The organism is Bauldia litoralis (assembly GCF_900104485.1).
Classification (GTDB): Bacteria; Pseudomonadota; Alphaproteobacteria; order Rhizobiales; family Kaistiaceae; genus Bauldia; species Bauldia litoralis.
In genome coordinates this window covers 1-56,501 of sequence record NZ_FMXQ01000004.1, presented here as the reverse complement: position 1 = coordinate 56,501, position 56,501 = coordinate 1, and the positions used below count along the sequence as shown (strand labels likewise).

The 56,501-nt window shown below is 66.9% G+C and carries 54 protein-coding genes and 1 pseudogene; 19 read left to right on the top strand and 36 right to left on the bottom strand.

The annotated features are described in order from the left end of the window. Positions 1 to 104: 104 nt before the first annotated feature. From BLT60_RS10475 to BLT60_RS10465, 3 genes are all read right to left on the bottom strand, one after another. On the bottom strand, positions 105 to 665 hold the full coding sequence (locus BLT60_RS10475; protein ID WP_139167801.1) for a DUF6101 family protein: 561 nt from the start codon (positions 663 to 665) through the stop codon (positions 105 to 107). A 139-nt stretch (positions 666 to 804) separates the two neighbouring features. Continuing rightward, positions 805 to 2,235: an FAD-binding oxidoreductase gene (locus BLT60_RS10470; protein ID WP_090876404.1), complete on the bottom strand. Its 1,431-nt coding sequence runs from the start codon at positions 2,233 to 2,235 to the stop codon at positions 805 to 807. A gap of 87 nt (positions 2,236 to 2,322) precedes the next feature. Further along, positions 2,323 to 2,646 carry a COG4315 family predicted lipoprotein gene (locus BLT60_RS10465; protein ID WP_425285001.1) on the bottom strand — a complete coding sequence of 108 codons (324 nt, stop codon included), beginning with the start codon at positions 2,644 to 2,646 and terminating at the stop codon, positions 2,323 to 2,325. 255 nt (positions 2,647 to 2,901) lie between these two features. Here BLT60_RS10465 and fabI point away from each other — a divergent pair, with 255 nt between their 5' ends. Then, positions 2,902 to 3,720, top strand: a complete 819-nt coding sequence (fabI, locus tag BLT60_RS10460; protein WP_090876402.1) for an enoyl-ACP reductase FabI — start codon at positions 2,902 to 2,904, stop codon at positions 3,718 to 3,720. Here the strand turns inward: fabI and BLT60_RS10455 are convergent. After that, positions 3,717 to 4,730 (bottom strand): NAD-dependent epimerase/dehydratase family protein, encoded by a 1,014-nt coding sequence (locus tag BLT60_RS10455; protein ID WP_090876401.1) that lies wholly within the window; start codon positions 4,728 to 4,730, stop codon positions 3,717 to 3,719. The two genes, fabI and BLT60_RS10455, sit on opposite strands and share 4 nt — an antisense overlap. A 92-nt stretch (positions 4,731 to 4,822) precedes the next feature. Between BLT60_RS10455 and BLT60_RS10450 the strand changes: the two genes are divergently transcribed. The 4 genes from BLT60_RS10450 (at position 4,823) to ribB (ending at position 9,326) form a co-directional block, all read left to right on the top strand. Next, the gene (locus BLT60_RS10450; RefSeq protein WP_090876400.1) at positions 4,823 to 5,722 is read left to right on the top strand and encodes a LysR family transcriptional regulator; all 900 of its coding nucleotides are present in this window, start codon (positions 4,823 to 4,825) and stop codon (positions 5,720 to 5,722) included. A 77-nt stretch (positions 5,723 to 5,799) separates the two neighbouring features. Continuing rightward, on the top strand, positions 5,800 to 6,381 hold the full coding sequence (locus BLT60_RS10445) for a histidine phosphatase family protein (protein WP_090876399.1): 582 nt from the start codon (positions 5,800 to 5,802) through the stop codon (positions 6,379 to 6,381). A gap of 729 nt (positions 6,382 to 7,110) precedes the next feature. Next, entirely contained in the window at positions 7,111 to 8,208 is a 1,098-nt protein-coding gene (aroC, locus tag BLT60_RS10435) for a chorismate synthase (protein ID WP_090876397.1), read from the top strand. A 2-nt stretch (positions 8,209 to 8,210) separates the two neighbouring features. After that, positions 8,211 to 9,326, top strand: a complete 1,116-nt coding sequence (ribB, locus tag BLT60_RS10430; RefSeq protein ID WP_244521212.1) for a 3,4-dihydroxy-2-butanone-4-phosphate synthase — start codon at positions 8,211 to 8,213, stop codon at positions 9,324 to 9,326. A gap of 17 nt (positions 9,327 to 9,343) precedes the next feature. On the opposite strand, the gene BLT60_RS10425 is transcribed toward ribB, so the two are convergent. From BLT60_RS10425 to BLT60_RS10385, 10 genes are all read right to left on the bottom strand, one after another. Then, complete coding sequence (locus BLT60_RS10425; RefSeq protein WP_090876395.1) at positions 9,344 to 10,330, bottom strand: lysylphosphatidylglycerol synthase domain-containing protein; 987 nt, start codon at positions 10,328 to 10,330, stop codon at positions 9,344 to 9,346. Between the two features lie 134 nt (positions 10,331 to 10,464). After that, the gene (locus BLT60_RS10420; protein WP_090876394.1) at positions 10,465 to 11,238 is read right to left on the bottom strand and encodes a TlyA family RNA methyltransferase; all 774 of its coding nucleotides are present in this window, start codon (positions 11,236 to 11,238) and stop codon (positions 10,465 to 10,467) included. Beyond that, positions 11,222 to 11,359 (bottom strand): hypothetical protein, encoded by a 138-nt coding sequence (locus tag BLT60_RS24330; RefSeq protein WP_175478383.1) that lies wholly within the window; start codon positions 11,357 to 11,359, stop codon positions 11,222 to 11,224. The genes BLT60_RS10420 and BLT60_RS24330 overlap by 17 nt, the downstream gene beginning before the upstream one ends. Positions 11,360 to 11,397: 38 nt before the next feature. Next, the gene (locus tag BLT60_RS10415) at positions 11,398 to 12,000 is read right to left on the bottom strand and encodes an SCO family protein (RefSeq protein WP_090876393.1); all 603 of its coding nucleotides are present in this window, start codon (positions 11,998 to 12,000) and stop codon (positions 11,398 to 11,400) included. Then, positions 11,997 to 12,503, bottom strand: coding sequence for a copper chaperone PCu(A)C (locus BLT60_RS10410; RefSeq protein ID WP_090876392.1), 507 nt, complete (start codon positions 12,501 to 12,503; stop codon positions 11,997 to 11,999). The genes BLT60_RS10415 and BLT60_RS10410 overlap by 4 nt, the downstream gene beginning before the upstream one ends. 78 nt (positions 12,504 to 12,581) lie before the next feature. After that, positions 12,582 to 12,965, bottom strand: a complete 384-nt coding sequence (locus tag BLT60_RS10405) for a hypothetical protein (RefSeq protein ID WP_090876391.1) — start codon at positions 12,963 to 12,965, stop codon at positions 12,582 to 12,584. 52 nt (positions 12,966 to 13,017) lie between these two features. Beyond that, entirely contained in the window at positions 13,018 to 14,934 is a 1,917-nt protein-coding gene (gene dxs / locus BLT60_RS10400; protein ID WP_090876390.1) for a 1-deoxy-D-xylulose-5-phosphate synthase, read from the bottom strand. Positions 14,935 to 15,124: 190 nt separating this feature from the next. Then, complete coding sequence (locus BLT60_RS10395) at positions 15,125 to 16,042, bottom strand: pirin family protein (protein WP_090876389.1); 918 nt, start codon at positions 16,040 to 16,042, stop codon at positions 15,125 to 15,127. A gap of 61 nt (positions 16,043 to 16,103) precedes the next feature. Beyond that, positions 16,104 to 16,364, bottom strand: a complete 261-nt coding sequence (locus BLT60_RS10390; protein WP_090876388.1) for an exodeoxyribonuclease VII small subunit — start codon at positions 16,362 to 16,364, stop codon at positions 16,104 to 16,106. 112 nt (positions 16,365 to 16,476) lie between these two features. Further along, positions 16,477 to 16,944, bottom strand: a complete 468-nt coding sequence (locus BLT60_RS10385) for a MarR family winged helix-turn-helix transcriptional regulator (protein ID WP_090876387.1) — start codon at positions 16,942 to 16,944, stop codon at positions 16,477 to 16,479. A gap of 205 nt (positions 16,945 to 17,149) precedes the next feature. On the opposite strand from BLT60_RS10385, the gene BLT60_RS10380 reads away from it, so the two are divergent. Next, positions 17,150 to 17,410, top strand: a complete 261-nt coding sequence (locus BLT60_RS10380) for a cupin domain-containing protein (protein ID WP_210185592.1) — start codon at positions 17,150 to 17,152, stop codon at positions 17,408 to 17,410. Between the two features lie 21 nt (positions 17,411 to 17,431). Here the strand turns inward: BLT60_RS10380 and BLT60_RS10375 are convergent, their stop codons facing one another. Genes BLT60_RS10375 through BLT60_RS10365 form a run of 3 tightly spaced genes read right to left on the bottom strand, consistent with a single transcriptional unit; the run spans position 17,432 to position 20,922 of the window. After that, positions 17,432 to 18,358, bottom strand: a complete 927-nt coding sequence (locus BLT60_RS10375) for a histone deacetylase family protein (protein ID WP_090876386.1) — start codon at positions 18,356 to 18,358, stop codon at positions 17,432 to 17,434. 9 nt (positions 18,359 to 18,367) lie between these two features. Continuing rightward, entirely contained in the window at positions 18,368 to 19,129 is a 762-nt protein-coding gene (locus BLT60_RS10370; protein WP_090876385.1) for an enoyl-CoA hydratase-related protein, read from the bottom strand. Continuing rightward, positions 19,129 to 20,922, bottom strand: coding sequence for an acyl-CoA dehydrogenase family protein (locus tag BLT60_RS10365; protein ID WP_090876384.1), 1,794 nt, complete (start codon positions 20,920 to 20,922; stop codon positions 19,129 to 19,131). Before BLT60_RS10365 ends, BLT60_RS10370 begins: the two co-directional genes overlap by 1 nt. 110 nt (positions 20,923 to 21,032) lie before the next feature. Between BLT60_RS10365 and BLT60_RS10360 the strand changes: the two genes are divergently transcribed. Further along, positions 21,033 to 21,992 (top strand): L-threonylcarbamoyladenylate synthase, encoded by a 960-nt coding sequence (locus BLT60_RS10360; RefSeq protein WP_090876758.1) that lies wholly within the window; start codon positions 21,033 to 21,035, stop codon positions 21,990 to 21,992. Between the two features lie 4 nt (positions 21,993 to 21,996). Here the strand turns inward: BLT60_RS10360 and BLT60_RS10355 are convergent, their stop codons facing one another. Beyond that, positions 21,997 to 22,971 (bottom strand): DnaJ C-terminal domain-containing protein, encoded by a 975-nt coding sequence (locus BLT60_RS10355; protein ID WP_090876383.1) that lies wholly within the window; start codon positions 22,969 to 22,971, stop codon positions 21,997 to 21,999. Between the two features lie 96 nt (positions 22,972 to 23,067). Beyond that, positions 23,068 to 24,015, bottom strand: a complete 948-nt coding sequence (gene ubiA, locus BLT60_RS10350) for a 4-hydroxybenzoate octaprenyltransferase (RefSeq protein ID WP_090876382.1) — start codon at positions 24,013 to 24,015, stop codon at positions 23,068 to 23,070. Between the two features lie 773 nt (positions 24,016 to 24,788). On the opposite strand from ubiA, the gene purD reads away from it, so the two are divergent. From purD to BLT60_RS10325, 5 genes are all read left to right on the top strand, one after another. Further along, a complete protein-coding gene (gene purD, locus BLT60_RS10345; protein WP_090876757.1) occupies positions 24,789 to 26,069 on the top strand; it encodes a phosphoribosylamine--glycine ligase in 1,281 nt (426 codons plus the stop codon). Between the two features lie 59 nt (positions 26,070 to 26,128). After that, entirely contained in the window at positions 26,129 to 26,479 is a 351-nt protein-coding gene (locus BLT60_RS10340; protein WP_175478382.1) for a hypothetical protein, read from the top strand. A gap of 142 nt (positions 26,480 to 26,621) precedes the next feature. Beyond that, positions 26,622 to 28,409, top strand: coding sequence for a DNA mismatch repair endonuclease MutL (gene mutL, locus BLT60_RS10335; RefSeq protein ID WP_090876381.1), 1,788 nt, complete (start codon positions 26,622 to 26,624; stop codon positions 28,407 to 28,409). Positions 28,410 to 28,445: 36 nt separating this feature from the next. Continuing rightward, a complete protein-coding gene (locus BLT60_RS10330; RefSeq protein WP_090876380.1) occupies positions 28,446 to 31,448 on the top strand; it encodes an AsmA family protein in 3,003 nt (1,000 codons plus the stop codon). Positions 31,449 to 31,503: 55 nt separating this feature from the next. Beyond that, positions 31,504 to 31,725, top strand: coding sequence for a DUF2093 domain-containing protein (locus tag BLT60_RS10325; protein ID WP_090876756.1), 222 nt, complete (start codon positions 31,504 to 31,506; stop codon positions 31,723 to 31,725). On the opposite strand, the gene lpxK is transcribed toward BLT60_RS10325, so the two are convergent. From lpxK to BLT60_RS10290, 6 genes are all read right to left on the bottom strand, one after another. Beyond that, positions 31,722 to 32,744: a tetraacyldisaccharide 4'-kinase gene (gene lpxK, locus BLT60_RS10320; RefSeq protein ID WP_090876379.1), complete on the bottom strand. Its 1,023-nt coding sequence runs from the start codon at positions 32,742 to 32,744 to the stop codon at positions 31,722 to 31,724. The two genes, BLT60_RS10325 and lpxK, sit on opposite strands and share 4 nt — an antisense overlap. Then, the gene (locus BLT60_RS10315) at positions 32,741 to 34,069 is read right to left on the bottom strand and encodes a 3-deoxy-D-manno-octulosonic acid transferase (protein WP_090876378.1); all 1,329 of its coding nucleotides are present in this window, start codon (positions 34,067 to 34,069) and stop codon (positions 32,741 to 32,743) included. The genes lpxK and BLT60_RS10315 overlap by 4 nt, the downstream gene beginning before the upstream one ends. Further along, positions 34,062 to 34,760 (bottom strand): lysophospholipid acyltransferase family protein, encoded by a 699-nt coding sequence (locus BLT60_RS10310; RefSeq protein WP_090876377.1) that lies wholly within the window; start codon positions 34,758 to 34,760, stop codon positions 34,062 to 34,064. Before BLT60_RS10310 ends, BLT60_RS10315 begins: the two co-directional genes overlap by 8 nt. Before the next feature lie 258 nt (positions 34,761 to 35,018). Beyond that, a complete protein-coding gene (locus tag BLT60_RS10300; RefSeq protein ID WP_090876375.1) occupies positions 35,019 to 35,294 on the bottom strand; it encodes a DUF4170 domain-containing protein in 276 nt (91 codons plus the stop codon). Next, positions 35,272 to 36,111, bottom strand: a complete 840-nt coding sequence (locus BLT60_RS10295) for a 3'(2'),5'-bisphosphate nucleotidase CysQ (RefSeq protein ID WP_090876374.1) — start codon at positions 36,109 to 36,111, stop codon at positions 35,272 to 35,274. The genes BLT60_RS10300 and BLT60_RS10295 overlap by 23 nt, the downstream gene beginning before the upstream one ends. A 3-nt stretch (positions 36,112 to 36,114) precedes the next feature. Next, positions 36,115 to 37,461: a TldD/PmbA family protein gene (locus BLT60_RS10290; protein ID WP_090876373.1), complete on the bottom strand. Its 1,347-nt coding sequence runs from the start codon at positions 37,459 to 37,461 to the stop codon at positions 36,115 to 36,117. Positions 37,462 to 37,603: 142 nt separating this feature from the next. Between BLT60_RS10290 and BLT60_RS10285 the strand changes: the two genes are divergently transcribed. Continuing rightward, a complete protein-coding gene (locus BLT60_RS10285) occupies positions 37,604 to 39,037 on the top strand; it encodes an MATE family efflux transporter (protein WP_175478381.1) in 1,434 nt (477 codons plus the stop codon). Here BLT60_RS10285 and BLT60_RS10280 read toward each other — a convergent pair. The 5 genes and pseudogenes from BLT60_RS10280 to BLT60_RS10260 form a co-directional block, all read right to left on the bottom strand. Further along, complete coding sequence (locus BLT60_RS10280) at positions 39,020 to 39,877, bottom strand: patatin-like phospholipase family protein (protein WP_210185591.1); 858 nt, start codon at positions 39,875 to 39,877, stop codon at positions 39,020 to 39,022. The genes BLT60_RS10285 and BLT60_RS10280 overlap by 18 nt on opposite strands. A 70-nt stretch (positions 39,878 to 39,947) precedes the next feature. Next, on the bottom strand, positions 39,948 to 41,255 hold the full coding sequence (locus tag BLT60_RS10275) for a M16 family metallopeptidase (protein ID WP_090876371.1): 1,308 nt from the start codon (positions 41,253 to 41,255) through the stop codon (positions 39,948 to 39,950). Positions 41,256 to 41,271: 16 nt separating this feature from the next. Further along, positions 41,272 to 42,639 carry a M16 family metallopeptidase gene (locus BLT60_RS10270; RefSeq protein WP_175478380.1) on the bottom strand — a complete coding sequence of 456 codons (1,368 nt, stop codon included), beginning with the start codon at positions 42,637 to 42,639 and terminating at the stop codon, positions 41,272 to 41,274. Positions 42,640 to 42,738: 99 nt separating this feature from the next. Further along, positions 42,739 to 43,299, bottom strand: a complete 561-nt coding sequence (gene rsmD, locus BLT60_RS10265) for a 16S rRNA (guanine(966)-N(2))-methyltransferase RsmD (RefSeq protein ID WP_090876370.1) — start codon at positions 43,297 to 43,299, stop codon at positions 42,739 to 42,741. Continuing rightward, a pseudogene (locus tag BLT60_RS10260) lies at positions 43,286 to 44,095 on the bottom strand (pseudouridine synthase); the annotation flags it as partial. The pseudogene BLT60_RS10260 and the gene rsmD, both read right to left, overlap by 14 nt. A 77-nt stretch (positions 44,096 to 44,172) precedes the next feature. Between BLT60_RS10260 and BLT60_RS10255 the strand changes: the two are divergent. Further along, complete coding sequence (locus tag BLT60_RS10255) at positions 44,173 to 44,622, top strand: nucleoside deaminase (RefSeq protein WP_090876368.1); 450 nt, start codon at positions 44,173 to 44,175, stop codon at positions 44,620 to 44,622. A gap of 16 nt (positions 44,623 to 44,638) precedes the next feature. On the opposite strand, the gene BLT60_RS10250 is transcribed toward BLT60_RS10255, so the two are convergent. The 3 genes from BLT60_RS10250 to BLT60_RS10240 form a co-directional block, all read right to left on the bottom strand. Continuing rightward, complete coding sequence (locus BLT60_RS10250; RefSeq protein WP_139167800.1) at positions 44,639 to 45,430, bottom strand: hypothetical protein; 792 nt, start codon at positions 45,428 to 45,430, stop codon at positions 44,639 to 44,641. Positions 45,431 to 45,473: 43 nt separating this feature from the next. Further along, entirely contained in the window at positions 45,474 to 46,478 is a 1,005-nt protein-coding gene (locus BLT60_RS10245; protein WP_090876366.1) for a bifunctional riboflavin kinase/FAD synthetase, read from the bottom strand. 80 nt (positions 46,479 to 46,558) lie between these two features. After that, positions 46,559 to 47,431 carry a TIGR01459 family HAD-type hydrolase gene (locus BLT60_RS10240; protein ID WP_090876365.1) on the bottom strand — a complete coding sequence of 291 codons (873 nt, stop codon included), beginning with the start codon at positions 47,429 to 47,431 and terminating at the stop codon, positions 46,559 to 46,561. A gap of 163 nt (positions 47,432 to 47,594) precedes the next feature. On the opposite strand from BLT60_RS10240, the gene BLT60_RS10235 reads away from it, so the two are divergent. Both BLT60_RS10235 and BLT60_RS10230 read left to right on the top strand, forming a co-directional pair. Then, complete coding sequence (locus tag BLT60_RS10235; protein ID WP_244521211.1) at positions 47,595 to 49,040, top strand: sigma-54-dependent transcriptional regulator; 1,446 nt, start codon at positions 47,595 to 47,597, stop codon at positions 49,038 to 49,040. Between the two features lie 109 nt (positions 49,041 to 49,149). After that, positions 49,150 to 49,737, top strand: coding sequence for a hypothetical protein (locus BLT60_RS10230; protein ID WP_090876363.1), 588 nt, complete (start codon positions 49,150 to 49,152; stop codon positions 49,735 to 49,737). A gap of 15 nt (positions 49,738 to 49,752) precedes the next feature. Here the strand turns inward: BLT60_RS10230 and BLT60_RS10225 are convergent, their stop codons facing one another. Next, the gene (locus BLT60_RS10225; RefSeq protein ID WP_175478379.1) at positions 49,753 to 51,276 is read right to left on the bottom strand and encodes a pilus assembly protein TadG-related protein; all 1,524 of its coding nucleotides are present in this window, start codon (positions 51,274 to 51,276) and stop codon (positions 49,753 to 49,755) included. Positions 51,277 to 51,614: 338 nt separating this feature from the next. On the opposite strand from BLT60_RS10225, the gene BLT60_RS10220 reads away from it, so the two are divergent. Further along, positions 51,615 to 51,929, top strand: coding sequence for a co-chaperone GroES (locus BLT60_RS10220; RefSeq protein WP_090876361.1), 315 nt, complete (start codon positions 51,615 to 51,617; stop codon positions 51,927 to 51,929). A 44-nt stretch (positions 51,930 to 51,973) separates the two neighbouring features. Further along, entirely contained in the window at positions 51,974 to 53,629 is a 1,656-nt protein-coding gene (gene groL / locus BLT60_RS10215) for a chaperonin GroEL (protein ID WP_090876360.1), read from the top strand. Between the two features lie 106 nt (positions 53,630 to 53,735). Here groL and BLT60_RS10210 read toward each other — a convergent pair whose 3' ends face one another. Together BLT60_RS10210 and BLT60_RS10205 are read right to left on the bottom strand one after the other, a co-directional pair. Continuing rightward, positions 53,736 to 54,167 carry a Crp/Fnr family transcriptional regulator gene (locus BLT60_RS10210; RefSeq protein WP_175478378.1) on the bottom strand — a complete coding sequence of 144 codons (432 nt, stop codon included), beginning with the start codon at positions 54,165 to 54,167 and terminating at the stop codon, positions 53,736 to 53,738. Positions 54,168 to 54,267: 100 nt separating this feature from the next. Beyond that, entirely contained in the window at positions 54,268 to 54,702 is a 435-nt protein-coding gene (locus BLT60_RS10205; protein ID WP_175478377.1) for a Crp/Fnr family transcriptional regulator, read from the bottom strand. Between the two features lie 207 nt (positions 54,703 to 54,909). Between BLT60_RS10205 and hisS the strand changes: the two genes are divergently transcribed. Then, positions 54,910 to 56,424: a histidine--tRNA ligase gene (gene hisS, locus BLT60_RS10200; protein WP_090876357.1), complete on the top strand. Its 1,515-nt coding sequence runs from the start codon at positions 54,910 to 54,912 to the stop codon at positions 56,422 to 56,424. Positions 56,425 to 56,501 lie beyond the last annotated feature (77 nt).

The window sequence follows — 56,501 nt, the reverse complement described above, 5'->3', positions numbered from 1 at the left end:
ATTGCCGCCTTTGAACTTGGTCGGAACAGCTCGCAATTGCGGCGACTGGCAACTCGACGACGTCACCCCGGACGTCACAAGCTGCTCTCAGGCAATGAAGACGTTCAGTCCCGGGCGATGATCTCGCGACCCGCGAGGACATCCAGCCCATCCGCCCTGCCCGCCTTGCGGCGGCGGATGGCGCGCGATCGCCGGCCCCTGAACAGGCTGCGGTTGCGGCGGGGCGTGACCTTCGACACGGTCAGTCCGCCCATCCGGGCCGCCGTCATGCGCACCGTGCCGTCGCTCTCGACGACGAGGAGCGGCAGATTGAGGGCGCGTCCCCAGGCGATCCAGTCGGCGGCAGCGTCTTCCGGCGCCGAGGCGACGACCAGCGGCAGGGTGAGCGCCGGATCGTCGTGCATCAGTTCGACGACGACGCGAATATTGCCCGCGGTACCAACCGGTTCGATGCGCACCGAGACACCCGCATAGGCGCTGACCGGCACCGTCATGGTCGCCTGATGTCCGCCCAGCGGACGGCGCACGACGGCGCGCTGGCGGTCGAGGATGAAGGCCGGGGAATCCGGCAATGAAGTCTGGCGAACGGGCATGGCAAAGGGATCGAGCCGGAATCCCGGCTCCATGTTCGCCGTGGCCGCTCCGGCCACTGCTGTCTGACGCACTGTTACACGCTCCCGGGCCCGCTTTTTGTGGGCCTCTTGTGGGAGCGACAGTCGCAGAAGGGGCTCACGAACCGCTTAAGCGCTTCGGTCGAATTTTACCAATTGCGCCGAGGGTTAGCAGCCAATGACCAGGTAGGGTTCACAAGACCTTGCCGGGATTGAGGATCCCCTTCGGGTCGAAGGCCGTCTTCAGCCGCTGCATCATCTCGATCTCCAGCGGGCTCTTCACCTCACGCAGCAGGCCCCGCTTCAACTGACCGATGCCATGCTCGGCCGAAACCGTGCCGCCAAGGTCGGAAACGATGGCGTGGACGGCTTCCGCGACATCGTCCCAGCGCGCCAGGTAGGCGGTCTTGTCCATCCCCACCGGCTGGGTGACGTTGTAGTGGATGTTGCCGTCGCCGAGATGGCCGAAGGGGAACGGCCGGCAGCCGGGAACGACCTTTTCCACCGCCCTGCCCGCCCGTTCGATCAGTTCCGGCACCGATGCCTGCGGCACCGCCACGTCGTGCTTGATCGAGCCGCCCTCGTGCTTCTGCACTTCGGACAGCGCGTCGCGCAGCAGCCAGAATGCTTTCGCCTGCTCCAGCGACCGCGCCTGAACGCCATCCTCGACCAGGTCGTCGGAAAATCCCTCGCCGAAGATGGCCTCGACCGTCATCTCGGCGTCGGCCTCGGAGCGCAGCGACGACACCTCGAACAGCACGTACCAGGGATGCGGCCCGACGATCGGGTCGCGGGCGCCGGCGACGTAGCGGACCACCGTCTCGATGGCGATGCGCGGCATCAGTTCGAAGGCGGTCAGGCTGCGCCCGGCATGGCGACGGGCGATGGCGAATAGCCCGAGTGCAGCGGCCGGATCCTTCAGCCCGACCAGCGCGACGCTCTTGCCACGCGGCTTCGGCACCAGCCGCAGCACCGCGGCGGTGATGACGCCAAGCGTCCCCTCGGCGCCGATGAACAGGTCGCGAAGGTCATAGCCGGTGTTGTCCTTGCGCAGCTTCCTGAGCCCGTTCCACACCTCGCCGGAGGCCAGCGCCACCTCGACGCCGAGGACGAGGTCGCGGGTATTGCCATAGGCCAGGACGCCGGTGCCGCCGGCATTGGTCGACAGGTTGCCGCCGATGCGGCAGGAGCCCTCGGAGGCCAGCGACAGGGGGAAGAGCCGGTCGGCGGCGTCGGCGGCTGCATGGGCGTCGGCGAGGATGACCCCGGCCTCGGCGGTCATCGTGTCGCCGGCGGCGTCGACCTCGCGGATCCGGTTCAGCCGTGCCATCGACAGCACCACCTGGCTGCCGCTGCCGTCCGGCACCTGCCCGCCGACAACCCCCGTGTTGCCGCTTTGCGGGACGATCGCGGTCCCCGTCTCGTTGGCGAGCCGGAGGATGGCGGCGACCTCCTCGACCGTCCCCGGCCGCAGAACCAGCGGCGTCGCACCGTGAAATTTGTTCCGCGGCTCGATAAGAAAGGGAGCGATCGCGGCATCGTCGCGAAGCGCGTAATCCGGTCCGACGATGGCTGCGAATCGGGCGATCAGGTCGCCGTCCGGCGATGGGGTTTTGGCGTCCATTTGGGGCTATCCTATTTCGCCCAAATGCCCGCGTCGAGACGGCGGACCGCGGGTGCGGCCACCGCCTCGGCTTGTTTCGCCGTCGGGCTACATCGCGCCGGGCTTGGCCACGTGCCAGACGCCGCCGACACCGTCGCCGGTGACGTCGCCCGGCTTGGTGTCGTTGATCCAGGTGTAGACCGGCATGCCGTCATAGGCCCACATCGTGGTGCCATCGGTGCGCTCGACCAGGCTCCACTCGCCCTCGGCCATGGCGCCCTCGTCGGCCATCAGTGGCGGCCAGTTCGTTGCGCAGTCGCCGTAGCAATTGGATTCGCCCGGCTTGTCCTTATCGAAGGTGTAGAGGGTCATGCCGTTGGCGTCGGCAAAGACCGCGCCGAGCGAGGTCTCCATAGTCTTGGCTGGTTCCATGGCGATGGCCGGGACGACCGCAATCACGGCCGCCGCGATGCCGAAAATCAACGCTTTCATTGCATTTCTCCTGGTTCGAGCCCCCCGCTGCCGCAAAAATGCGCCTGGCCCGACGAGCAAACGCTTCAGAGGCATGCTTTATTCGTAACAATTGACGTCGATTCGTGATCGGCCTGGGGCGAGCCCGTCCTTGATGCCCGGATTACCCTGTGCGATAGAGGCCGCCTTCCGAATGCCGAGACAGCAGGACCGCAAATGACCAATACCAGCGCACTCATGCAGGGGAAGCGCGGCCTGGTCATGGGCGTCGCCAATAACCGCTCCATCGCCTGGGGAATCGCCAAGGCCTGCCGGGCGGCCGGCGCCGAGGTGGCGCTGACCTACCAGGGCGACGCCCTCAAGAAGCGCGTCGAGCCGCTCGCCGCCGACATCGGGGCGCATGTCGTCGGCCATTGCGACGTCACCAACGTGGCGACGCTGGATTCGGTTTTTGCCGAGGTGGACAAGCTGTGGGGCGGTCTCGACTTCCTCGTCCACGCCATCGCCTTTTCCGACAAGGACCAACTCACCGGTCGCTATGTCGACACGACCGAGGACAACTTCTCGAAGACAATGCTGATCTCCTGCTTCTCGCTGACGGCGATCGCCCAGCGGGCCGAGAAGCTGATGACCGACGGCGGCTCGATCCTCACCCTCACCTATTACGGCGCCGAGAAAGTGATGCCCCATTACAACGTGATGGGCGTCGCCAAGGCGGCCCTTGAGGCAAGCGTGCGATACCTCGCCGTCGACCTCGGCGGCAACGGCATCCGGGTCAACGCCATCTCCTCCGGCCCGATCAAGACGCTCGCCGCTTCGGGCATCGGCGACTTCCGCTACATCCTCAAGTGGAACGAACTCAACGCACCGCTCAAGCGCTCGGTGACGATCGACGAGGTCGCCGATACCGGGCTCTTCCTGCTCTCCGACCTCGGCCGCAGCGTCACCGGTGAAGTGCTTCATGCCGACGCTGGCTATCACGTCATCGGCATGAAGTCGGTCGACGCCCCGGATATCGCGACGGTCAAGGACTAGGCCGCCACAGGCAGCGCCTTCGCGGTCCGATCGCCGGGCAAGCAAGCCAGCCCCTCCAGCGTGGCGGAAACCGCCGTATCGAGCGGCGTATGCGGCTCGCTGCCGAGGAACGCCGTCAGCTTGCGGTTATCGAGGCGCACCGGCTCCTTCCACAGGTACCGCATTTCCTGCAGTTCCCAGGCAAGCGTGAAGAACGGCGCGGCCAGCCGCATCGCCCACCAGGGAAACCGGCGAATCGGGATGCCGGGATTGCCGGTCGCACGGACAATCGCCTCGGCCAGTTCGACGCCATCCTCCATCCAGTGACCGCTGAAATGGAACGTCTCGAATACGCCGAGGTCCGGCTCGCGGTCGATCAGTTGCGCCATGGTCTCGGCGACGTCGGGCAGATAGGCCCAGGCATGGCCGACGCCGGGACTGTCCGGATTGTAGACCGAGCGCACCGGCTTGCCGGGCTTGATCATCCCGCCGGCGAACCAGTTGTTGCCGGCGCGCGGTCCGAAGAAATCGCCGGTGCGGACGATGAGCGTCCGCACGCCTCGCCCGGCGGCGTCGCGCAGCCGCTGCTCCATCGCGAACCGGACCCGGCCCTTGCGGGTCAGCGGGGCCTGCGGGGAGGTTTCGGTCAGCAGCGGAAACGCATCTGGCCCGTAGTTGTAGACCGTGCCGGGAAAGACGATCCGGGCGCCGCAGGCTTCCGCCGCGGCGATCGAGCTGTCGAGCATCGGCAGCGCCAGGCGCTCCCAGTCGCGGTAGCCGGGCGGGTTGGCGGCGTGGACGATGAGCGCCACACCGTCGGCAGCCGCAATGACATCCGCCGGCTTCATCGCGTCGCCGGCCACCCAGTCGACCGGGCCGAGGCTGGCGTGATCCTTTGCTGCCTTTGTCGCGTTGCGGTTCAGCGCCCGGATGCGCCAGCCGCGGCGCAGCAGGGCGAGGGTCATCTCGCCGCCGATGCCGCCGGTGGCGCCGATCACGAGGGCGGTGGGGCGTGGGGTGTTCTGGGTCATGGCTCTTCTCCTTGTTGGCGTTGCCACACACCTAAGCCGCCACCTTGATAAAGAAAATTGCATATTATCGTGCAGTCGATATACAAATTTGGATGACTTCGCGCGAACCCGACTGGAACCTCTGGCGATCCTTTCTCGCCGTGATGGCGACCGGCAGCCTGTCCGGCGCGGCCCGGCAGCTCGGACTCGCCCAGCCGACCGTCGGCCGCCATGTCGACGAGCTCGAGACGCTGCTGGCGACACCGCTCTTCACCCGCTCCCAGGTCGGCCTCGAACCGACCGGCGCGGCGCTGCAGCTCGCCCCCCATGCCGAGACCATGGCGACCACCGCGGCGACGCTGCTGCGCGTCGCCTCCGGCGAGGCCGAGGAGGTACGCGGCACCATCCGCATCACCGCCAGCGAGATCATCGGCGGCCAGGTGTTGCCGTCGATGCTCGGCGCGTTCCGCGAGGCCTGGCCGAAGACGGCGATCGAGCTGGTGCTGTCCAATCAGACCCAGGACCTCTTGCGCCGCGAGGTCGACATCGCCGTGCGCATGGTGCCGCCAACCCAGTCGGCGCTGGTTGCCCGCAAGATCGGGGTAACGACGATCGGTCTTTTCGCCCATCCGAGCTACATCGCCGCGCACGGCATTCCGAAGGGGCCGGCCGACCTGCCCGACCACATCTGGATCGGCTTCGATCAGGAGACCGTCAGTATCCGGGCCCTGCGGGCGATCGGCCTCGATGTCGATCGCAGCGCCTTCGCCATCCGCACCGACAGCGACCTCGCCCAGCTCGCGGCGATCCGGGCCGGCGTCGGCATCGGCGCCTGCCAGCTTGGCCTCGCCCGCGATCCGGCCCTCGTCCGGGTGCTGGCCGACTCCTTCTCCTTCGACCTCGACGTCTGGGTGGCGATGCACGAGGACCTCAAGGCAATCCGCCGCATGCGGTTGATGTTCGACCATCTGTCGAGCGAACTCGCCGCCTATCTCGCCTCGTCCCGCCGCTAATCGACCGCCCCGGCTTGCCCATCGGCGCCCGATGCCGCAAGAACCCCGCGTCGTTCAGAAAATGGATTCCCGCCGCCATGCTCCCCACCATCGTCTTTCTTCGCCATGGCGAAACCAACTGGAATGTCGAGGGCCGCCTCCAGGGGCAGCGCGACATTTCGCTGAACGACAACGGCCGCGCCCAGGCGAAGCGCAACGGCGAGGCGATCCGCGCCGCGGTCGCGGATATCGCCGACTTCGATTTCGTCGCCAGCCCGCTCGAGCGCTCGCGCGAAACAATGGAAATCGCCCGCCTCGCCATGGGCCTCGATCCTTCCGCCTTTCATCTCGACGACCGGCTGCGCGAGATCACCTTCGGCGACTGGGAGGGCTTCACCCTCGCCGAGTTGCGGGCCACCCATCCGGATCTCGTGGCCGCGCGGGAGCAGGACAAGTGGAGCTTCCTCCCCCCCGGCGGCGAGAGCTACGAGCAGCTTTCGGAACGGGTCCAGGGCTGGCTCGCGACGATCAGCCGGCCGACAATGGCCGTATCCCACGGCGGCGTCGGCCGCGTCCTGCGTCGCTACCTCCACGACCTCGACCCGCAGGCCGCCGTCACCATGTCCTTCCCGCAGGACCAGGCCATGCTGATCAAAAACGGCTCGACCGAGTGGATCTAGAGCACCACGGTCGTGCCCCTTCGACGGCGGCTGACGAGCACAATCCGATTCCTCGTCGCCTTTAACCGTCACTCTCGTCCCCCCTCACCGTCATCCTCGGGCCTGACGTGGCGTGTGGGCTGGCCGTGCCCCCCTCCACGCCGCTCATCCCCGCGAAAGCGGGGACCCAGGCGGCGTCGGGAATGAATGCGCGGCCGCCAACGCTGGCGCCCAGCCCTGAGGACTGGATCCCCGCTTTCGCCGGGACGAGCGGGTGAGCATTCGCGGAATGTCCCATGAGCCTGCGAGACCCACCGCGTCTCCCCTCGCCTGTCATCCGCGGCGAGGGCGAAGCCCGAGGGAAGGGGAACCAGTAACCGATGCCGGTGCAGAACAAGGCGCGACATCGTTGACTCGATCCCTGCGCTGCAGGGACGGCAGTCGGCGCTTCTTGGGCAGCGGGGCGGAGCGCGTCCACGCGGGCACCGCCCGTCTCCCCTGTTCGCGGCGGAGGGAGACCGCCCGAAGGGTGGTGGAGGGGGCGCCCCGCCGTTCACCAAGAAGGCGCCCCACCGACCGGGCTCGCCCGGTCCCCCATTCGAAAGCGCACCGCAGCCCCGAAGCACCACGCCCCTCCCCCCAAACAACGACACGCAACCCGGCCCACCCCGCCGCGTTGCCGGGCGCGGAAAAATGCACACACGCTTGGGAAAATGCTCTAGAACCTGTCCGTTTCCGGAACCTTCAGGCATGTCACACAACACTTTCGGCCATCTTTTCCGCGTTACCAGCTGGGGCGAGAGCCATGGACCGGCCATCGGCTGCGTTGTCGACGGCTGTCCGCCGCGCATTCCGATTTCCGAGGAGGAAATCCAGCATTTCATGGACAAGCGCCGGCCCGGCCAGTCTCGCTTCACCACCCAGCGCCGCGAGCCAGACACCGCGCGCATTCTCTCCGGCGTCTTCGAGGACGAGGAAACCGGCGAGTTGCTGACCACCGGCACGCCGATCTCGATCCTGATCGAGAATGTCGACGCGCGGTCGAAGGACTATTCCGACATCAAGGAAAAGTACCGGCCCGGCCACGCCGACCTGACCTACGACGCCAAATACGGCATCCGCGACTATCGCGGCAGCGGCCGCGCTTCGGCCCGCGAGACCGCCACCCGCGTCGCCGCCGGCGCCATCGCCCGCAAGGTGGTGCCCGGCATGATCGTGCGCGGCGCGCTGGTCCAGATGGGGCCGCATGCCATCGACCGCGACCGCTGGGACTGGGACGCGGTCGACGACAATCCCTTCTTCTGCCCCGACGCCGAGATGGCGGAATTCTATGCCGAATATCTCGACGATATCCGCAAGCGCGGTTCGTCGGTCGGCGCGGTGATCGAGGTCATCGCCCACGGCCTGCCGGCCGGGCTCGGCGCGCCGGTCTATGGCAAGCTCGATCAGGACATCGCCTCCGGGCTGATGTCGATCAACGCGGTCAAGGGCGTCGAGATCGGCGCCGGCTTCGTTTCGGCGACGCTGACCGGCGAGGAGAATGCCGATGAAATCCGCATGGGCCATGACGGCGCGATGGAGTTCATGTCGAACAATGCCGGCGGCATCCTCGGCGGGATCTCCACCGGGCAGCCGATCGTCGCCCGTTTCGCGGTCAAGCCGACATCGTCGATTCTGACCCCGCGCCGCACCGTGACGCGCGGCGGCGACGAGGTCGAGGTATCGACCAAGGGCCGCCACGATCCGTGCGTCGGCATCCGCGCGGTGCCGATCGGCGAGGCGATGGTCGCAATCACGCTCGCCGACCACTACCTCAGGCACCGCGGACAGATCGGGCAGGGTGAATAACGTTGACGACGATTGAAGACGACAAGGTGAGCCAGGCCGTCCGCGCCTTCGCGCGGGGCGAAATTGTCGTGGTGACCGATGACGACGACCGCGAGAACGAGGGCGACCTGATCATGGCGGCGGTCCATGCGACGCCGGAGAAGCTCGCCTTCATCGTTCGCCACACCACCGGCATCGTCTGCGCCCCGTTGCCGCGCGATGAGGCGCGCCGGCTGCGGCTCGACCCGATGGTTGCCGACAACGACTCGCCGCACAGCACCGCCTTCACCGTCTCGGTCGATTTCCGCCACGGCACTACCACCGGCATCTCCGCCGAGGAGCGCTGCATCACCATCCGCGCCCTGGCCAACCGGAATGTCGGCGCCGGCGACTTCGTGCGCCCCGGCCACATCTTCCCTCTGATCTCGCGCGAGGGCGGCGTGCTGATGCGCTCCGGCCATACCGAGGCCGCCGTCGATCTCTGCCGGATGGCCGAGCTCGAGCCGGTCGGCGTGCTTTCCGAACTGGTCAATGACGACGGCACCGTCATGCGCGGTCCGCAGATCACCGCCTTCGCCGCCGAGCATGGGCTGAAGCGCATCTCGGTCGCCGACCTGATCGCCCTCCGGCAGCGCAGCGAGAAGCTGGTCGAGCGGGTGGCGTCCTTCGCGATCGAGACCAAGGCCGGTCCGGCCCAGGCCATCGCCTACCGGACGCAATGGGACCCGACCGAGCATCTTGCCATCGTCTTCGGCGAGATCGGCGACGGCCGCGGCCTCCCGGTCCGCCTGCATCGCGGCTCGGTCACCCAGGACGTTTTCGCCGCCGACAGCGTCCTCGACGGGATCGTCGCGCGGCTCGGCAGCGAAGGCCGCGGCGTCATCGTCTACCTGCGCGAAGGCGCGGTCGGCGTCGCCTCGTCGGCCGCGCGGCCGCGCGACCGGGTCGGCGGCGACGAGGAGCATCACGAGACGGCGAATACCCGGCAGCGGGACTGGCGGGAGATCGGCCTCGGTGCGCAGATCCTGCGTGACCTCGGCGTCTCGTCGATCCGCCTGATCGCCTCGCGCGAATTGCACTATGTCGGGCTCGACGGCTTCGGCATCGCAATCGAGGCGACGGACCTTCTCGACAGCTAGCGGAGTTTCCCCGCGGCTCAGCCGCCGGGAGCGTTTTCCTGCTTGGTCTTGGCCAGCCGCTCGGCCGCGTTGCGGCGGAACTCCGACCGTTCGAAGAACAGCACGATCACCAGCGCCGCGGCGAAGGGGATGATCAGGTAGAACAGCCGGAAGACGATCAGCGCCGCCAGCACGCTTGCCTGATCCATGTCGTCGAGCGCAGTCAGGAAGACATACTCCAGCACGCCGAGACCGCCCGGCGCATGCGAGATCAGCGCCACCGAGAAGGAGGCGACAAAAACCCCGAGCACGGTGATGAATCCCGGGTTGCCGTCCGCCGGCAGGCAGAAATAGATGATAGCCGCCGCCGCCATCAGTTCGACCGGCCCGACGATCAACTGGCGCAGCACCACTTTCGGCTTCGGATAGGCGAGGTGAAAGCGGCGGCCGATGACCAATGGCTTGAAGTGGAACATCGACCCGATCGCATAGAAGCCGACGATCGAGAGCATGCCGATGCCGATGACGATGACCGCCCAGTCCGGCAGGTCGAAGAAGCGCTGCAGGATCGATGGCTTGATGAGGAGAACCGAGCCGCCGAGAAGCATGGAGCCGATGAAGAAAGTGAACGAGGTCAGGCCGATCAGGACGCCGATCTCGCCGGCCGACAGGCCGCGCGACCCGTAGGCGCGAAACCGGATCACTGCGCCGGACAGCAGCGAAGCGCCGATGCTGTGGGAAAGCGCATAGGTGCTGAACGACGTCACCATGACGAACGGCCAGGAGATCTTGCGGTTGAGGTGGATCAGCGCGATGCGGTCGTATTCGGCAAGCGCGAAATAGGCGACGAGCGTTGCGAGAATGGACAGCACCCAGCCATGCAGCGGGATCGCTCCCAGGCTGTCCATCAGGCTTGCGAATGTGAGGTTGGCGAGTTCCTTGTAGAGCAGCCATCCGCAGAAGACGACCGCCAGGACGCCGACCGTTGGCCAGAAGTAGTGACGATATTGGCCGAGTCGCTGCATCAGTGTCCTTGCTTCCGAATCATCGCCGGCTCCGGATTCCTCGCATGTACCGCGCCATCATGTTGGCATAGCGGCATGCCGGCGACGAAACCAGCCCGCTTATGCGGCAATTTGACCGCGATTCACGGCGGCAATCAGCCGTTTCGGGCTCCCAGCAGGAACTCGCGATTGCCGGCCGAACCGGTAATCGGCGAATCGATCAGACCGTCGACCGTCCAGCCAATCTCCTCGGCAAGCCACGTGACGATGCCCGCCGCCGCCGCCTCGGCCGCCTCGCGATCGCGGACGATGCCGCCCTTGCCGATGGCGGCGCGGCCGACCTCGAATTGCGGCTTGACCAGAAAGATACCCCAGGCGCCCGGCATTGCCAGCGCCAGCGCCGCAGGCAGCGCCAGGCGAAGGGAAATGAAGCTGACATCGCTGACGATCGCGCCGACATGACCGTGGACGTCCTCCGATGTGAGATCGCGGGCGTTGAGCCCTTCCCGGTTGCGTATCGCGGGATGGTCGCGGAGGCGCTGGTGAAGCTGGTCGTGGCCAACATCAACGGCGTAGACTCGGGCGGCGCCGCGCTCGATGAGAACCTCGGTGAAACCGCCGGTGCTGGCGCCGACATCAAGGACGTGCAGGCCGTTGGGCCGGTAACCGAAGTGGTCCAGCCCGGCGATCAGCTTCAGGGCAGCGCGGGAAACATAACGGCCGGCCGGATCGAACGCCTCGATCGGCGCATCGACCGGCACCATCATTGCCGGCTTCCTGGCGGTTTCACCGGCGACGACGATGGCGCCGCGCAGAACGGCATCGCGCGCCCGCGCCCGGGTCGGTACGATACCGCGCTCGACCAGCACGACGTCGAGACGCCGTCTCTCGGCAAAACCGCCGGGAGACGACCTAGAGGAAGCAGCCAATGAACGAACTGGCCATGACGTCAAAATAGACGAGGCTGCCGAACCGGGTCCACAGCACCGCGCCGCCGACTGCAAGAGCCAGCGTGACAAGTCCGACAGACGTCTTCATCGCCATGGTCATGCCGTCACCCTAGCACGAAACCGCCGTCGACGGCACACTCACGCGCCGTCGATGAGCCGCTTCAACTTGGCCAGCGCCGTTGTATCGTCTTCCTGATAGTCGATCGTTGACGTGAACACCGCATCGTCATCGAACAGATAGACCGACGCGGTGTGATCCATCAGGTAGCTGCCGTCCTCGCCCTCCACCTTGCGGGAAAAGACCCGGAAGGCCGAAAGCGTCTTGTCGATCTCCTCGCGGGAGCCGGTCAGGCCGCCAATCCGCGGATCGAAGGCCTGCAGATAGTCGGCCAGAACCGCCTGGGTATCGCGCTCCGGATCGACGGTCACGAAATAGACCTTCAGCTTGTCGGCGTCTGGGCCGAGTTCGGCCATCAGGCTGGTCATCTCGAAGAGCGTCGTCGGGCAGACATCCGGGCAGTAGGTGTAGCCAAAGAACATTGCCGATGGATGCCCCTTCAGCGACGCCTCGGTGACCAGCTGGCCATGCTGGTCCGTCAGCGAGAACGGCCCGCCTATGGTGGCGACCGTGGCAATCGGCGGATCGTCGAATTGCTGGAGGACGAGCACTGTCGCCACGCCTCCAATGACGATTGCGACCGCCGCCCAGGCGACGATGCGGATCGCTTTCAGCGTTTTCATTCGCTCATGTCCATCTTCATGTCGTCATGGCCGGCGTGGCCATCCGGGCCCCTGGCGCCGATCTGCATGACATGGAGGAAGGTATCGACGGAGCCGGCCTGCTCGAAGGTCAGGGTCACCGGCACCTCCTCGCCTTCGACAAAGGGAGCCTGCAGCTTCATGAACATCAGATGGAACCCACCGGGCGCCAGGACAAGGGTGCCATTGGCCGGCACCTCAACGCCCTCGGCGAGCGGCCGCATCGTCATGACGCCGTCGGAGACGGTCATCTCGTGGATCTCGGACTTGCCGGCCTGCGCGGTCGACACCGCCACCAGCCGATCGGCGGTGTCTCCGGTGTTGGTGATGGTGAGATAGCCGCCGGCGGTGGGTGCGTTGGGCGGTGTTGCCCGCGACCAGAGTTCGGTCAGGGTCAACGAGCCCAGTGTGACTTCGTGGGCGGCGGCCGGAGCGACCAGCGAAACGGAAACCGCGACAGCGGCAAGGATCATGTGGAACGACATGAGAGAACACCTCGAAAACCGGCCTATGCGGCGCGTGGCGCGCAGGCCGTGACCTGATGGAAAAGCGTCGTGTGCTTATCAGGCGAGGTGTGGGGGGCCGCGCGCGTTCGGTGAGAGAACGATCCCGGAATTGCCGGATTCGCCGTTGGCCTGGCCCAGTCGAAGGACAAGGCATTGCGGGCATGACAGGCCGGCGCCGGGATCGCCGCCCAGGGCGACCGGCGACGTCTGGCAGCCCGCGAGGCAACAGCCCCGCCAATGGTCGACCGTGATGCCCGAAGGCCCGACCGGACCCGACGACGGCGAGGAACAGAGGACAAAGACGCCGCCGCCCTCGAACGCCATCGCGCCGGTATGCAGGCCGCCGGCAAACAGATTGAAAAGCAAGAGGATCGCCACCGCTCGCGCCAGCGAACGGCCGTCCCGGCCTCTCAGCGCTGCAAGGAACGACACCTCTTTCATGGCAGGACGTCTACCACGACCTGCGACGGAAGACGCCGCGTCAGATCGCCCCTCAGGCGCGCAGCACCGCCGCGTCGCCGTCGCGACCGAGCGTGGCAAAGACGGTGGACACGATTCCGCGGGCGTCGAGTCCGGCGGTGGCATACATCGCGTCCGGCTTGTCATGGTCGAGGAAGCGATCGGGAAACGCCAGCGGCCGCACCTTGAGGCCGGCATCCAGGGCACCGGACAGGGCAAGATGGTTCAGGACATGACTGCCGAAGCCGCCGATCGCGCCTTCCTCGACCGTCAGCAGCACTTCGTGTTCGCGGGCAAGCCTGTCGATCAGCGCGGTGTCGAGCGGGCGGGCGAAGCGGGCATCGGCGACCGTGGTCGACAGACCATGCGCCTCCAGTTCCTCGGCAGCTGCCAGGCATTCCGACAGACGCCCGCCGAAGGACAGCAGCGCCACCTTGGTACCCTCGCGCATGATCCGGCCACGGCCGATCTCGAGCGGCACGCCGGCCTCCGGCATGTCGACGCCGACGCCCTCGCCACGCGGAAAGCGGAACGACGACGGCCGGTCGTCGATGGCGACTGCGGTGGCAACCATGTGCGTCAGTTCGGCCTCGTCGCCAGGCGCCATGACGATGAAATTAGGGAGGCAGGCGAGATAGGTGGTGTCGAAGGAACCGGCATGCGTCGCGCCGTCGGCGCCGACGAGGCCTGCCCTGTCGATGGCGAAGCGAACCGGCAGGCTTTGAATGGCCACATCATGCACGACCTGGTCATAGGCGCGCTGCAGGAAGGTCGAGTAGATCGCGGCGAAGGGCTTGAAGCCTTCGGTGGCGAGGCCGGCGGCGAAGGTGACGGCATGCTGCTCGGCGATGCCGACATCGAAACACCGGTCGGGAAACCGTTTTGCGAAAAGGTCGAGGCCGGTGCCGCTGGGCATCGCGGCGGTGACGGCCACGATCTTGTCGTCCTTTTCGGCAGCGCCGATGAGGGCGTTGGCGAAGACCTTCGTATAGGCCGGCACGTTGGCGGTGCTCTTGGCCTGCTGGCCGGTCACGACGTCAAATTTGGCGACGCCGTGATACTTGTCCTTCGAAGCCTCGGCCGGCGCGTAGCCCTTGCCCTTCTGGGTAACGACATGGATCAGCACCGGGCCGTTCTGCATGTCGCGGACGTTCTGCAGAACCGGCAGGAGATGATCGAGATTGTGGCCGTCGATCGGCCCGACATAATAGAAGCCGAGCTCCTCGAACAACGTGCCGCCGGTAAAGAACGACCGGGTGAACTCCTCGGTCAGCTTCGCCTTGTCGCGGAAGAAACGCGGAAAACGATCGAGCAGCCGCTTGGCGAAGTTGCGGAAATTTCGGTAGGTGCGGCCGGAGACGAGCCGGGCCAGATGGGCCGACATCGCGCCGACCGGCGGAGCGATCGACATGTCGTTGTCGTTCAGGATGACGACCAGCCGCGACTTCAGGTGGCCGGCATTGTTCATCGCCTCATAGGCCATGCCGGCCGACATAGCGCCGTCGCCGATCACTGCGATGACGTTGTTTTCGCCGCCGGACAGGTCACGGGCGACCGCCATGCCGAGGCCGGCGGAGATCGAGGTGGAGGAATGCGCGGCGCCGAAGGGGTCGTATTCGCTCTCGCTGCGCTTGGTGAAGCCGGACAGGCCACCGGGCTGGCGCAGGGTACGGATGCGGTCGCGCCGGCCGGTGAGGATCTTGTGCGGATAGGCCTGATGGCCGACATCCCAGAGGATTCGATCGCGCGGCGTGTCGAACACGTAATGCAGGGCTACCGTCAGTTCGACCACACCCAGACCGGCGCCGAGATGACCGCCGGTTACCGAGACAGCGGAGATCGTCTCACTGCGCAACTCGTCAGCGAGCTGCCGCAGGTCCGATTCCTTGAGCTGGCGCAAATCCTGCGGAAGGCTGACGGAGTCGAGGAGCGGCGTGCTTGAGGATGTCATTGTCGAAGGAAACCGTCTGTGAGCTGCGCGGCCAAAATCTAGCGAATTCGCTTATAGCAGCTTGAATTAAGGCACGCATCACGCAGTGCGGGAGATCGAAAGGGCCAGTGGTTGTCGGCTCCGCCGCATCGACCCTTGACGAGCGGCGCGCCGGATCGCCCCGTGCCGCACCGCCAACTGTTGATCACCATCAATCGGGAAGCGGGATGAAATCCTTCTCGTCGCCGAAGACCTTGTCGAAGCGACCGAGCTTCCAATCGTTCTTGGCTTCCTCGATCCGCTCCTTCGACGAGGAGACGAAGTTCCACCAAATGTGGCGGGGCCCATCCATCGCCTCACCGCCGAGGAGCATGAGCCGGCTCGGCTCCAGCGCCTTGACCGTCAGGCTGTCGCCCGGGCGCAGCACGACCAGACGCGTGGCGTCGAAACGGTCACCACCTATCTCGATCGCGCCTTCAACGACATAGACCGCCCTCTCCTCGTGCCCGGCATCCAGCGGCAGCCGGGCACCGGCATCGAGCGTGACGTCGGCATAAAACATCTCGGAGAAGGTCTCGACCGGGGACCGCTCGCCATAGAGCGAGCCGACGACGAGGCGGACTGTTGCGCCGTCCCCACCGATGACCGGCAGCGCGTCGCGTTCGTGATGGGCGAAGGTCGGCGCGGCCTCCTCCTTGTCCTTCGGCAGGGCGATCCATGTCTGGAAGCCGAACAGCATGTGACGCTGGTCGCGGAGCTCGGCCGGGGCGCGTTCGGAATGGGCGATGCCCCGCCCGGCCGTCATCCAGTTGACCTCGCCGGGCCGGATGGTCTGCTCGCTGCCGACCGAGTCACGATGCACGATGCTGCCTTCGTGGATGTAGGTGACGGTCGCCAGCCCAATGTGCGGATGCGGCCGAACGTCGAAATTCTCACTCATCAGGACTTCGGCCGGGCCAGCCTGGTCCATCAGGACAAACGGACCGACCATCCGACGGCCCGCCGCCGGCAGAACGCGACCGACTGTGAAACCGCCAAGATCCTTCATGGTCGGAACGACAACCGTTTCGATCAGATCCGCGGCCCTGGCGTCGCCGAATTCGGGGTCGGGTGTTGGAAGCGGTCGCATGATGGATCTCCTTCGCGGCAGAACCAACAGATAATGCCGCGGTCCCGGCAGGCAACCCGTCCTAGAAGGGCGTCTCTTCGTCGAGGGGGGCAGTCCCGGCCACCTTGCCGTCGGCGCCGAGCCGGATCTTGTCGACGCGGCCCTCGGCTTCCTTGAGCAGTTTCTCGCAATGCGCCTTCAGCGCTTCGCCGCGCTCGTAGATCGAGATCGATTCCTCAAGGTCGACCTTGCCCTGCTCCAGCCGCTGGACAATCGATTCGAGTTCGGCAAGCGCCGTCTCGAAAGACAGTTCGCTGACGGGCGTGGGCGGGTTGTCCGGCATTCGGTCTCCTTTGGCCGCCGCTTCGGGACGGACGGCTCGGCAGGCTTTTGGTCTCCGCCCATCTATATGTGGCGCGGCCGAGTCGGCCAACCCCCGCGCCCTCTCCCAACCTTCAGCGTCCGGAGTCCGGCGGTCGCCCGTTCAGTTCCGCCAGCATGTCCATGAAGTCGCGAAATCGCTTCTCGCCCAGCACCGCGCGGTAGTCGGCTTCGATTTCCTGCTTCACCCGGTTGGAATCGGCGAGCAGCCTGCGCCCCGCGGCGGTGAAGACGATCAGCCGGCCGCGACTGTCGCCGGGATCCGGTTTGCGCTCGACGATGCCATCGTCGACGAGGGCGTCGAGAAGCTGCTGGACCGCCTGCTTGCTGCGGCCCATCCGCCGCACGAGGTCGGACTGGCGGATGCCGGACCGGCCGACATGCATGATGACATTCGCACGCGCATCGGCGGCCCACGGATACCCCATCGCGACGAGGCCGTCGTCAAGCTCGCGTTTCCAGCGCTGGGTCGCCTGCCAGAGTCGCCAGCCGACATGATCCAGGACTTCCGGCCAGTCTTTTTCGTCAAGTTTCTTGACCAACTAGCACTCCCTCATTATAGTCAAGTCACTTGACCATATCTTGCCGGCGCAAAACGGCAAACCCGTCCTTTCGCAAACATGAGGAGGCATCGATGCCTATCATTTCGGCCGAGTTGGCCCCCACCTTCGATCTTCCGGCGTTACCTTCACCGGCCTGGCGGCACCAAGCCGCGGCGCCCTCAAGACGTCCGTCTGGCGCGTCGTCATGCAGCCCGGCACGCCGGCCAATCCGCACCGCCTGAGCCGGGAGGAAGTCATCGTCGCCATATCGGGGGCGGCGCGCGTCTCGATTGGCGGCAGCGAGGCGGATTTCACCGCGGGCAGCGCTGTGATCGTCCCGGCCGACACGGACTTCTCGCTGTCCAATCCCGGCCCGGAGCCGTTCGAGGCGGTTGCCGTGCTGCCGGTCGGCGGAAGGGCATCGTTGCCCGGCGGCGAGCCTTTCACGCCGCCTTGGGCCGAATGAGGTCGTCTGAAGCCCGTCCCGTCAGGCCTTCATCAGGGTCTCGACATGCGCGGCGACAGAGGCGGAGAGGCCCTGCAGGTCGTAGCCGCCCTCAAGCAGGCCGACGATCCGCCCGCCGCAATGCCTGTCGGCGAGCCGCATCACTTCGCCGGTCGCCCAGGCGAAGTCCTCCTCCCGCAGGTTCAGGGAGGCAAGCGGGTCGCGCCAATGGGCGTCGAACCCGGCCGAGATGATGATGAGGTCCGGTGCAAAAGCATTCACCGCCGGCAGGAGCACACTCGAGAACGCCTCCTCGAACTCGGCGCCACCCGACTCGGGTGCCAGCGGCGCATTGAAGATGTTGCCGGCTCCCGTCTCCGAGGCAGCGCCGGTCCCCGGATAGAGTGGCATCTGGTGGGTCGAGCCATAGAGAATCGAAGGATCCGACCAGACAATGGCCTGGGTGCCGTTGCCGTGATGGACGTCCCAGTCGATGATCGCGACGCGCTCGGCGCCGTGAACGCGCTGGGCATGCCGGGCGGCGATGACGGCATTGGCGAAAAGGCAGAAGCCCATGGCCCGGTCGGCCTCGGCGTGATGGCCCGGCGGTCGGCTGGCGCAGAAGGCATTCGACACCTCGCCGGCAATCACCGCGTCGACTGCCTGGCAGGCGCCGCCAGCGCCACTCGCGGCCGCGACAAAGCTCATGGGCGAGACGTAGGTATCGGCGTCGAGGGTCGCCTCCCCGCTTTCCGGGATCGCGGCCCGCACGCTCGCGACATAGGCCTCGGTATGGGCCGTCGCCAGGGTCGCGTCGTCGACCGGCCGGGCGCCGCGCCGATCCAGCGCCGCGAAACGCCCGTCGGCCAGCGCGTCGGTGATGGCCAGCAGGCGCTCGGGGCGTTCGGGATGGCCCTCCGGCACCTTGTGCTCAAGGAAAACATCATCCGTGACAAGCAGGGTAGTCACTGGCGAACCTCAGGAAAACTGGTCCCGATTCCGATCGAGAAAGGCCAGCAGCGCGTCATGCGCCGCCGGGGAATGCATGAGTTCCGGAAAGCTGCCCGCCTCCAGGCCGATCCGGTTGACAACGTCCCGACGATCGCCCCGCAGGAGCCGCCTGGCAAGACGTACCGCCTGCGGCGGTTTGGCGGACAGGGCGCGGGCATAGCCGAGCGCGACCGAATCAAGGTCCTCGGGCACCACCACACGATTGATCAGTCCCACTGCGAGGGCGCGCTGGGCGTCGAACTGCTCACCCATCACCAGGAGTTCGAAGGCGAAGTGGTGCCCCATGATTCCCGGCGCCAGAAGACTCGACCCCGCCTCCGGCGGCATGCCGAGATCGGCGAATGGTGACGAGAAGATCGACCACTCGCTGGCGACGACGAAATCGCAGTGGAAGAGCATCGTGGTGCCGATGCCGACGGCCAGCCCGTCGACCGCGGCGACGACCGGCTTGTCCACCGTCGCCAGGGTTTTCATGAACCGGACCGGGCTTTCGCCAAATGTGCTGGAGTCGAGGTACTGGCGCAGTTCGTCGACGTCGTGGCCCGCGGTGAAAACGCCCGGCATGCCGGCGAAGAGAACCGCGCGGACCGCCGTATCGTGGTCGGCCAGCGCCAGGGCATCGGCGGCGGCCTCGTACATCTCGGCGGTGAGAGCGTTACTTTTCTCCGGGCGGTCGATGCGGATCGTCTGCACCCCTTCCGTCACATCGACCGAAATATGCTCGTCCATCAGCGCTTGTTTCCCTCGCCTTTGTCGTTGGTCACCGGACCATGAGAAAACACTGCCGCCGCATCCGCCCCGAGCCCGGTGGTGCCAGCCATCGCCGCACGCCGAAGCCCGGTCGCCTCTCCCAGTATGGTCTCCGCGAAATAGCGGGCCACCGCAACCATCCGATCGTTGTATACAGTGCTTCCTTTCGCGAGCACGCCCTTCGCGAGCAGCCCGGCGCCAAGAACAAGACCAAACAGACGGAGATAGGACGTCGCGCCGGCCAGCGATTCGTCGTGTCGGCCGTCGCGCGTCAGCGTCATCACGTGGTCGGTCGCTGCCCGGAGGTCGGCGAGGGCTGTCGCCAGATGATCGCCCATATTCCGAATCTCGTCGCCCCGGGCGGAATTCAGATCCCCGATCATGCCGGATAAATCGTCGAGAAGACAGCCGACGGCCTTGCCATCCGACAGGGGCAGCTTGCGACTGACGAGGTCGATCGCCTGGATGCCGTTCGTTCCCTCGTAAATCGCGAAAACCCGGACGTCGCGCAAATGCTGCGCCGCGCCGGTCTCCTCGATATAGCCGGCGCCGCCGTGAACCTGAATCCCCAGTGAGGCGACCTCGATCCCGGCATCGCTGGCGAAGGCCTTGGCGATCGGCGTCAACAGGGCCGCCCTTTCGGTCCAGAAAATCCGATCGGCATCGCTCCCCCTGCGGCTCATGTCGATTGCATGGGCGCAGGCGTAACAGATCGCCCGCGACGCGGCTGTGACTGAGGTCATTCGCAGGAGCATCGCCTGGACATCGGGATGGTCAATGATTCGGCTCATCCCCTCGCCCGTGTGACCCGGAGCCCGGCCCTGACGCCGTTCGCGGGCATAGGCCAGTGCCTCCTGGGTCGCCCGCTCGGCAACGCCAACAGCCTGGATGCCGACCGACAGGCGGGTGACGTTCATCATCGTGAACATGCAGGCGAGGCCGCGATGCTCCTCGCCGACGAGATAGCCGACCGCCCCGTCATAGACCATCGTGCAGGTCGGCGAGCCGTGCAGGCCGAGCTTGTGCTCGACGCCGGTCGCGGCAACCGCATTCCTCGCGCCGAGGCCGCCCCCCTCGTCGGCCAGGAACTTCGGCACGACGAACATAGAGATGCCGCGCGTGCCGGCCGGCGCGTCGGGCAGGCGGGCCAGCACCAGGTGGACGATGTTCTCGGCGAGGTCATGTTCGCCGTAGCTGATGAAGATCTTCTGGCCGGTGATGCGATAGGAGCCATCCTCCGCCCGCTCGGCCCGCGTCGTCAGCGCACCGAGATCGGACCCCGCCTGCGGCTCGGTCAGGTTCATCGTCGCGGTCCATGTCCCGGCGGCGAGCTTCGGCAGGCAACTCTGCTTCAGGTCGTCGGACGCATGCGCCTCCAGCGCGAGGATCGCGCCGGCCGACAGCATGGGGCCGGTGGCGAAGGCGGCGGAGCCTGCATTCCAGAGTTCCTGGAGGGCCATCTCGACCATCACCGGCAGGTCCTGACCGCCACAGCGTTCCGACGCGCTGACCCCGCTCCAGCCGGCGGCAGCGAATCGGGCGAAGGCCTGCTTCCAACCCGGCGCGGTGGTCACTGCGCCATCGGCGAAGACGGCGCCCTGGCGGTCGCCGACCCGATTGAGCGGGGCAAGTTCTGCCTCGGCGAAGCGACCGGCTTCGGCAAGGATCATCTCAACGGTCTCGAAGCCGACATCGCCAAGAATGGCTTCGTCGAGCCCGGCGATCTCGCGCATCGAGAACAAGATTTCGGCGACGGGCGCCTCGAAGGCCATGCGTCCTCCCCAACTGCCGGGCTTGACCGGGCGCGGTCCGAGCGGCGACAACCCGCCGTCTTCTTTTCGGGACCGATTTCCTCATGCCGGGCTTGCCCGAAATCTTCGAGATGAGCAATCCCGCGCGCTTCGACGCCGGCATCGCCGCCGCTGCCGACTCACTGCGGCGAGGCGCGCTGGTCGGCATGCCGACGGAGACCGTCTATGGCCTCGCCGCCGACGCGTCGAGCGGCGAGGCGATCGCGGGGATCTACAGCACCAAGTCAAGACCTCGATTCAATCCACTGATTATACACGATTTTTCAATTGAGGCAGCAATGGGGCTGGGCACATTTCCGCCCCTCGCGCGGACTCTTGCCGAAGCCTTCTGGCCCGGGCCGCTGACCCTCGTCGTGCCGAGGCGGAGGTCGGCGGCGATCGCCGATCTTGCCACCGCGGGCCTCGATACCATCGCCCTGCGGGTGCCAGCCCACCCCGTCGCCCGCGCCCTGATCACGGCCTTTGGCCGACCGGTCGCCGCACCAAGCGCCAATCGCTCCGGCCATGTCAGCCCGACCACCGCCGCCCATGTCGCCACCGATCTCGGCGACCGGGTCGCGGTCATCCTCGATGCGGGTCCGACCGGGATCGGTGTCGAATCGACCATCGTCGGCCTGACCGACGAGACGCCGCGCCTGCTCCGCTCCGGCGGCGTGCCACGCGACGCCATCGAAGCGGCGATCGGTCGACCACTGGCGGCACCGGCGGAGGCCAACGCGCCGGTGGCGCCCGGCATGCTGCGGTCGCATTACGCGCCGGCGGCGCATGTGCGGCTCAATGCGGAAACGGTGCGCCCGGGCGAAGCGCTGCTCGCCTTCGGAGAGCCTTTGCCGGCCGGCGCGGAGCAGGCGGCCGCAACCATCAATCTCAGCCGCAGCGGCGACCTCGGCGAGGCGGCGGCACGGCTGTTCTCGGCACTCAGGGAACTGGATGGGACGGCCGCCACCATCGCCGTCGCGCCGATCCCGGATCACGGTCTCGGCGAAGCGATCAATGACCGCCTGACGCGGGCGGCGGCGCCACGCGGCTGACCCGCTACGCTGCTTCCTCGGAATCGCTGGCGCGGTCCTGCCCGCTCTCGCGCCACTTCTTCATGAGCGCGGTGAGTTCGGGATCGCCGCCCTCCGGCAGGACGATTCGCAGCGTCACGACCAGATCGCCGCGCCCGCCGCCGGCCTTGGGCAATCCCTTGCCCTTGAGACGCAGCGACTTGCCGCCGCCGGAATTGGCCGGGACGTTCATCGAGACCTCACCTTCGAGGGTGGGCACGCGGACCTTGCCTCCGAGCACCGCATCCTCCAGCGGAATGTTGACCTCGCGGCGCAGCAGGTCGCCCTCGACGCGGAAATGCGGATGGGGGACAAACTCGACCGTCACCCGTGCGTCGCCGGCGGGGCCGCCGAGCACGCCGGCCCGTCCCTGCCCGCGCAGGCGGATGACCTTGCCGGAGGTGGTCCCCGGCGGAATGGCGACATCGACGGTGCGGCCGGTCGGCAGGTCGACGCGGGCCTTCTCGCCGCTGACCAGTTGCTCCAGTGTCACCGCGACGGTCGCGTTGATGTCCTCGCCCTTGACCGGCTGCGGCCGGGGGCGCGCACCGGCCCCGGCGCCCGGCCCGCCGCGGCCACGGCCGAAGCCACTGAAGATCTCGTTGAGCACGTCGTCGGCGGCAAAGGGATCGCCGTCGGCGCCACCGGTCGACCAGCGGAAGTTTCGGGCGCCGCCGGCACCGGGACGGGCCTGACCGCCACCGGGATGGCCGAAACCCTCGAAGCCCTGGAACTTGGGCTTGCCGTCGGCATCGATCTCACCGCGATCGAACTGACCGCGCTTCTCCTTGTCGCCAAGGATTTCATAGGCCGCGTTCGCCTCGTTGAAGCGTTCCTTGGCCTTCGGCTCGTTCTTGTTGGCGTCGGGGTGATACTTCTTGGCAAGCTTGCGGAAAGCGGACTTGATCTCCGACTCGCTCGCGGTCTTGCTCACACCCAGGATTGAATAGGGATCGCGCATGATTCCAGAATAGTAACAGCGGTGGCGGATGGGCGGAATGCGGTGATTCCGCCCTCGATATGGGAACCGGACGCGCCGGATTCCAGCACGAAAGCGTTAATTCATCGCGTTCAGCGCGCAATCGGCGACCAGTCCGGCGAAAACGATCCAGCCATAGTCGCGATTCGAACGGAAGAGCCTGAGGCAGTTTTCGGGATCTGCGGCGCTCAGCGTCCTGACCTGCCAGCCGAGGTGGACGGCGCCGAGGGCAAGGCCGACGAAGGCCAGGACCCCTGCCCCGGCTGCCAGATAAGCCCCGGCGAACAGCAGCGTCGCCAGTCCATAGAGAACGGTGAGATACGGCTTGGTCCGCGCTCCGAAGAGTCGGGCAGTCGAGCGGACCCCGACCAGCGCGTCGTCCTCGCGATCCTGGTGGGCGTAGATGGTGTCATAGCCGATGGTCCAGGCGATGCCGCCGAGATAGAGCAGGATCGGCGCCAGATCGAGCCGGCCGAAGACCGCCGCCCACCCCATCAGCGCCCCCCAGGAAAAGGCGATGCCGAGGCCGAGTTGCGGCCAGCTCGTCACCCGCTTGAGGAAGGGATAGATCGCGACCGCCGCCAGCGAGGCGAAGCCGACGAGAATGGCGAAGCCGTTGAATTGCAAGAGAACGACGAGCCCGACAATCGCCAGCGCCACCATGAAGACCGCCGCCTGGCGGGCGGTGACCTGGCCGCTGGGGATCGGCCGCGACCGGGTCCGCGCCACCTGGGCATCGAGGTCGCGATCGACGATGTCGTTATAGGTGCAGCCGGCGCCGCGCATGGCGATGGCGCCGATCAGGAAAAGCAGCAGATACCAGGGGTTCGGCCACGCCGCGCCCGCCGCATCGGCGGCCAGCGCCGTCGACCACCAGCACGGCCACATGAGCAGCCACCAGCCGATCGGCCGGTCGAGCCGCGCCAGCCGCGCGAAGGGCTTGGCGGCCGCCGGCAGGTAACGGTCGACCCAGTTGCCGCGCACGGCATCGGCGACGGCGGCATTGGTGTTTGGCGCGGAACCCATGAGCGTTTGGTAGCCGAAGCAGAGAGCGTTTTGAAGCGTGACCCTACGTCGGCGGACTAGCCAACGCGTCGGCCCGCCTGTAGAGGCACCCCGTAGAGGCGGTCAACGCAAAGTAGCGGGCAACACCAATGAGAGAGCGGTGACGGTTGCTGCAAAGGCTTAAGGCTATCTTGTCGGTAAGGCCGCTTCTCACCCTTGCGGTGCTGAGGCTCATCTGGCTCGCGATCCTGCTGCCTTCGCTGATCCGCATCGGCTACGAATTCACGTGGATCCTGGACCAGCCGATCGAGTCGGTTCTCCAGCGCGCCGACACCCTCGATCTTGAGCAGCTCGCCCTGTTCCTGATGGCGTCTCCCTTCAGGTTGCTGGCGCAGCTTGCGCTCTACCGGATCGCCCTTGAAATCGCCGTCGTCCTGCTCGTTCCGACGCCCGCCGAAGCTGCTTCGAGAAACTGGCTGACAAGAGCGTTCCGCCGACTATTCGTCCTCGGCCCCTTCTCGACTCAACGATGGCTGCAGGGCGTCTGGATCGCGTTTCTCGTCACCTGGATCGCCTTCGTCATTCTCACCGCGCCGTCACGCCTCGACGCGTATGCCCGCGCCTTGGGCGAGCAGGGGCAGTTGTCCTATGTCTCGGTCTATGCCCGCTTCGTCCTTCCGGTCCTTGCGATTGTGAACGACTTGGTCGAGCTTGCGCTGGCGCGCGGTGTCATCGAGGTGGCGACGCGGGTCCTGCCCCATGGAAGCAGCACGAAACGAAAGAAATCGCTTGGCATGAATATCCTTCTCATCGGCTCTGGCGGGCGTGAACACGCGCTTGCGTGGAAACTGGCCCAGTCGCCACGGCTGGCGAAGCTCTATGCGGCGCCCGGCAATCCCGGCATCGCCGAATGCGCCGATATCGTTGCGCTGGACGTGGCGGATCACGATGCCGTCGCGCGCCTCTGCCGCGACAAGCAGATCGACCTCGTCGTCGTCGGCCCGGAAGCGCCGCTGGTCGCCGGTCTCGTCGACGCGCTCGCCGCCTTCGACATCCCGGCCTTCGGACCCAGTGCTGCGGCGGCGGCGCTGGAAGGCTCCAAGGGCTTCACCAAGGACCTGTGCGCCGAGGCCGGCATTCCCACCGCCGCCTATGGCCGCTTCACCGACGCCGAGGCGGCGAAGGCCTATGCCCGGGAACAGGGCGCGCCGATCGTGGTCAAGGCGGATGGGCTCGCTGCCGGCAAGGGCGTCACCGTCGCCGCGACGATCGACGAGGCGCTGGCCGCCATCGACGACTGCTTCGCCGGGGCCTTTGGCGAAGCCGGCGCCGAAGTGGTGGTCGAGGAATGCCTGGTCGGCGAGGAAGCGAGCTTCTTCGCGCTGACCGATGGCGAGACGGTGCTGCCGCTGGCCACCGCGCAGGACCACAAGCGGGTCGGCGAAGGCGATACCGGGCCGAATACCGGCGGCATGGGCGCCTATTCGCCCGCCCCGATCATGACGCCGGAGCTGGTCGAGCGGACGCTCGACGAGATCATCCGGCCTACTGTGAAAGCGATGCGCGATCGAGGCACGCCGTTCCAGGGCGTGCTCTACGCCGGGCTGATGATCACCGACGCCGGGCCGAAGCTGATCGAATACAACGTCCGCTTCGGCGATCCCGAAACCCAGCCGATGATGATGCGGCTCGACAGCGACCTTGTCGACCTCCTCTATGCCACCGCCACCGGCGGGCTTTCCGGCGTGTCGGCGAACTGGCGCGAGGAATCCGCCCTGACGGTCGTCATGGCGGCGCAGGGCTACCCCGGCGCCTACGCCAAGGGCAGCGCGATCGACGGCATCGGCGCGGCCGACGGCCTGTCCGGCGTCAAGGTGTTCCAGGCCGGCACCGGCCTCCAGGACGGTCGCCTGGTCGCCAATGGCGGCCGGGTGCTCAACGTCACGGCGACCGGCGCGACCATCGCCGAGGCCCAGGCCCTGGCCTATGAAGCGGTGGACCGGATCGTCTGGCCAGAAGGCTTCTGCCGCCGGGACATCGGCTGGCGGGCGATTTCCGACCGTGGCGTGCGTTAACCTGTTACCCTGACGGACGGGTGGGATTTCTCTCCCCGGGACCGAAAGGGTCTGCAACCATGAAAATTGGACCGGAAATCAAGCCAGCCCTCCTGGGCGCGGCGGGTGGTGCCGTCGTGCTCGCTATCATTGGATTCGCCTGGGGCGGATGGGTAACGGGCGCCACGGCGCGCGAACAAGCGGAGAAGAATGCCGACACGGCTGTTGTCAGCGTGTTGTCGCCGATCTGCGCCATTCAATTCAATGCCCAGCCCGACTCGGCGGCAAAGCTCGCCGAACTGACCGCTTTGAGCTCCTATCAGCAGCCCAAGTTCATCGAAGAAGGCGGCTGGGCCGTCATGCCGGGCGCCGAGGATGCCGTCAGCGGTGTCTCGCGCGGTTGCGCCGCCATCCTGACGACCGAGACCTGACCGACCACTGACCTGGTCCCTGTTTCCCGCCCGCGGCTGCCGTTCCGGTTTCGCGGGCGGGTTTCCCCTCACCAATCGCCCGCGCGCCCTTCCTTCGCCCCAATGATTCGGCCAGAATCGCGGCAAAGGACACTGATTCTCCATGCCGATCCGCCGTCTCAGCGAGGACATGGTCAACCGCATCGCCGCCGGCGAGGTGGTTGAGCGGCCGGCGAGCGTCGTCAAGGAACTCGTCGAGAACGCCATCGATGCCGGCGCGACGCGGATCGACGTCGTCACCGCCGGTGGCGGCTCGACCCTGATCCGGGTCAGCGACGATGGCGGCGGCATGGGCCCCGACGAACTGGCGCTGGCGGTCGAACGCCACTGCACCTCCAAGCTCGACGGCGGGCTCGACGACATCCGCTCGCTCGGCTTTCGCGGCGAGGCGCTGGCGGCGATCGGCGCGGCGGCGCGGCTCTCCGTCACCTCCCGCAAGCGCGGCACCGACTCGGCCTTCGAGATCAGCGTCGAGGGCGGCCGGGTCGGCGACGTCAAACCGGCGGCGCTGTCGACCGGAACCCGGATCGAGGTGCGCGACCTGTTCTTCGCGACGCCGGCGCGGCTCAAATTCCTCAAGTCGGAACGGGCCGAATCGGCGGCGATCACCGACGTGGTGAAGCGCCAGGCGATGGCCCATCCCGGCATCCGCTTCGCGCTGAATGGCAGCGACCGGTCAAGCCTCGACTATCCGGCGGCGACCGGAGGCGATGCCCAACTCACCCGGCTCGGCCAGATCATGGGGGCGGATTTCCGCAGCAATTCGATCGCCATCGACGCCGGCCGCCAGGATACGACGCTGAAGGGCTTTGCCGGTGTGCCGACCTACAGCCGGGCCAACAGCCTCGCCCAGTTCCTGTTCGTCAACGGCCGGCCGGTGCGCGACAAGCTGCTGCTCGGGGCGCTGCGCGGCGCCTATGCCGACCTGATGAAGCGCGACCGTTACCCGGTCGCCGCGCTGTTCATCGATGTCGATCCGAGCCAGGTCGACGTCAACGTCCATCCGACCAAGGCCGATGTCCGCTTCCGCGACGCCGGGATGGTGCGCGGGCTGATCGTCGGCGCGATCCGCGAAGCCTTCGCACGCAGCGGCCTTCGCTCGTCGACGACGGCGACCGGCGCGACCATCGCCGCCTTCCGGCCGGAACGGGCGGCGCAATCCTGGGCCGCGCCGTGGCGACCGACCGGCGGCACATCGGGCAACGCGGCGCTGGCGCCAGGCTTCGCCGAAGAGGTGCAGGCCGCCTTCCGGGACGCCGACCGGCCGTCGGCCGATATCCGCCACACCGAGCCCGAGCCGCTCACCATGGCCCGGCCGCTCGGCGCCGCCCGCGCCCAGCTCCACGAGAACTACATCGTCGCCCAGACCGGTGACGGACTGGTCATCGTCGACCAGCATGCCGCCCACGAGCGCCTGGTCTATGAGCGTCTCAAGCGCGGCCTCGCCGACCACGGCATCGCCCGGCAAATCCTGCTGATCCCCGAGATCGTCGACCTCGCCTCCGACGACGCCGACCGGATCGTCGACCGCGCCGCCGAACTCGCCGAGTTCGGTCTTGTGGTCGAGCGCTTCGGTCCGGGCGCCGTGGCGATTCACGAGACGCCGTCGATGCTTGGCGCCATGGACGCCGCCGGGCTCGTCCGCGATCTCGCCGAGGAGATCGCCGAATGGGACAAGGCCGTCAGCCTGCGCGACCGCCTTGACCGTGTCGCGTCAACGATGGCCTGCCACGGCTCGGTGCGCTCCGGCCGCCGGCTGAAGCCGGAGGAGATGGACGCCCTGCTTCGCGAGATGGAGGCAACGCCCAATGCCAGCGAATGCAATCACGGACGTCCGACCTATATCGAATTGAAACTTGCGGATATCGAGCGCCTCTTCGGCCGCCGCTAGGCGCCGGACAGCGGATCGACAGGAAGGCCAATTGACGTGAAAAAGCTCCTGATCGGATTGATCGTCGTCGTCGTGCTGATTGTCGTCGGGCTGTTCGCCCTGCCGCTGATCATCCCGTCCGAAACCGTCAAGAACGAACTGATCGCGCGGATCGAGTCGGCGACCGGCCGCGACGTGCGGATCGACGGGCCGGTGTCGGTCAGCGTCCTGCCCAGCCCCAGCCTCTCGGCGAAGGGCGTCGGCCTTGCCGGGCTGACCGGCGATTCGGAAGCCTTCAGCGTCGACTCCGTCTCCTTCGGCCTCGGCCTTTTCCCGCTGCTGGCCGGCAATGTCGAGATCACCGGCGTGACGATCGAGCGCCCGAAGATTCTCGTCACCTTCGACGAGGCGGGCCAGAGCAACTGGACCGGCGCGGCCGCCGCCGCCGATGGCCCTGCCCCGACCGATCCGAACAGCATCGAGGACCTGATCGCGGCAGAGCCCGTACCGAGCGTCGGCGACGGCGCGGCGAGCGACGCGCTGGCCGCCCTCGACAACCTGACCATCGGCCGGGTGACGATTGTCGACGGCACGCTGACCTACCGCGATCTCGCCAGCGGCACCGAGGAGACGCTGAAGGCGCTCAACCTCGATATCCGCATGCCGAACATGGTCGGCGCCGGAACCGTCGAGGGCGACTTCGTCTGGTATGGCGGCGAACAGAAGATCGCGCTTACGATCGGCGAGCGTCCGGCCGCTCAGTTGCTCGAGCGCATCCCGGTCGAACTGACCCTTTCCGACGATGGCGGCAGCCTGACGGCCAGGGGCGTTGCGCTGGACGGTGCATCGTTGATGGAGGGAACGGTCGAGGCGAAGGGATCGTCGCTCCGCGGTTTCCTGCAGGGTTTCGGTGTCGACCTGCCGGATGCGCCCGCCTTCGCCGAGTTCTCCCTCTCCGGCCCGTTGGCGGTCGACGCGTCGAGCCTGCTGATCGGCCAGTTCACCGGCGCGATCGGCGGCATCCCTGTCGATGGCGGGGTGCGGGTGGTCTACGACCGCGCGAAGCCGGGCATCGGCCTGAAGGTCGCCGCCGGTCCGATCGATACCGCGCTGTTCACGCCGGCCGCTGCCGAAAGTACCACGGCGGATGACGGCGCGATCGACCTGTCGGCGCTCGGCATGTTCGACGCCAATGTCGATTTCTCCACCAGCCAGGTGGTCGTCGGCGCGGCGACGCTCGCCAACCTGGCGATGGACCTGAAGCTCGCCGGCAGCGTCCTGACCACCACCATCCGCTCGGTCGAAGTCGGCGGCGCGCCGGGTTCGGGCGCGGTGACGGTCGACGCGCGCGGGGCGACACCGGCGATCAGCGGCTCGGTCAAGCTCGCCGGCCTCGACCTCGCCGGCCTGATGGCGCTTGCGGAGACCGATGCGCCGGTCACCGGCACCGCCGGGCTCAACGTCAACTTCGCTACCTCCGGCGCCACCGTCGACCAGTTCGTCGCCAATCTCGATGCCAGCGGCGCAGTCTCGCTCAGCGACGGAACCGTCACCGGTCTCGGCCTTGCGGACTTCGTCGGCGGCGACGCGGCCGCCGACTCGCTCCAGGATATCGACATCACGGCGAGTTTCGCCTCGCTCGCCTCCCCCGTCGCCGTCGATGGCGGTATGACCTGGCGCGGCGAGCGCTTCACCATCGTCGCCAAGGGCGACGCGCGGGCGCTGGCCGAGGGCAAGGAAACCCAGGTCTCGGTCAATGCGACCTCGAACCGGCTGAAGATCGGTTTCGCCGGCATCGCCAGCGCCGATGGCGTCGGTACCGGCAAGGTCGCCCTGTCGACGCCATCGCTGCGCAACCTGATGGCCTGGATCGGCCAGCCGATCGGGGCCGGCGGCGGGCTGGGAGCCTTCTCGATCGACGGCACGGTGTCGCTCGCACCCGACCGCTTCTCCTTCGACAAGACCGCCTTCACCCTCGACAAGTCGAGCGGCCTCGGCACTGGCGCCATCGTCTTCGGTGACAAGCCGAAGGTCACCGCGGGCCTGGCGATGAAGGTCCTCGACGTGACGCCCTACCTGGTCGCCGCCGGCACCGCCGACGGCAAGCCGGGTGGCGGCGGCGGTGGTGGGGGCGGTGGTGGTGGAGGCGCCGATACGCCGGTGGACTTCTCCGGGTTGCGGGCGGTGGATGCCGACCTCAACCTGCGCGCCGACAGCATCATCGCCGACGACATCAAGATCGGCCCGTCTGCGCTGACGGTGAAGCTTGCCGGCGGCAAGCTCAACGCCAACCTGACCGAAATGGCGCTCTATTCAGGCACCGGCACCGGCACCGTGGCCGTCGACGGCGCGGCGGCGGTGCCGTCGCTCGCCGCCTCATTCAACCTCAAGAATGTCCACGCCAAACCGTTCCTGGCGGATGCGCTCGGCTTCAAGCGGGTCGAGGGCGCCGGCAGCTTCACCTTCGACCTCCAGACGTCGGGTAAGAGCCAGATGGCGCTGTCGAAGTCGCTATCCGGCAAGGGCGCGATGGCTGTCCGCAATGGTGCGATCCTCGGCATCGACATTCCAAAGATGCTGCAGAGCCTGTCGCTGAACTCCCTGCTCGGCTGGCAGCCGGGCAACGATCGCACGGAATTCTCCCAGATCGACGCAACCTTCACCATCACCAACGGCATCCTGACCAACAAGGATTTGGTGATGGCCGGGCCGCAATTCGCGCTGAACGGGGCTGGAACGATCGACATCCCGGCCCAGGCCGTCAGCTATCGGGTCAACGCGCAGATCGCGTCCGGAAAGAAGGGGCAGCTCAAGGACTTTGCCGTGCCGGTCCGTATCGACGGGCCGCTGGCCAAGCCGAAGATCTACCCGGAGATCCAGGGCGTGCTGGAGAACCCGCAGGGCGCGATCGATCAGATTCGCGACATTGGCGGCGATCTCCTCGGCAACGCCGTCGGCGGCGGTGACAAGAATTCCGACAAGGGCAAGGGCAAGGGCAAGAACAACAAGAAGGACAAGAACGACCCGGTCGGTCAGGTCCTCGATCTCCTCAAGAATTGAGGAGCGGCAAAACGGCGAATTGCCTATCCGGGCGGGGCGCGGCTATGGTCGGATGATGATGAACCGTATTGAACGATCAGGCCGCGGCGGCGAAGCGACGCTTCGTTATCTCGATGGCGATTTCCAGGTGGTGACGCCCGGTGGATTTGTCCGCTGCGCGGTGACCGGGCTCGAGATTCCGCTCGACGAGCTGAAATACTGGAGCGTCCTTCGCCAGGAGGCCTATGCCGACGCCGCGGCGTCGCTCGCCCGCGAAGGCGAAGCCAGGGCCGGCTAGCCGGACCCCACGGCCGCTCCGAGTACGGCATCCCGCACCATCTCGTCGGCAGCGACCGGGTTCTCGAATTCGAGGACGATCGGAAAGGCCTCCGCGCGGTCGCGCAGATCCGCCAGGCGACCGGTCGCCCCCTTCAGCCGGATCAGGTCCTTCTCGGTGGTCACCAGCCGAAGATTTCCGGCATCGGCCTTCGCCAGGAGCCGTCCCGCCTCGGCGACGTCAAAGCGGTGGTGATCGGGGAACCCGACGGTCTCGGTCAGCGGCGCATCGATGTCGCGCAGGCTGGCGAAGAATTTTTCCGGCCGGCCAATCCCGGCGAAGGCAAGAATCGGCGTCTTGCGCCATTCCCTGACCCGCACCGGCTTGAGCGCCGCGCGCAGCGTCGGCCGACCGCTCCGCGCCGCGGCCCGGATCAGCGGATCCGCCCGGTCTCCGTCGCCGATGACGATCAGCGCGTCGGCGCGGCGAAGCTGCAGGTCGAGCGGTGCGCGCAAGGGACCGGACGGGATCATCATGCCGTTGCCGATGCCGGCCCCGGCATCGACGCAGGCGAAGGAGACGTCCTTGGCCAGCGTCGGATTCTGGAAACCGTCATCCATGATGATGACGGTGACGCCGTGTTCGAGCAGGATGCGAGCCGAGGCGGCGCGATCCTTGCCGATGGCGGTCGGCGCGACCGCCGCCAGCAGCAACGGCTCGTCGCCTACCCGGTCCGCGGTGTCGGTTGCGGCATCGACCATCATCGGGCCGGCTTCGCTGCCACCGTAGCCGGAGGCGAGAAAGCCGGGCTTGAGGCCCTGGCGTCGCGCGATCCTTGCCAGGGCAATCGCGGTCGGGGTCTTCCCGGCGCCGCCGACGACGAAGTTGCCGACGCAGATCACCGGCACCGGCGGCCGGAACAGCGGCGGCTTGTTCATCCGCATGGCCGAACTCTGGCCCCAGATCTTCGAGATAGGCCACAGGGCAAGCGCTGCCGGGCCGGGGCGCGCACGCCACCAGAAGGACGGCGCCGCGGTCACGACCGGGCCGGCTCCAGGCCGACCGGCACCACGGGCGGCTTGGCCGGCGGGGCAAAGGTTGGCAGCAGCGCGAGCATCGTCCGGTCGAGGGCGCCGCGAAACGGCGAAAGTGCTGCCCGGGCGCTGGCGACGGACGTGTCCCGCGCCCCGGCGTCGGCGATCAGCGCGCTGGCGTTTTCGGCCAGCGTCCCGGCATCGGTGACGCAACTCCCCGGCGCCAGCTCGTCGAGCGCGGCATAGACGTCGGCGAAATTCTGGACGTGGGGGCCGTGGAGGATCGCCGCGCCGAGTTCGACCGGCTCGATGGGGTTCTGGCCGCCGTGATCGACCAGCGACCCGCCGACGAAAGCGACGGGGGCGAGGCGATAGAACAGCCCGAGTTCGCCAAGCGTGTCGGCGACATAGATGTCTGGCGATGTCGATAGCGTCGGGTCGTCGCTACGGCGGGCGACCGACAGGCCGGTGGCCGACAGCGCTGCCACCAGTTCGGGACCGCGATGCGGGTGGCGGGGCACGATCACCGTCAGCAGGCCGGGATGGCGGTCGGCCATCAGCTTGTGGGCCGCGGCGACGATCTCCTCCTCGCCCGGATGGGTGCTGGCGGCGAGCCAGACAGGCCGGCTGCCGATCGCCGCCTTAAGCGCTGCGCGGGCCGTCGCGTCGGCTCCCGGCGGCGGCGTGTCGAACTTGAGGTTGCCGGTCACCGTGACCGAGGGGACGCCCAGCATCCGGTACCGTTCGCCGTCGCGTTCGGTCTGTGCCAGGCACAGGCTGACCCGCGAGAACAGGACTTCGGCGATCGACGACCGGCGACGCCAGCCGGCGTAGGATCGGCTCGACAGCCGCCCGTTGACAATGACCAGCGGAATAGCGGCCCGTGACAGGTTGAGGATCGCCTGCGGCCACAGTTCGGATTCGACGAACAGCGCCAGTTCCGGCCGCCAGTGGGCGAGGAAGGCCTTGACCCAGCACCTGACGTCGATCGGCGAGAACTGGTGCACGGCCCCCGGCGGCAGCCGCTGTTCGGCGATCCGCGCAGCGGTCAGGGTGATGGTGGTGAAGACCACCGAGCGGCCGGACGCGACGAGTTCCTTGATCAGCGGCAGGACCGCGTTCGTCTCGCCGACGCTCGCGGCGTGGATCCATACGACCGGCCCGTCCGGGCGCGGGCGGGAAGCGCGGCCGTAGCGTTCGTCGAGACGGGTCTCGTCTTCCTTGCCGCGCGAGACGCGGTAGCGCAGGAGAAGCGGCGCAAGCGGGCGAACGACGAAACTGCCGAAGACCCGGTAGACACCAAAGGCTGCGTTGGCGATCAGGCTAGCCATTGCGGCGGTCGACGATTCCGTAGGCGCGATCGGTGGCCTCGTTCAACGCCGTCTCGACCGCTTGCCGGCTTGCCTCGAGCGTCGCCTGGTCGGCATCCGGCGGCACCGATACCGGCTCGCCCACGGCGCAGACCGAGCGCCCGAAGGGCAGGTTGATGGTCGACCGATCCCAGCTGGTCACGTCGATCCGCCGGCTGCTCGCATAGGCGAGCGGTACGATCGGCCGGCCGCTGACCCGAGCCAGCGTGACGATCCCCATCCCGGCGCGCCGGGCGGCGAGATTCGAGATATCGGCGGTCATCGTGACACAGGCGCCTTCCTCCAGCGCCGCCTTCATTTCCAGGAAGCCGACCATGCCACCCTTTTCCATCATCCGGGAAGGGTTGCGGGCGGTTGATCCACGGATTGTCTTGATCCCCAGCTTCTGCGCGACCAGGGCGTTGATCTCGCCATCGTGGTGCTTGGAAATCAGGACGCGCGCGTCGAAATCGAAGATGCGGGCGAAAGGCAGCATGAAATGCTGACCGTGCCACATGGTGAAGATCACCGGCGCGAGATGGATATACTTGTCGTAGGGATCCGGCGGATCGAAGACGAGCGGGCTGGTGCGGTTGACGAGGCGCAGATAGCCGACGGCGAGACTGGCGATTGACTTCTGCACCCCCGGGCTGCGCAGGACACGGGTGGACAATCTCGGCTTGCGACGGGACTTTTTCGGCAACTTGAGGGCTGGCCTGGCGGCGGGTGCCCCGGCCGACGCCTCGGACTTCGTCGTTTCGGCGGCAGGTTTCGCAGTGGCGGGCGTTTCGTTCTTCTCAACCGTCTTCACTGAAACCGACCATTCACGCCCAAGGCACACTCTGGAGAAGGATAAGGAACTGTCCCTCGAGACAGGACGACAGACCAATGTGTCCGGGCCGAGCCCGCTTCGATAAGCGACAGAAAAAAGCTACCGGCCCGACGCGTCCGGCTGGCCGTCGGTCTCGGGATCGAGGAGGCGGTGCAGGTGGACGATGAAATAGCGCCGCCGGGCGTTGTCGACCGTCGCCTGGGCCTTGCTCTTCCACGCGTCGAATGCCGAAGCGTAGTTCGGAAAGACACCAACGATGTCGACGTCGTTGAGGTCCGTGAAGCGGATGCCCTCGATGTCCTCGAGGTCGCCCCCGAAGACAAGGTGGAGCAGCTGCGGCTGACGATCCGATCTAGCTTCGCGCGTCTCCGCCATGTCGCTTTTCCTGTCCTTCGGTTTCGTGACGCGCGTGGACCGTGTTGACCAAATTCACGACCTGGTCAAAGAGTTCCGGCGCTGTCGCGACCAGCGTCGGGTGCCCTGTGTGCCTCGCGTTATAGAGCAAGGGCTTGCCTGACAGATCGCTCAGCCGCGCTCCGGCTTCCTGCACCAAAAGATCGGCGGCCGCAAGGTCCCAGTCCCGGGCGGTTGGCCGGACGATGGCGACATCGATTTCGCCGCTCGCCACCAACGCCAGCCGGTAGGCCAGCGACGGAACATACCGCGGCCGGGTGCGGCTGCCGCTTTCGGCCTCGACTTCTCGTGTGTATCGCGTCGCGCTGGCGAAACGGGCCCCGCCGAGGCCCGTGGCCGGGGTGAAGGCAAGCCGCCGGCCATTGTTGAAGGCGCCGCCGCCCACGGTCGCACTGTAGTTGACCGAAAGTGCCGGACCGACAAGCGCGGCGGAGATCGGCCGGCCATTCTCGACAATCGCCAGGGATACCGTCCACTCGTCGTGGCCGGCGAGGAAGGCGCGGGTGCCATCGATCGGATCGACGACGAAGACGCGCTGCCGCCCGAGCCGTTCCGGGCTGTCGACGGTCTCCTCGGACAGCCAGCCGTAGTCCGGCCGGGCGGCACGGAGAATGTCCGAAAGCCGCTGGTCGACGGCGATATCCGCCTCGCTGACCGGCGAGCCGCCCTCCTTCAGCCAAACCTGCGGGTCGCGTCGGAAATAGGACAGCGCGAGATCGCCGGCTTCCTTGCCCGCCGACTTCAGTAGTTCGAGGTCATCGTGTTCCGGCGACGCCACCGGCTATTGCCCCGCGACCGTCATGCCCTCGACCGCCAGCGTCGGCGCGTTGACCGAGAAGCGATATTCGAGATCCGAGGCGGCAACGAGGTTGAGGAACATGTCGGCAAGATTGCCGGCGACGGTGATCTCGCTCACCGGTTCGGCCAGCTTGCCGTCGCGGATGGCGAAGCCTGCCGCGCCACGGCTGTAGTCGCCGGTGAGCAGGTTGGCACCGTGGCCGATCATCTCGGTGACGTAAAGCCCCTCGCCGATCGACGCCATGAGGTCCTCCGGCGACTGCTCGCCCGGCGCCATCGTCAGGTTGGTGGATCCGGGCGACGGGTTGCCGCCGCCGCGCGAGGCGCGGCCATTTGTTTCGAGCCCGAGTTCGCGCGCCGTCGCCGAATCGAGGAACCAGGTCTGCAGCACGCCGTCCTTGACGATCTCGAGCGGCTCCGGCCGGACGCCCTCCCCGTCGAACAGACGCGAGGCAAGCCCGCGCGGCCGCATCGGGTCGTCGGTGACATTGATGCTTGTCGGGAAGATCGCCGTGCCGAGCTTCTCGCGAAGGAAGCTGGTCTTGCGGGCGATGGAGGCGCCGTTGACCGCGCCGGCGAGACTGCCGAGGAAGCCGGTCGCCACCCGCGGGTCGAACACGACGGTGGTGCGGCCGGTGGCGTAGCTGACGGGGTTCAGGCGGCGCACCGCACGCTCGCCGGCGTTGCGGCCGATTGTCGCCGGATCGGTGAGATCGGCGCGATGCGTGCGCATGGCATAGTCGTAGTCGCGCTCCATCGCCGTGCCCGCGCCGGCGATCGCCGATGCGGACAGGCTGAAGCGCGAGGTGAGGTAGGAGCCGACGAAACCGCCGGACGTCGCCAGCACCATGCCGCCGAGCGACCAGCCGGCGCTGGCGCCACCGGAATTGGCGACGCCTTCGACCGCCCGCATGGCGTCTTCCGCCGCGAGCGCGGCCTCGGTCAGCTCCGCCGCCTGGGGGATCGTCTCGTCGAGCAGGTCGAGATCGTCATCGAAGGTCTTGAGCAGCCGGTCGGGGTCGGCAAGCCCGGCAAACCGGTCTTCCGGGGCGACGCGCGCCATGGCGACGGCGCGCTCGGCGAGTTCGGCTGGGTCGGCCAGCACATTCGCCGAGACGGTGGCGGAGCGTTTGCCGACAAAGGCGCGCAGAGTGAAATCGTCACCCTCGGCGCGGCGCGTTTCCTCGACCTTGCCAAGGCGCATGTCCACCGACAGGGAGACGCCGCGCACACAGACGGTGTCGGCGGAGTCGGCGCCTGCCTTGCGGGCGGCTTCGACCAGCCGGGCGGCGCGGTCGGTGAGGTCGGACTGGTCGAGGATTTCGGTCATGATGGCTCCTTGGCGCCCTGATGTATGGCCGTTGTGGCTCTCGGGCAAGCCGCGCGGCCGATTTGCGCGGCTACCGCCGGAGTCCTATGTTGCGCCCGCGGTCGCCAGACCGCCCCGCCTGCGTTCAGCCTCAGGACCATCGATGTCGACACCCGTTGCCGGTGCCTCGCCCCAGAAGGCACGATTCGTCACGGGTTCGACGATGCGCCATGTGCTGGTCATGGCGGCCGCCGGGTCGGCCGGACTGGTGGCGATCTTCGTCGTCGACTTCCTCAACCTCTTCTACATATCGCTCCTCGACGACACGAGCCTGACGGCAGCCGTCGGCTATGCCTCGGCGCTGATCTATTTCTACACCTCGCTGACAATCGGCGTGATGATCGCCTCGACGGCGCTCGTCGCGCGGGCACTCGGGGCAGAGGATCGTCCTTACGCCCGCGAGATGGCCGGTTCGGCGATCGTCTGGATGATCATCGTCAGCGGCGGCGCCACGCTGGCGACCATGCCCTTCGTCAATGAGCAACTGACGCTGATCGGGGCGACCGGCGAGGCGCATTCGGTCGCGGCGGTCTTCATGTGGATCGTGCTGCCGACGACGCCGCTGCTCGGCCTCGGCATGTGCTTCACCGGCCTGTTGCGAGCGGTCGGCGACGCCAGGCGCTCGATGTACACGACGCTTGCCTATGGCGTCGTCATCATGATCCTCGACCCGCTGCTGATCCTTGGGCTCGACCTCGGCGTGCCAGGCGCGGCCATTGCCTCGGTGATCGCCCGGGTGGCGATGGTCGGCTATGCGCTCCGCATCCTGATCGTCAAACACGACCTGATCGCCCGGCCGACGGTGGCCCATGTGATGCGCGACTTCCGGCCGCTTGCCCGGATCGGCATCCCGGCGATCCTGACGAACATCGCGACACCGGTCGGCAACGGCTATGCGACCGCCGTGATCGCGCCCTTCGGCGACCAGGCGATTGCCGGATGGACGGTGATATCCCGGCTGATCCCGGTGGCCTTCGGCGGCCTGTTCGCGCTGTCCGGCGCGGTCGGTCCGGTGCTTGCCCAGAATTTCGGCGCCGGCGCTTACGACCGGGTGCGGTCCAGCCTCAACAACGCGGTGACGATCAGCACCATCTACGTCGTCGCGGTCTGCGCCATCCTGTTCGCCATCCAGTCCTGGATCGTCAGCGGCTTCCGCCTCACCGGCGACGGCGCCAGCCTGTTCGAGGATTTCAGCACTTACCTGGCACTGACTTTCGTCTTCGCCGGCGGCCTCTATGTCGCCAACGCGGCGTTCAACAATCTCGGCCACGCCAAGCTGTCGACCCTGTTCAACTGGGGGCGGGCGACGGTGGGCACCGTTCCCTTCGTGCTGCTGGGTGCCCATTTCCATGGAGCGCAAGGCGCCCTCGCCGGCTTCTTCATCGGCGGCATCCCCTTCGGCATCGGCGCCCTCTATGTCGCCTACCGTGTCACCGGCCGACTGGGCGACGAAAGGCCAACGCGGTCGTTCAGGAACGCGATGGCGGACTGGTTCGGAGGGACGCGTGCCCGGGGCGATTCAGCGGCGGGCGGTTAGCCGGGCCATCGCCTTTTCGACCAGCGACTTGACGTCGTCCTTCACCGGCTGCGCGCCGTTAATGATGCTGGCGGCCTTCATGAATTCGAGGACGCGGGACGTGACCGGCGGCGAGATGACGACCTCGGGCGGCCGGTCGCAACGCATCTTTTCCGCCATGATCGACTGCATCAGCAACTGGGTCGAGCCGTAGATCGCCTCCAGCGACCCCGGCATGCCCTTTCCGCGATCGACCGGGCCGCCGACGACATCGACCGCGATGACGATGTCGCAATCGTCGGCGATCAGGTCGAAGGGCAGCGGGTTCATCACCCCGCCATCGACCATGACCTGGTCGCCTATGCGAACCGGACGGAACAGCATCGGGATTGCCGCCGACGCGGCGATCGCCGGTTTCAGGGGCCCGGAATCGAGCACGGCTTCCTTGCGGCCGTAGAAGTCTGTCGCGACGATCTTCAGCGGTATGGCAAGGTCCTCGAAGGTGTCGGGCAGGCCCGGCGGCAGGAATGTCTCCATCACCCGCTCGGCGTCGAACTGGACGATCGCGAAGCCGGCCTCGGAGAAGAGATCCCGCATCCGCTTCGGCCGCAACTGCCACAGGCGGCCGAGGACATCGGTGCGGTTCTTGAACAGGCTGAGCGCGTAATTGTGGATGTCGGTGCCGGTCATGCCGGCCGCGTAACCGGCCCCGATGACGGCGCCGATCGACGTCCCGGTGATGACGGTCGGGCGGATGCCCATCTCGTCCAGCGCCTCCAGCACCGGGATATGGCCGAAGCCGCGGGCACCGCCACCGCTGAGCGCAAGGCCGATTTTCGGTTGCCGTTTCATCATCGACATTTGCGGCTTGCGCGCGCCCGTGCAAGGGCCGGCGGCGCCGGCCGGAGCCGAACGATGCCCGGGGCCACGTTCAGCTGGCCGGCTGGCCGACGCGGACGATGGTCCTTTCGCCGGTGAAGAGACGCGCGGCGGCTTCCCGCACATCCTCGATGGTGACAGCGGCGATCAGGTCGTTGCGCTGGTTGATATAGTCGATATCCAGCCCGGCGAGCTGGATGGCGAGGAGCTGGTCGGCGATCCCGCCCGACGTGTCGAAGCGCAGCGGGTAGCTGCCGATCAGGTAGTCCTTGGCGTCCGCCAGTTCCTTCTCGGTCGGCCCGGTCTCGGCGAATTTCCTGATCTCGTCCTCGATCAGTTCAACCACCGCGTCCGCCTGGTCCGCCCGTGTCGAGGTGCCGACAAAGACGGCGCCGGCGTGATCGAGCGGCACCAGCCCGAGATAGACCGAGTAGGCGAGCCCGCGCTTCTCGCGGACCTCTTCATAGAGACGCGAGGAGAAGCTGCCGCCACCGAGGATATAGGCGGCGACCGAGGCGGCGATGAAGTCGGGATCGTCGCGCTTCATCCCCTTGCCGCCGGCCTGGATGATCGTCTGGGGGATCGAGAGCGGAATATCGATCACCTTGCCGGTCGCCGGGGTGACATCGGCGATGCCGACGCGGTTGGCCTTGACCGGCAGATCGCCGAAGACCTCGTCGAGCAGCGTCGCGAGCGACGCGGCATCGATCGCGCCGACCACGGCGATCGTCAGGTTGTCCTTGGCGACGATCCTGTTGAAATAATCACGCAGGTCATCCGTGGTGATCGCGGCCACCGTCTCCGGCGTCCCGTCGCTCGGTCGGCCATAGGGGTGATCGGGGAACAGCGACGCCATCAGCGCCCTGCTCGCCACATCGCCCGGATCGTACTCGTTGGCCTTGAGCCCTGTCAGGATCTGGGCGCGGATACGCTCGACCGGCTCGGGGTCGAAGCGCGGCTCGGTCAGGGCGAGCTTCAGCAGCCTGACGGCCTCGTCCCGGTTCTCGACCAGGGTGCGCATCGAGCCGCCGAAGGTATCGCGGCCGGCGTCGAAGGAAAGACCGATCGAGTAATCGTCCAGCGCGGTCTGGAAGGCCTTGCTGTCGAGAGGCCCGGCGCCCTCGTCAAGCAGGCCGGACAGGAGATTGGCGACGCCCGGCTTGTCCGCCGGATCCTGCGACGCGCCGCCATCGAAGGCGAAGGACATCGCGATCAGCGGGATCGCGTCCTCCTGGACGAGCCAGGCGACGATGCCCTTCGGGCTGACAACACGCTCGATGTTCACCGCGTGGGCGGCGCCGGCGGTCAGCGCCGGCGCGAAGAATAGAGCGATCGCGAGAGCGGCCTTTGCAAGCTTCATGTCTGTCGAATCCCTGTCAGGAGCGTTCGGCGGCGTCGGGCGCCGGGACGAGATATCCCGTCACCGAGCGGCGGACGGTCAGGTATTTGCGGGCGGCCTCGGCGACCTGTTCGGCGGTCACCGCCTCGATCCGCGCCGGCCAGTTCTGGACATCCTCGACCGTATGGCCCGTGGCCAGCGCCGTGCCGAAGATGCGCGCCAGCGACGCGTGGTTGTCCTGCGCGTAGATCGCGCCCGCCTTGGTGCGGTGCTTGGCGCGGGCCAGTTCCTCGTCGGTGACGCCGTTCTCGACCACATCGGCGAGGACCGCGTCGATATCGGCCATCAGCGCATCGAGGTCGGTCGCGTCGCCGCGCGGCACGCCATAGAGGACGAAGCGGGTGTCGCCGAGGGCGCTCGATTGATAATAGGCGCCGACCACCGACGCGACGCCCTTGTCGACCACAAGCTGGCGGTAGAGCTTGCTGGTGGCGCCCGAGCCGAGAATGTCGGCCAGGATATCGAGGGCCGCCGCCTCGCCGGGCTCGCCGGTGGCGTAGGACGGGACGACGTAGCTGCGCTGCACCGTCGGCTGGGTGACCCGCCGGTCGGCCAGGGTCACCGTACGCGCGGCCAGCGGTTCGGGCTCGCGCGGCCGCAGTTGCACCGGCGGCTCGGCGCTGCGCGGCAGCTTGCCATAGGTCGCCTCGGCGAGATCGCGCACCTCGGCCTCGGTCACGTCGCCGGCAACGATCAGGATGGCGTTGTTGGGCGTGTAATATCGGTCGTAGAAGGCGATCGCGTCGTCGCGGTCGAGCGCGGCCATCTCGTCGGGCCAGCCGATGGTCGGGATGCCGTAGCCGCTGTTCTGGAACAGCGTGGCGCCGACCGCCTCGGCCAACTGGGTGCCCGGATCGTTGTCGATGCGCGACCGGCGCTCCTCGAGGATGACGTTGCGCTCCGGCAGGACAGCCTCGTCGGTCAGGACGAGATTGGCCATGCGGTCGGCCTCGAATTCCATCATCAGGCCGAGATGCTGCTTGGCGACGCTCTGGTGATAGGCAGTGTAGTCGTTGGTGGTGAAGGCGTTCTCGCTGCCGCCAACCGATGTGATCACCTTCGAGAACTCGCCTTCAGGATGATCTTTCGTGCCCTTGAACATCAGGTGTTCGAGGAAATGGGCGATGCCGGACTTCCCCGGCTGCTCGTCGGCCGCGCCGACCCGGTACCAGATCATTTGCGTGACGATGGGCGCGCGATGGTCGGGAATGACGACGACCTGGAGGCCATTGTCGAGTGTGAAGGTCGACGCCTGATCGGCGAAGGTCGCGGGCGCGGCTCCCGCCGTCGCTCCCATCGACCAGACCAGAAGAAGGGGGATCGCGGCACGGGCGAAAGCGAACATCAGGAGTCCTTCACGTCGATTGCGGGAGGCGGCGGGTCATGCCGGCTTCAATATAGGCGGAGCGTAACATCCGGCGAGGGCCGGTATCATTACATCCTCTTAAGGTGCGGCCCTTTTGAGGAACACGATCTGCGAGTCGCCGACATCGCGGCGCTCGACGACATCCAGGCCCTCGATCGGCGAAACGGTTGCCGAGCGCCTTTCCTCGAGAACACACAAGGCGTCCGCTTCGATCCAGCCGCCGGCCAGCGCCGATGCCAGCGCCCGCTCGCCCAGCCCGGCGCCATAGGGCGGGTCGGCGAAGACCAGCGAGAAAGGCGCGACATTGCCGGCGTCGCCGAGGCGGGTCGCGTCGCGGCGGAAGATACGGGTGCGGCCGGTCAGTCCCAGCGCCTCGACATTCTGGCGAATCAGGCCACGCGCCGCCACGTCCTCCTCGACGAAGAGCGCGAAGCGCGCGCCGCGCGAGATCGCCTCGATGGCGAGCGCGCCGGTACCGGCGAAGAGGTCGAGCACGCGGGCGTCGGCGGCCGGGTCGCCATAGCCATGGGCGAGCATGTCGAAAAGCTTCTGGCGCAGGCGATCGCTCGATGGCCTGATGTCGTTCGTTTCCGGCGCCGCCAGGCGGCGGCCTCCGAACTCACCGCCGACGACGCGCATGGGGTTTCCGGGGCGTGGCCGGCTTGGGCGGCAGTTCGGCAACGCGAAGCGGAGCGGCAAAATCGGCATTCGCCTGTTTGGCGAGTTTCTCGCCGAGCTGATCGCGCAGGATCCGGCCGCGGATTTCGCGCACGCCGCCCTCCGGCAGGTCGCCGATCTGGAAGGGACCATAGGACATGCGGATGAGACGGTTGGTGGCAAGCCCGAGGTGTTCGAGGATGCGCTTGATTTCGCGATTCTTGCCCTCGCGGAGTCCGATCGTCATCCAGACGTTGCCGCCCTGCACCCGGTCGATGACTGCCTCGACACCCGCATAGAGGATGCCGTCAATGGCGACCCCATCCTTCAGCCGGTCGAGCGTCGCCTGGTCGATGATGCCATGGGCGCGCACCCGGTAGCGGCGCAGCCAGCCGGTCGACGGCAATTCGAGAACCCGCTTCAGGCCGCCGTCATTGGTCAGCAGCAGCAGACCCTCGGTGTTGATATCGAGCCGCCCGACCGCAAGGACACGCGGCAGGTCCGAGGGCAGGCCATCGAAGACCGTCTTGCGTCCCTCCGGATCGCGGGCGGTGGTGACCAGCCCCTTCGGCTTGTTATAGAGCCACAGCCGGGTGCGTTCGCGCCCCTGCAGCGGCTTGCCATCGACAATCACCTTGTCGCGTGGTCCGATGTTGATGGCCGGAGAGGTCAGTTTTCGGCCGTTGAGCTCGACGCGGCCCTCGGCGATCCAGCGCTCGGCGTCGCGGCGTGAGCAGAGTCCGGCACGGGCGAGGACCTTTGCGATCCGCTCGCCTTCCGGTTTCTTCGATTCGGGGGTATCTGCGCTCATGCCGGAGCCTTAGCAAAGGTGGACGCCGCGGGCGAGGACAGCCGATGACGACAGGTTTCGATCCGATGGGCGCGGCTCTGGATGAGGCGCGGCGGGCGATGGCCCGGGGCGAGGTGCCGATCGGCGCCGCGCTGGTGCTCGACGGTGCGATTGTCGCCCGCGACGGCAACCGCACGATCGAACTGGACGACCCGACCGCCCATGCGGAAATCCTGGTGATCCGCGCCGTGGCGCGCTCGATCGGATCGCAGCGGCTGGTCGGCGCCGATCTCTATGTGACGCTTGAACCCTGTGCGATGTGCGCGGGCGCCATTTCCTTTGCGCGAATCCGGCGGCTTTATTTTGGCGCGGCGGACGCGAAAAGCGGCGGTGTCGAACACGGGCCGCGGTTCTTCGCCCAATCCACCTGCCACCATGCACCCGAGGTTTATGGCGGGCTCGGCGAAAGCGAGGCCAGCGCGTTGCTCAAAGGTTTCTTTGCCGATCGACGATGACGCCGTCGGATGCCGACTATTCAGGAATCTCAACCGACCCTGCGATGCGATCCGATGGCGGTGGCGTGGCCGTGGCGGTAGCCGGCGCGCCCTTCTTCTTGAAGATCTGCCACCATTTCTCGTCTCTGGCGGCCGTGAATTCCTCAGGCGCGCTCGGATCGGGTATCCGGTATTCCGCCGGCGGCTCCGACAGGGTTGTCCGGATCGGATTGCCGTTGGCGTCGACCTCGCCGCCCGAGGCGCCATCCGCCTTGGCAAAAAGCTTCTCGGCCTCGCCGCGCTGCTCTTTCATCTGGCGCATCTGGATTTCGGCGCTGTTCGGATCCTTGCTGTGATCCTGATAGTCGACGCTATTCGACTTCGGCAGGCGGAAGCCCGGATCGCTCAGAATCTCTTCGTCGGTCTGCTGCTTGCTGCCCGCGGCTGCGAGCTTGGCCTTGCGCGCCTCATCGGGATCGACCGGCCAGTCGCCGGCAACTTCACCCTCGCCCGGCTTCGGCAGGGCGGCATTGGGCGGTGGCACCACGATCGCCGCGCGCGGCGCGTATTCGATCGGTTCCTTGTTTCCACCACTGCCGAGGCTCACCAGACCGGTGATATCGTTGACCGTCTGCCGTCCGGGCGAAACGCCAGTTCCGTAGGTCGTGCCCGAGCAGGCGCCCAGGGCGAGCGCAATCAGGGCGAAACCCGCCGGTTTCCAACGATCTGGCGCAAGTAAAGTCATTCCCGTGCGAATCCCCTCGGCCCGCCTAGCTGCGGACCTTGCGAACAATTGCTTAAGAAACCGGCGAAAATCCGGCGAGATCATGAGAATCCCTATCCCATGCCCGATGCCAGAACAACCGTTCGGCTCAACCGCTGGCCGCCAGGACCTTGTCGATCGGGCTGCCCTGCCCGGCGGTCTCGATCTGCCGGCGGGCTGTCTCGCAGTCGCGTCCCATCGTCTCGACGAGATCGTCAACAGAGGGAAAGGTCATCTCCGGCCTGATCCAGTCGATGAAGGTGACGACCACGTCCTGCCCGTATAGGTCGCCGTCGAAATCGAAGACGAAGACCTCGAGCAGCGGCGCGCCGTTGTCGAATTGCGGCCGGCGACCGTAGCTGGCGACACCGGCGAGCGGCGGACCGCCGTCGGTGGCCAGCGTCACCGCGTAGATGCCGTGGCGAAGCTGGCAGTCGGGGGGAAGCGCGATATTCGCCGTCGGGAAGCCGAGTTCGCGTCCGCGATGGTCGCCATGGACAACGCCGCCGATGACGAACCACCGGTAGCCGAGCAGCCGGTTGGCGGTGGCGATGTCGCCGGCCGCCAGCGCCTCGCGGATCGCCGAGGAGGAAATCCGCTCGCCATCCTCGCCGACGACCGGTTCGACGACGGCAACGCGGAAGCCAAGTCGCTCGCCAGCGGCGGCGAGCTGCTCGGTCGTGCCGGCCCGTCCCTTGCCGAAGCGGAAGCCCTCGCCGACGATCACCGACCGGGCGGCGAGACGGCCGGCGAGGACGTCTTCCTCGAATGCGGTCGGCTCGAGTTGCGAAAAGGCGGTATCGAACCGCGCCGCGATCACCCCGTCGACACCGAGGGCCGCCATGATCCGGGCACGGGCGGCCGGCGGCGTCAGCCTGAAGACCGGCGGCTCGGGCCGGAAGAACGTTCGCGGATGGGGATCGAAGGTCAGCACCAGCGCATTGGAGTCATGGCGTTTCGCTTCGGCGATCGCCGTCTGGATCAGCACCGCATGGCCGCGATGGACGCCATCGAAATTGCCGATCGCAACGGCGCCGCCGATGAGATCCAACGGCAGGTCATCGAGCGCAAAGGTCCGAAGACGGGCCGCTGTCGGGGTGTGCGAATCCGGCATTCAGGGACATCCGCGGGAAGGAAGGCCGGCAAACTGCCGGCTCTCCCGGTGCCGGTCAAGGCGCATGCCGTCGGTCCGGATCACCATGTCAGGTGCGGTATGAAGGCGCGCGCGCCGATCCCGGCCTCGGCGAGGAAAGCGGCGACCTTGTCGCCATCCGGCTCCTCCCGCGCGCCGAAGACGTCGGCATGGATACCCGCAGTCACGAAGAGGACGTCGAGGCCGAAATCGTTTGCGCCGCGCAAGTCGGTCTCGACCGCGTCGCCGATCGCCAGGATCGAACCCTTGTCGACCGGCCCACCGGCAAGTTCGGCAAAGCGGGCCATCGCCGTTTCATAGATCGGCCGATGCGGCTTGCCGAGAATGATCGTCTCGCCGCCGACGCTCGCATAGCGCTCGGCCATCGCCCCGGCGCACCAGACCATTTCGTGGCCGCGCTCGACCACCTTGTCGGGATTGGCGCACAGGAGCGGCAACCCAAGGTCGCGCCAGCGCAGGAAGGCGTCGGCATAGTCGTCCGGCGTCTCGGTCTTGTCGTCGAAAAGGCCGGTGCAGGAGATGATCTCGGCCTCGTCCTCCGTGGACTGCACCACGTCGAGCCCCTCGTAGACACCATGGTCGCGCTCCGCCCCGAGGTGGAACACGCGAATGCCGGGACGCGCGGCAAGGAAGTCCCGGGCCGCGCCGCCGGAGGTGACGACGTCGTCAAAGGCGGCATGGTCGACGCCGAACCCGGTGAACTGCTTGAGAACCGAGGCCTTGGGCCGTGGCGCGTTGGTGATGATCAGCACGGTCTTGCCGGATTCGCGGAAGGCGCGCAGGGCGTCGACGGCCGCCGTGTAGGCCTTGACGCCGTTGTGAATCACGCCCCAGGCGTCGCAGAGGACGAACTGGTAGTCGGCGGCGATGTCGGACAGGCCGCCGATGCGCGGCGGATGGATGGAATTGCTCATGCGGGCCGGCTAACCGGTCGCGACGCCGCGGTCAAGCGAACTGAAACACAACCGCATTTTTCGTGCTGACGGTGGCGACGCCAACGGTTCATTTACCCTATTCGCGAATAGTGACCGTCAGAGCCAATTTGGGTTTGCCGGAAGGGCGGGGTCGCCGGTCGTGGTGAACGACAATCATCGTCAGGATACGATCGACGTCTATATCGTCGACGCCGATGCGGCGCAGCGCAGGGTTCTTGCCGGCCTGATCGCCGGCAGCGGCGCCGACCGTTATCAGGCGGTCCCCTGCGCCACCTCCGAAGAAGCGCTTGCCGCCGGCTGCGACTCGTCGCGCGCCATCATGCTGGCCGATATCGACACCATCGGCGGCGCGGGCCACATCGCGAAAATGGCAGGGGCATCGTCGCGGGTCATCGCTACCAGCGCCGCCGGTTCGCTCAATGTCGCGGTCGCGGCAGTGAAGGCAGGCGCCTTCGATTTCCTCCCCAAGCCGATCGGCGCCAAGGCGCTGCTGCAGGGGCTGGAGGCAGCGGTTTCGTCGTGGAACGGTTGCGTCGAGACAACCGCTTCGGCGGATACACCCGCGCGGCCCTCCCGTCCCTCCGCACCGAGCACGACGGCGGCGAGCGAGGAAGCCGACTTCGCCGGCTTCGTCGGCCGGTCGCCGGCGATGCATGCGGTCTACGAACAGATCCGACGGATGGCGCCGTCGCGGGCGCCGGTCTTCATCACCGGCGAAAGCGGTACCGGCAAGGAAGTCGCCGCCGAAGCAATCCACCGGCATGCCGGGGCCGGCGACCGACCCTTCGTCGCGCTCAATTGCAGCGCCATTCCGCGCGAACTGATGGAGAGCGAGATCTTCGGCCATGTCCGGGGCGCCTTCACCGGTGCGTCGGACAACCGGGCCGGCGCGGCGGAACTCGCCAACGGCGGGACGCTCTTCCTCGACGAACTGGCCGAGATGGACCTTGGCCTCCAGGCCAAGCTCCTGCGCTTCATCCAGACCGGCAGCTTTCGCCGGGTCGGCGGCAACGAGTTGAAGAAGGTCGACGTCCGCATCGTCTCGGCAACCAACCGCGACCCCTTTGCCGAAGTCGAGGCGGGGCGGTTCCGGGCAGACCTCTTCTACCGGCTCCACGTGCTGCCGATCGCGCTGCCCCCCTTGCGCGACCGAGGCGAGGATATCCTGCCGCTCGCCGAGGCGTTCCTGCGACGCTACGCCCGGGAGGAAGGGCGAGGCTTTCGCGGCTTCGACGGCGAGGCCGCGGCCCTGATCCGCTTGTGCGCCTGGCCCGGCAACGTCCGCCAGTTGCAGAATGTCGTGCGCCGCATCGTCGTCCTTCATGATGGCAGCGAGGCGACGGCCGCGATGCTGCCGCCGGATCTCACAGGCAACGTCCCCCTCGCGCCATCCCCGGTCACGGCGGGGCTGCACCCTGCCCGGACGCCGGATGCGATTGTTCCCTATCGCGACCAGGAACGCCTGATCATCGAATTGGCGCTGGCCGCCTTCGACGGCAACATTCCGCGTGCCGCGGCCGCCCTTGAAATCAGCGCGTCCACCATTTACCGCAAGCGCCAGACTTGGCTCGACCGCCTGTCGGCCTGAAGCGCGCATGATTCCGCCACTTGCGCGCAAGCGCGTGGCATCGGATCATGTCGGCTTACGGTCGCGCGGCGGCGGCTGGACATGTTTTCTGGGTATCGGGGGTTTTTACATGATGATTTCGGCCTTTCGGCCAGCAGCCGCCATGCTGTGTTGCGCGGCTCTCTCTTTCGGGCTGCCTGCTGCGGCGCAAGCCGGCGACATCGCCGAGAAGGCGACGCTCGCGGAAACGCTGCTCGATCGCGGTTACGGCGGGGCGGCTCTCAAGGCCTTCGATACGTCGGCCGCGGCCTTCTGGACAGCGTCGCCGCTGCAACTCCGCACCGTGCTCTTCGCCGACGCGGTTGACGGCTTTGCCGACTACACGCCGCGCGGCAATTCGGAGTTCCAGCCCAGCGACGCGCTGCGCCTCTATTTCGAACCGGTTGGATTTGCTTATATCGAGGAGAGTGACGGCTTCGGCGCCGAACTTGCCGCCGATCTCCAGATTCGCACGCCGGGCGGGCTGATCCTCGCCACCGCGGAGGATTTCGGCCGGCTGGAATGGCAGGGCCGGTCGAAGATGCGCGAAGTCCACGCGACGATCGAGTTCCCGCTCCCCGACTTCAAGCCGGGCTCCTATCAGCTGCTCCTGACCCTGCGCGACGAGAACTCGCCGAAGACGACGACCGTCACCCTGCCCTTCTCGGTCACCGAATAGCCGGCGCCAACCCGCCTACTGAATCATCGCGACATCCGTCGCGATGTCGCGGAAGGCTGCGACAAGGCCGGTGTTGCTGTCGACGTCGAAGGCCATGGCCGGGGTGTCGGCGCAGGCCTTGAGCAGGTCTCGCGTCGCCGGGTCGGTGATCTGGAAGGCGATCGTGTAGATCTGCACGCCGCCCTCCGCCCGGGCATTGGTGCAGGCTTCCATCGTCCGTTCGTTCAGCTTTCCCAGTACCGTCGCGCGATCCGACGAGGTCGTGCCGAGATGCCCCCTGGCGACGTAGCCATGGGCGCCATAGGCCGACTTGTTGAAGTTGTCGTAGGTGTCGTAGCTGTTCTCACCGTCGCTCATGACGATCATGATCTTGCGATTGTTGCGATCATCGGAGGGTCGCCCTTCGGCGAAGGGCATGGCCGAAGACAACGCCCGCCAGCCCCACATGACGCCCTCATGGAGGTCGGTCATGCCCCGGGCATTCAGATTGTCGATGGTCGCCAGGATGCCGTCCTGGCTGTCGGTGAGCGGCAGCACCGGCGCCGACGTGCAGCCGACATTCGGACCGATCACCGTCCCGTTGCTGTTGCCGTCGCCGAGCGGGGCGCTGTCGCGATACTTGCAGAGGCGCTGCTGGGCGGCCTGTGCCGTGGAAACACGGGTCTCGGCGGCGTCCGGTCCGGTGCAGGCCGGCGAACTGTCGGCGAGATAGTTGTTGTCGAAACCGTTGAGATCGGGTTCGTCCGGCGCGAACATCGGCACGAAGAGCGTCGCCGGATCGTCGGCGGTGGGCGCGGTGTCGCTGACGTCGAAGGGATGCGGCCGGGCCTCGACGCAACCGGCCCAGGTGACGCCCGGCAGCGCCTCGAAGAGCGCCAGCCGGTTGCCGGTCGCGGACGACGCGCCGGGCTCGAAATTCTCGAGATGGGCCGGCGCCTGCGCCTTGCCGTCGATCCACGCGGCGGAGGCGTTCTGCGGGCCGACATTGACCGCCGCAGCGAACGGCACGACGGAGACCTTGACCGGCTCGGGCCAGGGATTGAGCCTGTTCGCCGTGAACAGGGATCGCGTCAGGTCGCCGGCTGCCTGCTTCAGCGACCGGATTTTCGATCCCGCCATCGAGCCCGAGGTATCGAGGACGAGCGCGACTTCGTAGGTGACGTTGGCGGCAACCGCCTCGGCGCTGAGGTCGAATGCGAAATGATCGACGCCGACAAGCCGCAGGAAGCGGGTCGGCACCTGCAATTCGGACCGTAGCGAGAGATTGCCGCCGTCGAGATCGACGACCACCGGCGGCGGCACCGAAAGGCGTCCCTCGACGCCCTTCGTGTAGAGCGCCTGCGCCTCGGCGACGACCGCCTCGGGCGGCACCGTGCCGATCGCCGGGAGGACGGCAAGCGACGCGCGATCGAGCGCTGCCTGGGTGACCGTTCGTTGTTCCTCGGCGTTCGAATAATCGATCGCGGCGCCAGCCGCGGCAATCACGGGAACGGCGGCGATGGCAAACGTCATGGTGACGTTGCCATGTATACGCTTCAAGAATTTCTTAATCATAACCATCGTCTACGCGCTACAAGTTGACCAATGACGATCAATGCGTACTATTATTGAATTGACGACGGGTTAAACGCTTCAAATACATAGTCTATTAAGTATAAACCCTCCATATCCTCGACCGGTGGTTGTCGGGTGGATCCACTCAGGCGGGCAATGCCCGTCACTCCCTCGGCGTGAGATCGACAGATCGCCTTGACAATAATCGGGGGGCTTACTACATCGCGCACCGGATGCTTGGCACTCACTGATTGAGAGTGCTAGCAGGCCTTATTATCGGGCCCGAACACGGGCCGGACATGTAGTAGAGGAAGGCAAAACCCATGAAATTCCGTCCCTTACACGACCGCGTGGTCGTTCGCCGGGTCAAGTCCGAGGAGAAGTCCGCGGGTGGCATCATCATTCCGGATACCGCCCAGGAGAAGCCGCAGGAAGGCGAGATCATCGCCGTCGGTCCCGGTGGCCGCGACGAATCCGGCAAGCTCACCCCGATCGACGTCAAGGTCGGCGATCGCGTCCTGTTCGGAAAGTGGTCGGGCACCGAGGTCAAGATTGACGGTGAAGACCTTCTCATCATGAAGGAATCCGACGTGATGGGCGTGCTCGAGGGCAAGGCCGCGGCGCGCAAGGCCGCCTGATCGCCTGAACCCGACACATCCCACAGTATTGAAGGAAGACAGCAATGGCTGCCAAGGAAGTAAAATTCTCGAGTGACGCACGCGACAAGATGTTGCGCGGCGTCGACATCCTCGCCAATGCGGTGAAGGTCACGCTCGGCCCCAAGGGCCGCAATGTCGTCATCGACAAGTCGTTCGGCGCCCCGCGCATCACCAAGGACGGCGTCTCCGTCGCCAAGGAAATCGAGCTTGAGGACAAGTTCGAGAACATGGGCGCGCAGATGGTCCGCGAAGTCGCTTCGAAGACCAACGACATCGCCGGCGACGGCACCACCACCGCCACCGTGCTCGCCCAGGCGATCGTCCGTGACGGCGCCAAGGCGGTTGCCGCCGGCATGAACCCGATGGACCTGAAGCGCGGCATCGACCTCGCCGTCACCGAGGCCGTCGCCGACCTGTCGAAGCGCGCCAAGAAGATCAAGACTTCGGACGAGATCGCCCAGGTCGGTTCCATCGCCGCCAATGGCGAGAAGATCATCGGCCAGAAGATCGCCGAAGCCATGCAGCGCGTCGGCAACGAAGGCGTCATCACGGTTGAAGAGTCCAAGGCGCTCGAGTTCGAGCTCGAAGTCGTCGAGGGCATGCAGTTCGACCGCGGTTACCTGTCGCCGTATTTCATTACCAACGCCGACAAGATGGTGACCGAGCTCGAGGACCCCTTCATCCTCCTGCACGAGAAGAAGCTCTCCAACCTCCAGGCGATGCTGCCGGTTCTCGAAGCCGTCGTGCAGTCGTCGCGTCCGCTTCTGATCATCGCCGAGGACGTCGAGGGCGAGGCCCTGGCCACGCTCGTCGTCAACAAGCTGCGTGGTGGTCTCAAGGTCGCCGCCGTCAAGGCGCCGGGCTTCGGCGATCGTCGCAAGGCGATGCTTGAAGACATCGCGGTGCTGACCGGTGGTCAGGTCATCTCCGAGGACATTGGCATCAAGCTTGAGAGCGTCACGCTCGACATGCTTGGCAAGGCCAAGCGGGTGAGCATCACCAAGGAAAACACCACCGTCGTCGATGGCGCCGGCAAGAAGAAAGAGATCGACGCCCGCGTTGGTCAGATCAAGCAGCAGATCGAGGAGACCACCTCCGATTACGATCGCGAGAAGCTGCAGGAGCGTCTTGCCAAGCTCGCCGGCGGCGTTGCCGTGATCCGCGTCGGTGGCGTCACCGAGGTCGAGGTCAAGGAAAAGAAGGACCGCGTCGACGACGCCCTCAACGCCACCCGTGCGGCGGTCGAGGAAGGCATCGTTCCCGGTGGCGGCGTTGCTCTGCTCCGCGCCAAGAAGGCGGTTGCCAAGCTTTCTTCCGAGAATGCCGACGTGACGGCCGGCATCAAGATCGTGCTTCGCGCGCTTGAGGCCCCGATCCGCCAGATCGCCGAGAATGCCGGCGTCGAGGGATCGATCGTCGTCAACAAGGTGCTCGAGAGCAAGGCCGACGTCTTCGGCTTCGACGCCCAGGAAGAAGACTACAAGGACATGGTCGCGGCCGGCATCATCGATCCGGCCAAGGTCGTCCGCACCGCCCTGCAGGACGCGGCTTCGGTCGCCGGCCTGCTGGTCACCACCGAGGCGATGGTCGCCGAGGCGCCGAAGAAGGAAGCAGCTGGCGGCATGCCGGCGATGCCTCCGGGCGGCGGCATGGGTGGCATGGGCGGCATGGACTTCTAGTCCAGCCAACCCAGTCTCAATGACGAAGGGCGCGGGGTTTCCCCCGCGCCCTTTTTTCATGTCCGGCGATGATCGATCGACGCGGCCGGCCTGGCCACAAATCGGATCAGGCGGAAAGCTGTGGCATCCGCGCGTCGATCTGGCTCGGCCGCGACATCGCGGAATCGTCGAGCTTGGCAAGCGTCGCCCGCAGACGGCGCACGACGAGCCGCATGATCGTCAATGCGAAATCCGGATCGTCACGGACCAGCGAGGTGAAAAGCGACCGATGGATCGGGATCACCTCCGCCTCGCCGACCGCAACCGCCGAGCACGACCGCGGGCAGTCGTCGAGCAGCGCGGCCGCGCCAAAAATCTCCCCGGGGCCAATGACCTCGATGGAACATCCAACGCCGCGAATCTCGATCGAGCCGCTCTGCACGATATAGGCGCAGTCGGCGGAATCGCCCCTCGCGAACACGACTCCGCCTTCGAAAAGCGGGATGACCCCGAGATCGGCGGCCGCGATGACTTCGATATCGAATGTCGTACCCGGCATCCGTCGCTCCCTGTTTTTTTGTGGTGCGCCGGCATCCTGTGCGCCCCCCCTTAACAAAGCGATGACCGGACGATTCAAATTGGCGGGCATTTGTCCGATTTTATCCCGCCGTCCTCTTCTCCAGCCGGCTGGGCACCAGCGGCAGTCCGGTCGCAGGCCGCTGGTTGGCGTTCATGACGCGCAGCCGGCGGGCCATGTCGCGCATGATCGCCATGACGAAATCCGGGCTCTCCCGGAGGAGACGATCGAAGGTCGACCGGTCGATGACGCGAACCTCTGTGGCGCCAACCGCGACCGCCGAGGCGCTGCGCGAGCCGCCGTCGATCATCCCGACCTCGCCGAAGATCTCGTTCGGGCCGATGCTCTCAAGTACCCGTCCCGTCTCACGAATCTCGACCCGGCCACTGACGATCACATAGGCACAGTCGGCCGGGTCATCCTTGACGAAGATGACGCCGCCATGCGGATAGGCGCGGGTAGCGACACCGGCCTCGGCCACTGCCGACGCGATCCCGTCGCTGGTTTCTGTGGTCATTGCGATCTCCAGGCATCGAGAGAAATTCGGAGGCGCTGATCGATATTGGACCGCGGTTTCCTTTTGGTTTCCGGTAGCGGCAATCAGGGCAATGCAATCACACAATACCGCTGGTAACCTTGCCGCTTTCATAATGATGCGGTAGTCCGACGCCGCCGGCTTCGTTGGCGTCGCCGGGCCCTTCACGAACCCTGTCTGGATATCCCCATGTCGGCCGACAAGACCCTGATCAAGGCGCGCCTGCCGCGCGGCTTCGCCGACCGCGGCGCCGCCGATATCCGCGCCACCGAGCAGATGGTGTCGGCGATCCGCAATGTCTACGAGCGCTATGGCTTCGAGCCGGTCGAGACCCCCTTCGCCGAATACACCGAGACGCTGGGCAAATTCCTGCCCGATCAGGATCGGCCGAACGAAGGCGTCTTCTCGCTGCAGGACGACGACGAGCAATGGGTGTCGCTGCGCTACGACCTGACCGCGCCGCTTGCCCGCTACTACGCCGAGAACCACAAGGCGCTGCCCAGGCCGTTCCGCAGCTACCGCTTCGGCTGGGTCTTCCGCAACGAGAAGCCCGGCCCCGGCCGCTTCCGCCAGTTCATGCAGTTCGACGCCGACACGGTCGGCGCCGCGACGCCGGCCGCCGATGCCGAGATGTGCATGATGGCCGCCGACGCGCTGGAGGCGCTCGGTGTCGAGCGCGGCCAGTATGTCATCAAGGTCAACTCGCGGAAGGTGTTGGATGGCGTCATGGAGGCGATCGGCGTCACGGACCCGGGCCAGAAGCTGACGGTGCTGCGCGCCATCGACAAGCTCGACCGGCTGGGACTGGCGGGCGTTCGCGCCCTGCTCGGGCCGGGCCGCGAGGACGAAAGCGGCGACTTCACCAAGGGCGCCGGGCTCGGTGAAAGCGAGACCGACACCATCCTGGAAATTCTCGACAACGATTCCGAGGCGGAAGACACGATCGCTTCGATCGACACCCGGCTCGCGAATTCGGCGACGGGCCAGGCCGGCCGGGAAGAGCTCGAGCAGATCGCCCTGATCGTCGCGTCGTCCGGCTACGAGGATCGCGTGGTCATCGACCCCTCCGTCGTCCGCGGCCTCGAATATTACACCGGCGCGGTCTATGAGGCCGAGTTGCTGGCCGAGATCCCCAACGAGAAGGGCCAGAAGGTCGTCTTCGGCTCGGTCGGCGGCGGCGGGCGCTATGACGGGCTGGTCGGCCGCTTCCAGAAGGAAGACGTGCCGGCGACCGGCTTCTCGATCGGCGTCTCGCGCCTGCAAGCAGCACTCGCCGCCCTCGGCAAGCTCGACACCAGCCCTGCCCCCGGCCCGGTCGTCGTCACCGTCATGGAGCCGGAGCGCATGGGCGACTACCAGACAATGGTCACCGCGCTCCGCGACGCCGGCATCGCCGCCGAGCTCTACCTCGGCACCACCAGGAACCTCGGCAAGCAGGTCAAGTATGCCGACAAGCGCAACGCCCCCGCTGTCGTCATCCAGGGCGGCGACGAGAAGGCGCGCGGTGTCGTCCAGATCAAGGACCTGGCGCTCGGCAAGCAACTCGCCGAGGGCATTACCGACAACAAGGAATGGCGTGAGGAACGCCCCGGCCAGTTCGAGGCGCCGGAAGCCGAGCTTGTCGACCGAATTCGCGAAATCGTCGCCAGTGCCGGCGCAAACGACTCCAGGAACAATCCAGACGATGACGGGGATCGGGTGTGATGGCGGGCCGGGTTGCTCACGCGCCGATCCTCCCCCGTTCACGGGGGAGGGGGACCATGCGAAGCATGGTGGAGGGG

Coding starts and splice junctions, on each gene's coding strand:
- BLT60_RS10240 (WP_090876365.1), bottom strand. CDS start 47,431: ATGAGCAATTCCATCCATCCGCCGCGCATCGGCGGCCTGTCCGACATC.
- BLT60_RS10290 (WP_090876373.1), bottom strand. CDS start 37,461: ATGACCGAAATCCTCGACCAGTCCGACCTCACCGACCGCGCCGCCCGG.
- groL (WP_090876360.1), top strand. CDS start 51,974: ATGGCTGCCAAGGAAGTAAAATTCTCGAGTGACGCACGCGACAAGATG.
- BLT60_RS10450 (WP_090876400.1), top strand. CDS start 4,823: ATGACTTCGCGCGAACCCGACTGGAACCTCTGGCGATCCTTTCTCGCC.
- mutL (WP_090876381.1), top strand. CDS start 26,622: ATGCCGATCCGCCGTCTCAGCGAGGACATGGTCAACCGCATCGCCGCC.
- BLT60_RS10370 (WP_090876385.1), bottom strand. CDS start 19,129: ATGGACGAGCATATTTCGGTCGATGTGACGGAAGGGGTGCAGACGATC.
- BLT60_RS10470 (WP_090876404.1), bottom strand. CDS start 2,235: ATGGACGCCAAAACCCCATCGCCGGACGGCGACCTGATCGCCCGATTC.
- BLT60_RS10445 (WP_090876399.1), top strand. CDS start 5,800: ATGCTCCCCACCATCGTCTTTCTTCGCCATGGCGAAACCAACTGGAAT.
- BLT60_RS10365 (WP_090876384.1), bottom strand. CDS start 20,922: ATGGCCTTCGAGGCGCCCGTCGCCGAAATCTTGTTCTCGATGCGCGAG.
- aroC (WP_090876397.1), top strand. CDS start 7,111: ATGTCACACAACACTTTCGGCCATCTTTTCCGCGTTACCAGCTGGGGC.
- BLT60_RS10455 (WP_090876401.1), bottom strand. CDS start 4,730: ATGACCCAGAACACCCCACGCCCCACCGCCCTCGTGATCGGCGCCACC.
- BLT60_RS10255 (WP_090876368.1), top strand. CDS start 44,173: ATGACGACAGGTTTCGATCCGATGGGCGCGGCTCTGGATGAGGCGCGG.
- BLT60_RS10230 (WP_090876363.1), top strand. CDS start 49,150: ATGATGATTTCGGCCTTTCGGCCAGCAGCCGCCATGCTGTGTTGCGCG.
- purD (WP_090876757.1), top strand. CDS start 24,789: ATGAATATCCTTCTCATCGGCTCTGGCGGGCGTGAACACGCGCTTGCG.
- BLT60_RS10250 (WP_139167800.1), bottom strand. CDS start 45,430: ATGATCTCGCCGGATTTTCGCCGGTTTCTTAAGCAATTGTTCGCAAGG.
- dxs (WP_090876390.1), bottom strand. CDS start 14,934: ATGACATCCTCAAGCACGCCGCTCCTCGACTCCGTCAGCCTTCCGCAG.
- BLT60_RS10415 (WP_090876393.1), bottom strand. CDS start 12,000: ATGAAAACGCTGAAAGCGATCCGCATCGTCGCCTGGGCGGCGGTCGCA.
- BLT60_RS10465 (WP_425285001.1), bottom strand. CDS start 2,646: ATGGAACCAGCCAAGACTATGGAGACCTCGCTCGGCGCGGTCTTTGCC.
- BLT60_RS10425 (WP_090876395.1), bottom strand. CDS start 10,330: ATGCAGCGACTCGGCCAATATCGTCACTACTTCTGGCCAACGGTCGGC.
- hisS (WP_090876357.1), top strand. CDS start 54,910: ATGTCGGCCGACAAGACCCTGATCAAGGCGCGCCTGCCGCGCGGCTTC.
- BLT60_RS10325 (WP_090876756.1), top strand. CDS start 31,504: ATGATGAACCGTATTGAACGATCAGGCCGCGGCGGCGAAGCGACGCTT.
- BLT60_RS10410 (WP_090876392.1), bottom strand. CDS start 12,503: ATGTCGTTCCACATGATCCTTGCCGCTGTCGCGGTTTCCGTTTCGCTG.
- BLT60_RS10315 (WP_090876378.1), bottom strand. CDS start 34,069: ATGGCTAGCCTGATCGCCAACGCAGCCTTTGGTGTCTACCGGGTCTTC.
- BLT60_RS10270 (WP_175478380.1), bottom strand. CDS start 42,639: ATGTTCGCTTTCGCCCGTGCCGCGATCCCCCTTCTTCTGGTCTGGTCG.
- BLT60_RS10390 (WP_090876388.1), bottom strand. CDS start 16,364: ATGCCGGACAACCCGCCCACGCCCGTCAGCGAACTGTCTTTCGAGACG.
- BLT60_RS10340 (WP_175478382.1), top strand. CDS start 26,129: ATGAAAATTGGACCGGAAATCAAGCCAGCCCTCCTGGGCGCGGCGGGT.
- BLT60_RS10205 (WP_175478377.1), bottom strand. CDS start 54,702: ATGACCACAGAAACCAGCGACGGGATCGCGTCGGCAGTGGCCGAGGCC.
- BLT60_RS10275 (WP_090876371.1), bottom strand. CDS start 41,255: ATGAAGCTTGCAAAGGCCGCTCTCGCGATCGCTCTATTCTTCGCGCCG.
- ubiA (WP_090876382.1), bottom strand. CDS start 24,015: ATGGGTTCCGCGCCAAACACCAATGCCGCCGTCGCCGATGCCGTGCGC.
- BLT60_RS10405 (WP_090876391.1), bottom strand. CDS start 12,965: ATGAAAGAGGTGTCGTTCCTTGCAGCGCTGAGAGGCCGGGACGGCCGT.
- BLT60_RS10380 (WP_210185592.1), top strand. CDS start 17,150: ATGCAGCCCGGCACGCCGGCCAATCCGCACCGCCTGAGCCGGGAGGAA.
- BLT60_RS10245 (WP_090876366.1), bottom strand. CDS start 46,478: ATGCCGGATTCGCACACCCCGACAGCGGCCCGTCTTCGGACCTTTGCG.
- BLT60_RS10395 (WP_090876389.1), bottom strand. CDS start 16,042: ATGCGACCGCTTCCAACACCCGACCCCGAATTCGGCGACGCCAGGGCC.
- BLT60_RS10220 (WP_090876361.1), top strand. CDS start 51,615: ATGAAATTCCGTCCCTTACACGACCGCGTGGTCGTTCGCCGGGTCAAG.
- BLT60_RS24330 (WP_175478383.1), bottom strand. CDS start 11,359: ATGACCATGGCGATGAAGACGTCTGTCGGACTTGTCACGCTGGCTCTT.
- BLT60_RS10355 (WP_090876383.1), bottom strand. CDS start 22,971: ATGCGCGATCCCTATTCAATCCTGGGTGTGAGCAAGACCGCGAGCGAG.
- fabI (WP_090876402.1), top strand. CDS start 2,902: ATGACCAATACCAGCGCACTCATGCAGGGGAAGCGCGGCCTGGTCATG.
- BLT60_RS10300 (WP_090876375.1), bottom strand. CDS start 35,294: ATGGCGGAGACGCGCGAAGCTAGATCGGATCGTCAGCCGCAGCTGCTC.
- BLT60_RS10280 (WP_210185591.1), bottom strand. CDS start 39,877: ATGTCGATGATGAAACGGCAACCGAAAATCGGCCTTGCGCTCAGCGGT.
- BLT60_RS10285 (WP_175478381.1), top strand. CDS start 37,604: ATGTCGACACCCGTTGCCGGTGCCTCGCCCCAGAAGGCACGATTCGTC.
- BLT60_RS10360 (WP_090876758.1), top strand. CDS start 21,033: ATGAGCAATCCCGCGCGCTTCGACGCCGGCATCGCCGCCGCTGCCGAC.
- BLT60_RS10210 (WP_175478378.1), bottom strand. CDS start 54,167: ATGCCGGGTACGACATTCGATATCGAAGTCATCGCGGCCGCCGATCTC.
- rsmD (WP_090876370.1), bottom strand. CDS start 43,299: ATGCGCGTCGTCGGCGGTGAGTTCGGAGGCCGCCGCCTGGCGGCGCCG.